This window comes from Shimazuella alba, from assembly GCF_009831235.1.
Classification (GTDB): Bacteria; Bacillota; Bacilli; order Thermoactinomycetales; family Thermoactinomycetaceae; genus Shimazuella; species Shimazuella alba.
This window is the reverse complement of record NZ_WUUL01000004.1, coordinates 57,672-115,342: the sequence shown is the minus strand read 5'-3', so window position 1 is coordinate 115,342 and position 57,671 is coordinate 57,672. Positions and strand designations below refer to the sequence as shown.

Annotated in this window: 52 protein-coding genes, 4 pseudogenes and 1 other annotated feature (1 of these 57 only partly in view); of the genes and pseudogenes, 18 read left to right on the top strand and 38 right to left on the bottom strand. The window is 39.6% G+C overall.

Translation table 11 applies throughout. The annotated features are described in order from the left end of the window. Positions 1–19: 19 nt before the first annotated feature. Entirely contained in the window at positions 20–1,036 is a 1,017-nt protein-coding gene (locus tag GSM42_RS07365) for a sugar phosphate nucleotidyltransferase (protein WP_160800908.1), read from the bottom strand. Further along, positions 1,033–2,337, bottom strand: a complete 1,305-nt coding sequence (locus GSM42_RS07360) for a UDP-glucose dehydrogenase family protein (protein WP_160800907.1) — start codon at positions 2,335–2,337, stop codon at positions 1,033–1,035. The genes GSM42_RS07365 and GSM42_RS07360 overlap by 4 nt, the downstream gene beginning before the upstream one ends. Positions 2,338–2,530: 193 nt before the next feature. Between GSM42_RS07360 and GSM42_RS07355 the strand changes: the two genes are divergently transcribed. The 4 genes and pseudogenes from GSM42_RS07355 to GSM42_RS07340 all read left to right on the top strand — a co-directional run bounded on the left by GSM42_RS07355 (position 2,531) and on the right by GSM42_RS07340 (position 6,748). Next, positions 2,531–4,030, top strand: coding sequence for a CotS family spore coat protein (locus GSM42_RS07355; protein WP_160800906.1), 1,500 nt, complete (start codon positions 2,531–2,533; stop codon positions 4,028–4,030). Positions 4,031–4,032: 2 nt separating this feature from the next. Beyond that, positions 4,033–5,184, top strand: a pseudogene (locus GSM42_RS07350) (glycosyltransferase family 4 protein); the annotation flags it as partial. A gap of 17 nt (positions 5,185–5,201) precedes the next feature. Then, entirely contained in the window at positions 5,202–6,155 is a 954-nt protein-coding gene (locus GSM42_RS07345) for an NAD-dependent epimerase/dehydratase family protein (RefSeq protein ID WP_160800904.1), read from the top strand. A gap of 104 nt (positions 6,156–6,259) precedes the next feature. Further along, entirely contained in the window at positions 6,260–6,748 is a 489-nt protein-coding gene (locus GSM42_RS07340; protein WP_160800903.1) for a hypothetical protein, read from the top strand. Between the two features lie 56 nt (positions 6,749–6,804). Here GSM42_RS07340 and GSM42_RS07335 read toward each other — a convergent pair whose 3' ends face one another. Next, a complete protein-coding gene (locus GSM42_RS07335) occupies positions 6,805–7,740 on the bottom strand; it encodes a phosphotransferase (protein ID WP_160800902.1) in 936 nt (311 codons plus the stop codon). A 119-nt stretch (positions 7,741–7,859) separates the two neighbouring features. On the opposite strand from GSM42_RS07335, the gene GSM42_RS07330 reads away from it, so the two are divergent. Continuing rightward, entirely contained in the window at positions 7,860–8,411 is a 552-nt protein-coding gene (locus GSM42_RS07330; RefSeq protein ID WP_160800901.1) for a glycerol-3-phosphate responsive antiterminator, read from the top strand. Here the strand turns inward: GSM42_RS07330 and GSM42_RS20540 are convergent. Continuing rightward, positions 8,377–9,060 (bottom strand): annotated as a pseudogene (locus GSM42_RS20540) (RNA-guided endonuclease TnpB family protein); the annotation flags it as partial. The gene GSM42_RS07330 and the pseudogene GSM42_RS20540 sit on opposite strands and share 35 nt — an antisense overlap. 177 nt (positions 9,061–9,237) lie before the next feature. Between GSM42_RS20540 and GSM42_RS07320 the strand changes: the two are divergent. From GSM42_RS07320 to GSM42_RS07305, 4 genes are all read left to right on the top strand, one after another. Further along, positions 9,238–9,948 carry an MIP/aquaporin family protein gene (locus tag GSM42_RS07320; RefSeq protein ID WP_160800899.1) on the top strand — a complete coding sequence of 237 codons (711 nt, stop codon included), beginning with the start codon at positions 9,238–9,240 and terminating at the stop codon, positions 9,946–9,948. Positions 9,949–9,986: 38 nt separating this feature from the next. Beyond that, positions 9,987–11,480: a glycerol kinase GlpK gene (gene glpK / locus GSM42_RS07315; RefSeq protein WP_160800898.1), complete on the top strand. Its 1,494-nt coding sequence runs from the start codon at positions 9,987–9,989 to the stop codon at positions 11,478–11,480. A 170-nt stretch (positions 11,481–11,650) separates the two neighbouring features. Beyond that, on the top strand, positions 11,651–13,291 hold the full coding sequence (locus GSM42_RS07310) for a glycerol-3-phosphate dehydrogenase/oxidase (RefSeq protein WP_160800897.1): 1,641 nt from the start codon (positions 11,651–11,653) through the stop codon (positions 13,289–13,291). A gap of 160 nt (positions 13,292–13,451) precedes the next feature. Continuing rightward, complete coding sequence (locus tag GSM42_RS07305; protein ID WP_160800896.1) at positions 13,452–13,772, top strand: hypothetical protein; 321 nt, start codon at positions 13,452–13,454, stop codon at positions 13,770–13,772. An 81-nt stretch (positions 13,773–13,853) separates the two neighbouring features. Here the strand turns inward: GSM42_RS07305 and GSM42_RS07300 are convergent. The 3 genes and pseudogenes from GSM42_RS07300 to GSM42_RS07290 all read right to left on the bottom strand — a co-directional run bounded on the left by GSM42_RS07300 (position 13,854) and on the right by GSM42_RS07290 (position 19,357). Further along, positions 13,854–14,403, bottom strand: a pseudogene (locus GSM42_RS07300) (isochorismatase family protein). Between the two features lie 130 nt (positions 14,404–14,533). After that, positions 14,534–16,993, bottom strand: coding sequence for a leucine--tRNA ligase (gene leuS, locus GSM42_RS07295; protein ID WP_160800895.1), 2,460 nt, complete (start codon positions 16,991–16,993; stop codon positions 14,534–14,536). 96 nt (positions 16,994–17,089) lie between these two features. Beyond that, positions 17,090–17,300, bottom strand: a binding site (T-box leader). Between the two features lie 988 nt (positions 17,301–18,288). Further along, positions 18,289–19,357 (bottom strand): annotated as a pseudogene (locus GSM42_RS07290) (SDR family oxidoreductase). Positions 19,358–20,158: 801 nt separating this feature from the next. Here GSM42_RS07290 and GSM42_RS07285 point away from each other — a divergent pair. Then, complete coding sequence (locus tag GSM42_RS07285; RefSeq protein ID WP_160800894.1) at positions 20,159–20,515, top strand: hypothetical protein; 357 nt, start codon at positions 20,159–20,161, stop codon at positions 20,513–20,515. A 46-nt stretch (positions 20,516–20,561) separates the two neighbouring features. Here GSM42_RS07285 and GSM42_RS07280 read toward each other — a convergent pair whose 3' ends face one another. The 10 genes from GSM42_RS07280 to GSM42_RS07235 form a co-directional block, all read right to left on the bottom strand. Continuing rightward, the gene (locus tag GSM42_RS07280) at positions 20,562–21,524 is read right to left on the bottom strand and encodes an aminopeptidase (RefSeq protein ID WP_160800893.1); all 963 of its coding nucleotides are present in this window, start codon (positions 21,522–21,524) and stop codon (positions 20,562–20,564) included. A gap of 13 nt (positions 21,525–21,537) precedes the next feature. Beyond that, entirely contained in the window at positions 21,538–22,212 is a 675-nt protein-coding gene (locus tag GSM42_RS07275) for an AroM family protein (RefSeq protein WP_160800892.1), read from the bottom strand. Positions 22,213–22,225: 13 nt separating this feature from the next. Beyond that, on the bottom strand, positions 22,226–23,173 hold the full coding sequence (locus tag GSM42_RS07270) for a DUF1177 domain-containing protein (protein ID WP_160800891.1): 948 nt from the start codon (positions 23,171–23,173) through the stop codon (positions 22,226–22,228). Between the two features lie 24 nt (positions 23,174–23,197). Then, a complete protein-coding gene (locus GSM42_RS07265; protein WP_160800890.1) occupies positions 23,198–24,163 on the bottom strand; it encodes an ABC transporter ATP-binding protein in 966 nt (321 codons plus the stop codon). Then, complete coding sequence (locus GSM42_RS07260) at positions 24,160–25,143, bottom strand: ABC transporter ATP-binding protein (RefSeq protein ID WP_160800889.1); 984 nt, start codon at positions 25,141–25,143, stop codon at positions 24,160–24,162. The genes GSM42_RS07265 and GSM42_RS07260 overlap by 4 nt, the downstream gene beginning before the upstream one ends. A gap of 14 nt (positions 25,144–25,157) precedes the next feature. Continuing rightward, positions 25,158–26,414 carry an ArgE/DapE family deacylase gene (locus GSM42_RS07255; protein WP_160801107.1) on the bottom strand — a complete coding sequence of 419 codons (1,257 nt, stop codon included), beginning with the start codon at positions 26,412–26,414 and terminating at the stop codon, positions 25,158–25,160. A gap of 57 nt (positions 26,415–26,471) precedes the next feature. Next, on the bottom strand, positions 26,472–28,040 hold the full coding sequence (locus GSM42_RS07250; RefSeq protein WP_160800888.1) for an ABC transporter substrate-binding protein: 1,569 nt from the start codon (positions 28,038–28,040) through the stop codon (positions 26,472–26,474). Between the two features lie 127 nt (positions 28,041–28,167). Further along, positions 28,168–29,061: an ABC transporter permease gene (locus GSM42_RS07245; RefSeq protein ID WP_160800887.1), complete on the bottom strand. Its 894-nt coding sequence runs from the start codon at positions 29,059–29,061 to the stop codon at positions 28,168–28,170. 17 nt (positions 29,062–29,078) lie between these two features. Next, complete coding sequence (locus GSM42_RS07240; protein WP_160800886.1) at positions 29,079–30,089, bottom strand: ABC transporter permease; 1,011 nt, start codon at positions 30,087–30,089, stop codon at positions 29,079–29,081. 82 nt (positions 30,090–30,171) lie between these two features. After that, positions 30,172–30,936: an IclR family transcriptional regulator gene (locus tag GSM42_RS07235; protein WP_160800885.1), complete on the bottom strand. Its 765-nt coding sequence runs from the start codon at positions 30,934–30,936 to the stop codon at positions 30,172–30,174. 353 nt (positions 30,937–31,289) lie between these two features. On the opposite strand from GSM42_RS07235, the gene GSM42_RS07230 reads away from it, so the two are divergent. The 4 genes from GSM42_RS07230 to speE all read left to right on the top strand — a co-directional run bounded on the left by GSM42_RS07230 (position 31,290) and on the right by speE (position 35,579). Then, positions 31,290–32,300: a tripartite tricarboxylate transporter substrate binding protein gene (locus GSM42_RS07230; protein ID WP_160800884.1), complete on the top strand. Its 1,011-nt coding sequence runs from the start codon at positions 31,290–31,292 to the stop codon at positions 32,298–32,300. Then, positions 32,300–32,758, top strand: coding sequence for a tripartite tricarboxylate transporter TctB family protein (locus tag GSM42_RS07225; RefSeq protein ID WP_160800883.1), 459 nt, complete (start codon positions 32,300–32,302; stop codon positions 32,756–32,758). The genes GSM42_RS07230 and GSM42_RS07225 overlap by 1 nt, the downstream gene beginning before the upstream one ends. Before the next feature lie 4 nt (positions 32,759–32,762). Further along, positions 32,763–34,289, top strand: a complete 1,527-nt coding sequence (locus tag GSM42_RS07220; RefSeq protein WP_160800882.1) for a tripartite tricarboxylate transporter permease — start codon at positions 32,763–32,765, stop codon at positions 34,287–34,289. A 447-nt stretch (positions 34,290–34,736) separates the two neighbouring features. After that, positions 34,737–35,579, top strand: coding sequence for a polyamine aminopropyltransferase (speE, locus tag GSM42_RS07215; protein WP_202404831.1), 843 nt, complete (start codon positions 34,737–34,739; stop codon positions 35,577–35,579). 749 nt (positions 35,580–36,328) lie between these two features. On the opposite strand, the gene GSM42_RS07210 is transcribed toward speE, so the two are convergent. Together GSM42_RS07210 and GSM42_RS07205 are read right to left on the bottom strand one after the other, a co-directional pair. Continuing rightward, positions 36,329–36,730, bottom strand: a complete 402-nt coding sequence (locus GSM42_RS07210; RefSeq protein WP_160800881.1) for an EthD domain-containing protein — start codon at positions 36,728–36,730, stop codon at positions 36,329–36,331. Positions 36,731–37,469: 739 nt separating this feature from the next. After that, entirely contained in the window at positions 37,470–37,895 is a 426-nt protein-coding gene (locus tag GSM42_RS07205; RefSeq protein WP_160800880.1) for a hypothetical protein, read from the bottom strand. Between the two features lie 424 nt (positions 37,896–38,319). Here GSM42_RS07205 and GSM42_RS07200 point away from each other — a divergent pair, with 424 nt between their 5' ends. Further along, positions 38,320–38,664: a hypothetical protein gene (locus GSM42_RS07200; RefSeq protein ID WP_160800879.1), complete on the top strand. Its 345-nt coding sequence runs from the start codon at positions 38,320–38,322 to the stop codon at positions 38,662–38,664. 214 nt (positions 38,665–38,878) lie between these two features. Here the strand turns inward: GSM42_RS07200 and GSM42_RS07195 are convergent, their stop codons facing one another. From GSM42_RS07195 to GSM42_RS07140, 12 genes are all read right to left on the bottom strand, one after another. After that, positions 38,879–40,603: an ABC transporter ATP-binding protein gene (locus tag GSM42_RS07195; RefSeq protein ID WP_160800878.1), complete on the bottom strand. Its 1,725-nt coding sequence runs from the start codon at positions 40,601–40,603 to the stop codon at positions 38,879–38,881. A gap of 327 nt (positions 40,604–40,930) precedes the next feature. Further along, the gene (gene rsfS / locus GSM42_RS07190) at positions 40,931–41,254 is read right to left on the bottom strand and encodes a ribosome silencing factor (RefSeq protein WP_160801105.1); all 324 of its coding nucleotides are present in this window, start codon (positions 41,252–41,254) and stop codon (positions 40,931–40,933) included. A gap of 34 nt (positions 41,255–41,288) precedes the next feature. Further along, positions 41,289–41,855, bottom strand: a complete 567-nt coding sequence (gene yqeK / locus GSM42_RS07185; protein ID WP_160800877.1) for a bis(5'-nucleosyl)-tetraphosphatase (symmetrical) YqeK — start codon at positions 41,853–41,855, stop codon at positions 41,289–41,291. Beyond that, positions 41,833–42,495: a nicotinate-nucleotide adenylyltransferase gene (locus GSM42_RS07180; protein ID WP_237446510.1), complete on the bottom strand. Its 663-nt coding sequence runs from the start codon at positions 42,493–42,495 to the stop codon at positions 41,833–41,835. The genes yqeK and GSM42_RS07180 overlap by 23 nt, the downstream gene beginning before the upstream one ends. A gap of 282 nt (positions 42,496–42,777) precedes the next feature. Then, positions 42,778–43,620 (bottom strand): shikimate dehydrogenase, encoded by an 843-nt coding sequence (locus GSM42_RS07175; protein WP_160800876.1) that lies wholly within the window; start codon positions 43,618–43,620, stop codon positions 42,778–42,780. A gap of 30 nt (positions 43,621–43,650) precedes the next feature. Beyond that, positions 43,651–44,010, bottom strand: a complete 360-nt coding sequence (locus GSM42_RS07170) for a hypothetical protein (RefSeq protein WP_160800875.1) — start codon at positions 44,008–44,010, stop codon at positions 43,651–43,653. A gap of 80 nt (positions 44,011–44,090) precedes the next feature. Continuing rightward, on the bottom strand, positions 44,091–44,771 hold the full coding sequence (locus tag GSM42_RS07165) for an ABC transporter ATP-binding protein (protein WP_160800874.1): 681 nt from the start codon (positions 44,769–44,771) through the stop codon (positions 44,091–44,093). 9 nt (positions 44,772–44,780) lie between these two features. Then, a complete protein-coding gene (locus GSM42_RS07160) occupies positions 44,781–46,226 on the bottom strand; it encodes an ABC transporter permease (protein ID WP_160800873.1) in 1,446 nt (481 codons plus the stop codon). 104 nt (positions 46,227–46,330) lie between these two features. Next, positions 46,331–47,758 carry a sensor histidine kinase gene (locus GSM42_RS07155; protein ID WP_160800872.1) on the bottom strand — a complete coding sequence of 476 codons (1,428 nt, stop codon included), beginning with the start codon at positions 47,756–47,758 and terminating at the stop codon, positions 46,331–46,333. Beyond that, on the bottom strand, positions 47,748–48,419 hold the full coding sequence (locus GSM42_RS07150; protein ID WP_160800871.1) for a response regulator transcription factor: 672 nt from the start codon (positions 48,417–48,419) through the stop codon (positions 47,748–47,750). The genes GSM42_RS07155 and GSM42_RS07150 overlap by 11 nt, the downstream gene beginning before the upstream one ends. A 171-nt stretch (positions 48,420–48,590) precedes the next feature. Then, the gene (gene yqeH / locus GSM42_RS07145; protein ID WP_160800870.1) at positions 48,591–49,667 is read right to left on the bottom strand and encodes a ribosome biogenesis GTPase YqeH; all 1,077 of its coding nucleotides are present in this window, start codon (positions 49,665–49,667) and stop codon (positions 48,591–48,593) included. After that, complete coding sequence (locus GSM42_RS07140) at positions 49,664–50,191, bottom strand: YqeG family HAD IIIA-type phosphatase (RefSeq protein ID WP_160800869.1); 528 nt, start codon at positions 50,189–50,191, stop codon at positions 49,664–49,666. Before GSM42_RS07140 ends, yqeH begins: the two co-directional genes overlap by 4 nt. 86 nt (positions 50,192–50,277) lie before the next feature. Here GSM42_RS07140 and GSM42_RS07135 point away from each other — a divergent pair, with 86 nt between their 5' ends. Further along, the gene (locus GSM42_RS07135) at positions 50,278–50,796 is read left to right on the top strand and encodes a DUF4352 domain-containing protein (protein WP_160800868.1); all 519 of its coding nucleotides are present in this window, start codon (positions 50,278–50,280) and stop codon (positions 50,794–50,796) included. A 7-nt stretch (positions 50,797–50,803) separates the two neighbouring features. On the opposite strand, the gene GSM42_RS07130 is transcribed toward GSM42_RS07135, so the two are convergent. From GSM42_RS07130 to GSM42_RS07115, 4 genes are all read right to left on the bottom strand, one after another. Continuing rightward, complete coding sequence (locus GSM42_RS07130) at positions 50,804–51,412, bottom strand: DedA family protein (protein ID WP_160800867.1); 609 nt, start codon at positions 51,410–51,412, stop codon at positions 50,804–50,806. Between the two features lie 65 nt (positions 51,413–51,477). After that, positions 51,478–51,918: an NADAR family protein gene (locus GSM42_RS07125; protein WP_160800866.1), complete on the bottom strand. Its 441-nt coding sequence runs from the start codon at positions 51,916–51,918 to the stop codon at positions 51,478–51,480. Further along, positions 51,891–52,841 carry a DMT family transporter gene (locus GSM42_RS07120; RefSeq protein WP_160800865.1) on the bottom strand — a complete coding sequence of 317 codons (951 nt, stop codon included), beginning with the start codon at positions 52,839–52,841 and terminating at the stop codon, positions 51,891–51,893. Before GSM42_RS07120 ends, GSM42_RS07125 begins: the two co-directional genes overlap by 28 nt. Positions 52,842–52,845: 4 nt before the next feature. Then, positions 52,846–53,955 carry a M24 family metallopeptidase gene (locus GSM42_RS07115; RefSeq protein WP_160800864.1) on the bottom strand — a complete coding sequence of 370 codons (1,110 nt, stop codon included), beginning with the start codon at positions 53,953–53,955 and terminating at the stop codon, positions 52,846–52,848. Positions 53,956–54,048: 93 nt separating this feature from the next. Here GSM42_RS07115 and GSM42_RS07110 point away from each other — a divergent pair, with 93 nt between their 5' ends. Next, the gene (locus GSM42_RS07110; RefSeq protein WP_160800863.1) at positions 54,049–54,366 is read left to right on the top strand and encodes a hypothetical protein; all 318 of its coding nucleotides are present in this window, start codon (positions 54,049–54,051) and stop codon (positions 54,364–54,366) included. Between the two features lie 100 nt (positions 54,367–54,466). On the opposite strand, the gene tnpB is transcribed toward GSM42_RS07110, so the two are convergent. Beyond that, positions 54,467–55,594 (bottom strand): IS200/IS605 family element RNA-guided endonuclease TnpB, encoded by a 1,128-nt coding sequence (gene tnpB, locus GSM42_RS07105; protein ID WP_160800862.1) that lies wholly within the window; start codon positions 55,592–55,594, stop codon positions 54,467–54,469. Between the two features lie 232 nt (positions 55,595–55,826). Here tnpB and GSM42_RS07100 point away from each other — a divergent pair, with 232 nt between their 5' ends. Next, positions 55,827–56,630, top strand: coding sequence for a hypothetical protein (locus GSM42_RS07100; protein WP_160800861.1), 804 nt, complete (start codon positions 55,827–55,829; stop codon positions 56,628–56,630). A 107-nt stretch (positions 56,631–56,737) separates the two neighbouring features. Here GSM42_RS07100 and GSM42_RS07095 read toward each other — a convergent pair whose 3' ends face one another. Together GSM42_RS07095 and GSM42_RS07090 are read right to left on the bottom strand one after the other, a co-directional pair. After that, on the bottom strand, positions 56,738–57,409 hold the full coding sequence (locus tag GSM42_RS07095; RefSeq protein WP_160800860.1) for an AarF/UbiB family protein: 672 nt from the start codon (positions 57,407–57,409) through the stop codon (positions 56,738–56,740). Between the two features lie 224 nt (positions 57,410–57,633). Continuing rightward, on the bottom strand, positions 57,634–57,671 hold the 3' portion of the coding sequence (locus GSM42_RS07090) for a nitroreductase family protein (protein WP_160800859.1). Its footprint extends 559 nt past the window's final position; 38 of the gene's 597 nt are visible here — the last part of the coding sequence; the start codon falls outside the window, past its right edge; it ends in the stop codon at positions 57,634–57,636.

Below are 57,671 nucleotides of genomic sequence, written 5' to 3'. Positions count from 1 at the left end.
TTTATTTGAGATAGGTATTTTACTCCGATATAGACATACTTGAATGATCACCTAACACCAATTGAATAGCATTCGCCTGTGTTGGTTGTTCTCCTAATAGCCGTGCGTGCTGTCCAAATACACTATCAGCAACAGGTCTGGGAAAATCACGTATGGTCGTATTATCCAAACAAATGCTTTGAGAAATATTGCAGTTATCCAAGATTGCATTATCGCCGATTGTGACAAAAGGTCCAATGATGGAATCGGTCAACACACAATCATCACCAATGACTACAGGTCCTTTGACGACACAATTTTCTAACTTTGTATTTCTTCCGACTTGGATATCTGTTCCGAGCAAGTCATTTAGCATCCATTTGTTAGCTGATAACCACCGGTCTATTGTACCAACATCGGTGTAGTTTTCCTTTGTAACCGAATAGGAAATGGCATATCCTTCATGGATCATCCACTGGATCGCATCTGTAATTTCATATTCTCCTCTTGGCGATGGCTGTATCGATCGTATGGATTCGAAGATAACAGGTGAAAAGTGATACATCCCCATGACTGCCAAGTTACTTTTGGGATGAACTGGTTTCTCCACTATATTCACTGCACGATCTTCAATGATTTCAGCAACCCCATAATCACTTGGATTTTCGACTTCAGACAATAGGATCGATCCATCATTTCCTTGAAAAGCTTGAATCAGTGTCTCTATTGGTTCCTTTATCAGATTGTCCCCTAACAAAAGAACAAAGGAATCATCACCCATATAAGCTTCTACCAATTTAAGAGCATGAGCTATACCTAATTGCTCCCTCTGATAAAAAATCTCTGGTTTTGGCTTTATTTGCGACAAATAATGAATAAGTGGCTGCTGTTCTGGGTGCACGACGACAGCTATATTCTCAATTCCAGCTTTGTAAAATTTTTCTAAACAATAATCAACTAAAGGACGGTTGATGACCGGCAGCATTACCTTAGGAGTGGTCAAGGAAAAAGGCTGCATTCGGGTACCTTTTCCTGCACATAAGATTACACCCTTCATGATGTGAACACTCCAACCCCTGTGTAATGGTAGCCCCAATTCTCCATTTCTACTGGATTTAATGCATTTCTTCCATCAAACAAAATTGGTTTTGCAACTATTTTTGCAGCAGTTTTCCAATCCAGTTTCACAATCTCTGGCCATTCCGTTGCTAAAATAATAGCTTCTGTATTTCGGATTGCTTGTAATGGTGTTGCACAGTAGTTCACTTCTGGATAAAGACTGCTTGTAGCTTTCATTCCTTTTGGATCAAAAGCAGAAACCGCAGCACCATTTTCCATTAAAAAATCGAGAATTCTTAGTGCTGGTGCTTCACGAATATCATCTGTATTCGGCTTAAAGGTGAGGCCTAACACAGCAATCTTTTTATTTTGTAAATGGCCCATACATGTCTTCATTTTTTGACAAAACCATTTTATCTGAGAGATGTTCACTTTTTTTACTGCTTGTAACAAAGATAATTCAACTTCTGCATCTTTGCCTATTGCTAGTAAGGCTTCCGTATCTTTTGGAAAGCATGAACCACCATAACCGATCCCTGCATGTAAAAACTTTTCTCCTATACGACTATCCATGCCCATTCCTCTTGCCACTTCCGTTATGTCTGCACCTACTCGTTCTGTTAGACGTGCAAGCTCGTTCACAAACGATATTTTTGTTGCTAGAAAAGCATTAGACGCATATTTGATCATTTCACTATTTCGTACAGAAGTGAACAATATTTTATCAGCTACTTTATGATATAACTCATTCATTACTTTTTTTGCTTGAGATGAGCTGCATCCGATAACAATTCTTTCTGGGTATAGGGCATCTTGCAAAGCTCGCCCCTCCCTTAGAAATTCAGGATTGGATACAATCTCAAAGGGTATAGAAACTCCTCTCCTCTTTTGTTCATCTTGTATGATGTGACTTACCACATCACATGTACCTACTGGTACTGTACTTTTTATCACGATAATTTTTTTCCTATTCATTACTTTTCCCAATTGTTTTGCAACTTCTTCTATATAGGATAAGTCAGCTCTACCATCAGCTGAAGCTGGTGTCCCTACTGCGATCATCACAACTTGACATGTATCGATATCAGATAAATCTTCTGAGAATGTAATCTGTTTTGCTTCCATCAAAGAAAGCAGATTCTCTTCCATCCCTATTTCGTAAATAGGAATGATTCCTTTGTTAAAAGAAGCGATTTTCTCCTTATCTACATCAATCCCTAATACTTGATGCCCATGTAAGCCCAAAGCAACACTCATGGTAGCTCCGACATAGCCCATGCCAATCACTGCAACGTTCATGACATCGCCTCTTTCATCTCTATACTTCTTTGGTGATTCTTAATATATGTTTGGTATATATTACTTGATCCATAAAATTATTCTATTGATGATACAGACACCTATTTTTTATAGAAACAGATAGCTGCCCTTCCCAATCTTTCCTACAAACATACTGTGTCACAAATGAAGAATTTGAGTGGGAGGGCTTTGAATGAAGGAAAGTGAATATATCATTCAGCCTTGGGGCACTGCTGAACAAGATACAGAAGATGTACCAATTGAACTTACCAATCTAGCGAAAAAAGTCGCAACACAATATGATATGAAACTAAATAGCCTAGAGATGATTACCTCCAAACCAGACAAAGGCGGCGCCATTTGGCGAATCGATACGAATAAAGGTATGCGTAGTTTAAAAGTACTGCATCGAACACCGGAGAGAAGTTTGTTTAGCGTAGGAGCGCAAGAATATCTCGTCAATCAGGGTGCGCGAGTACCAAAGCTAATTCCAGCCAAATCAGGAAAAAATTATGTAGAAGCTGGAGGAAAACTTTGGATTGTAACAGACTGGATTGATCTAACTCCCGCTGATCAAACAACTATCGAGGGATTTGGAATGCTCTGCTACGGTTTAGGAGAATTTCACCAACATTCCAAAGGTTATGTCCCTCCTTTTGGTTCCAAATTTTCCAGCAGACTTCACAATTACCCAAAGCAATATGAAAAAATGGCAACGAAAATCAATTGGTTCCGGGAATTAGCACGTGCTTATCCAGAGATGCCTGCTAGTCGGATGTTATTTCTCATGGTCGATAAATACGAACGTCAAGCAATCAAGGCTTTAGAACGATTAAACACTACTCCATACTATGAACTAATTGCAAAAGGGGAGCAACATTGGGGCTTAGCCCATCAAGACTATGGCTTTTCCAATGGGCAACTCGGGCCAAAAGGAGTCTGGATAATTGACCTAGACGGAGTGTCTTTTGACCTTCCAATTCGTGATCTTCGCAAGTTGGTTACTAGTTCCATGGAAGACAAAGGGGTTTGGGATGTGGAATGGATGAACGGAATGATTCAAGCTTACCATCAAGCAAATCCCATCAGCCCTCAATTATTCGAAGTTTTCCTCACAGACATGATGCTGCCGAATGAATTTTATAAACATGTGAAAGAGATCATTTTTAGTCCTACAACCCTGATGAATGAGCAACTAGAAGCATTACTAACCAATATCGAAAGCCAAGACGCTACCAAGTGGACTGCACTGCAACAACTAAGTAAGGAATGGAAAGTTGGCGGAAAGAACATTCCAAACTGGGAGAAATTCTCTCGAGAAAATGCACCAGCAAAAAGATTCCGCAAACCTGTTGAAACACCTACTGAAGTGGAATCGCCCAAACAAGAACCAACAGAAACACCTGAATCAACACCTTCACCAGTCCGCACTCCTGTTCGACGCAAAAAACGCAGGTTAGTTCCTAGACGTGGAAGCAAAGCACCTTTACAAAGAAACAAACGTATTCCTTTACAAAGAAAGAAACGCACTCCTTTACGTTCTCCGAAGAAAGCCCTTGATCGCGGCCCGAAGCGAAAGAAAAAATTATCCCGCAAAACTCCTTTACAAAAGCAAAGAAAAGCTACACGCAAAACGACGTTTCGTAGGAAAAAAATAAGTAACTATCCCTTGCAAGGAAAAAGGGAGGTATAAACATGAATATTTTAATGATTTGTACGGAAAAGCTACCAGTTCCCTCTGTTCGTGGTGGAGCAATACAAACATATATAGATGGTGTATCTCCACTCCTAAGTAAACGACACAAATTGACGATCCTAAGTGTAGACGATCCCATTCTTCCTAATAGACAAACATTAGCTGGCATTAACTATGTGCGAGTACCCGGGAAATTACCAGACATTTATATCAAGCATGTCATCGAGTATCTACAAGGAAATGTAAAGAAGTATGACTTGATCCATATATTTAATCGCCCAAAATTTGTTCCACCCATTCGCAAAACAGCACCACATGCCAGGCTGATTCTCAGTATGCATAATGACATGTTTCTACTAGAAAAAATTCAACCTACTGATGCAGTAGCTGCCATTGAATCATTAGAAAAAATCGTAACCGTCAGTAACTATGTTGGGAATACCATTGCCAAGCAATATCCACAAGCGGAGCCTAAATTAAAAACGATCTATTCGGGAGTAGATATAAAACGATACATCCCTAGTTCTGAACTAGTTCGAAAAAAAGAACGCGATGCACTTCGTCGACAGCATAATTTGCAGAACAAAAAAGTAATTTTGTTTGTAGGCAGATTAACTGCTAAAAAAGGTGTAGATAAATTAGTCCTTGCGATGAATACATTAAAAAAGAAGCACTCGAATATCGCTCTTGTTCTTGTTGGAAGCAAATGGTACAGCGATGATGGTATTAGTGACTATGTCGCATATGTCCATGCATTAGCCCAACGTTCTACAGTACCCGTTATTACCACAGGATTTGTAGATCCAAAAGAAATCCACAAATGGTTTTGGGCTGGAGATATCTTTGTCTGTACATCCCAATGGCAGGAACCATTAGCCAGAGTACACTATGAAGCTATGGCAGCAGGGTTACCGATTGTAACCACAGCTCGTGGAGGAAATCCAGAAGTTATTCAAAGTAGAGAAAATGGACTAATTGTACAAAACCCAGAAGATCCAGAAGCTTTTGTCAACTCTATCTCCACTATTCTCTCGAATCCGGCACTGCAAAAGCATATGGCTGTAACTGGACGAAAACTAGCTATACAAAACTATGGATTTGAACGAGTAGCAAAGGATATTTTATCTGTCTGGGAAAGCAAAAACGAACAGAAATAGAGGAAACTTTTATGTCAAAAATACTTGTAACCGGATGTGCTGGTTTTATAGGTTCCACACTATGTGAGCGTCTATTGCAAGAAGACTTTGATGTAGTGGGGATTGATTGCTTTCGTTCCAATTATGAACGAACAACAAAAGAGCGAAACCTATGTTGGCTACTTCAGCAACCTAGGTTTCATTTTCTGGAAAAAGATCTGATTTCCGTGTCCCTTTCCTCTATCTTAGAAGGAGTAGCGTATATTTTTCACCTCGCCGCTCTTCCAGGTGTCCGTACCAGTTGGGGAACAGATTTCAAAGCATATGTGGACAACAATATTTTGGTTACACAACGACTTTTAGAAGCTGCGAAAAAAGTACCAACGCTAAAAAAAATAGTATATTCATCTTCTTCCTCCATTTATGGAGGTATGGAAGGTCCCACGACAGAAGATCGTATACCAAATCCAATCTCTCCTTATGGAGTAACAAAACTTTCTGCTGAACAACTTTGCCAGTTGTATTATAAAAATTTTGGCATACCAGTTAACTCATTGCGCTACTTTACCGTTTTTGGTCCAAGGCAGCGACCCGATATGGCTTTCCATCGCATGATCACTCGGGTTTTAAATAATCAACCCATCCCCATTTATGGAGATGGTCAACAATCGCGTGATTTTACGTATGTAGATGATGTTGTTACTGCTAATCTTTTAGCTGCATTCTCCTCCTGCGAGGGAGAAATATTTAATATTGGTGGTTTGTCTCATCTATCAGTCAAAGAAGTAATCTCATTAATTGAAATCTATACGGAAAAACCAGCACGCAAAAATCACCTCCCCCCTCAAGCTGGTGACCCGAAGCACACATGGGCAAATATCTCCAAAGCAAAAAAATTACTTAGCTATCAACCTATTTTTGATATTGAAAAAGGAATCGCGCTACAAGTACAAGAAATTAAGAAAAATCTTTCTTCAGATTTATGACATAAGATAAAATTTTTAACTTTTTGTATGCACATTTTCGTGATGTCGTTATAATAAAATTACCCGTATAGTCACAAACAAAGAGAGGAAACGGGAAGATCATCATGAAGCATCAACTGCACGTCACTCATCGGGAAGACGGTCGTACCAAGGTCTCGTTCCGTGATTCACACGTACTTTGTACAGGTGAAATTATCGAAAACGGGGATGGAACCTTGACTGTCCATCCTATTGAAAAACCAGCCAAAGTGCTCGCTTGGGGCAAGTGGAGCATGACCGTCCAGAAGGGGGAGATTCGTATTGTTGCGACCTGCAACGATCTGCGAATCACTGCTATGGGATCAAGCAGGCTCGTAGTGAAGAATACTCCCAGTCCTGATCAAAAGCTTTTTACAGCTAAGAGTGAGGGCATGTTGGAGTACCATTTTGGTGGTTGTGGCTGTAGCGAGAACCGAGTTAATGTATTCTCGGAGGAAGGAAAAGCATCCATGAGCTTCCCTGACCATGAAACCATCACTGGCAGGTCACTGGCCTATACAGGTCATGGCGGCCTGATCTATGTCAACAGCGCAAGGGTGGTTACCCTCACCTAACACAGATCACAGCTAACAGCGCTGGGTGTAGATTTACGACTACACCCAGCGCCACCTCACCTCTCCCAGTAGGATGGAACCAATCGTTTCCATATAGCCTCTTTTGCCATCTCTTGCTCCCAATCCGTTACCATTACTTTCCCATCCAAATATGCATATATTATACTTTCTGGAACAAGGCTTCTCGTACAAATATGATATAGATCAGCTTGACTTAATGGAGATACTTCTTCATAACCTATTAAAAGCTGCTCTACTGCTTCCTGGTTCCATGAATGAAATCGAAAATGATACATCAATAGCTGAGCAATATCTTTACCAATGGCATCATACGTAATCCGCTCATAATCAATGAGCCATACCTTTTGATCTCGATCAATCATAATATTTTCTTGATGTAAGCTACCATGACATAGATGGGTAGTTATCGCCGGATACATTCTAAACTGATCTTTTGCTCGTTTCATTCGATCTAATAACCAATACTTTTCAGCTGACTGGTCCCATGGTCTATGGTATTTTATTTTATTATATTGTTGTATAAACCAAATCCCCCAAGGTCTGCGAATTCTCTTTTTTGGGATATAGCTGAATGGATAAGAAGATATTGCATGATGAAAAGCAGCCAACGCTTTCCCTGCTGAAAACAACCAATTATCTGCATGTACACTTACCTCTTCTACCTTTTGAGGGAGCCACTGCTCTACTACATAATCATCATTTTGATAGGAAAGTAGTAATGTATTTGTTTTTGTTTTTCTGAGAGATGATGTTTCTGCAAATCCGCATGTATGGAGATGATGTAGTACCGAATGAATAAAAGCAATATCTTTAATTTTTCGTGCGTTTTTAAAGGCAACCGTACCTTGATCTGTTTCTAACTTATATACCGCACGAACTTTCTGAACCTTCTTTACCTGATAACCATAATATCTCTCCACTAACTCTTGTACCTTATCTGGCGCAAGATCTGTTTTCGCCTTTATCTCCAAAACATTCACCTTCTGTTGTACAGATGCTACATCATATGAATGACTGCCTAGATCGTGTTACACTTGAAAAGCGAATGATTACCTATTTCCATTTAAAAAACAAATCAATGGAGGTTTGTATGACCTATTTTGCGGATCAAAAGATATTACCAGCTGCGAAAAACATCAAACAATTTGAGAAGATGTTACGCTCTGATTATGAGTATGTCGTACTTTTGGACACACATATCGGTCAATTAGGAAGTTTAGTTTCACTTGCTAAATCACACAAAAAAAAGGTGATTTTGCATGCTGATCTGGTTCAGGGCCTGCGAAGTGATGAATATGCAGCCCAATTCCTATGTCAAAAGATTAAACCAGCAGGCTTAATCTCTACTCGAACCTCTGTTGTCAAAGAAGCAAAGAAAAAATCGCTTATCGCAATTCAGCGATTATTTTTGCTAGATTCTCATGCTTTGGAAACAAGCTATCGCTTACTAGAATCCTTTCATCCTGATTTTATAGAAGTATTACCAGGGATTATGCCTCATGTTATCAAAGAAGTAGCAGAGAAAACAAAGATTCCACTTTTAGCCGGCGGCTTGATTCGGAACAAAGCGGAAGTGCAGATGGCTTTAGATGCTGGTGCGATCGCAGTTACAACTTCTGATAACCGAATATGGGATATTTGACATTCCACGGCGGAATCCGATGGGATTCTTGGGTAGTTAACGTTCGTAATCCATTTCCATTTTGAACGACTCCCAAGTTTAGGGCTGTGTCATCAGCCCATCCCATACAGTTAGAATGTACCGATATGGGCGGCATACCTGTTGCAGTATGCTAGGGAAGCTTTACCTTTTTTCTTTTTCTTCTTACTAGATAGCCCCCCGAAATGGCTTTACCAATATTGATCACTCCATTTAAGTCAGCATGAGTGGTATAGTCACACGACTTACATTTAAACACTAAGCCTTTTCTATTGGACTTCTCATGGTGTTCACATTTGCTTGTTTGACTCGTATATTTAGGGTCTACTTCTTCGAAGCGAATCCCTACCATTTCTGCTTTATATTTGATGAACTCTTTCAATTCGTAGAAAGACCATGAGTGGAGATTACGACCAGATTCCTTTTTCGATTTAGCAGTATTTCTAATGTCTGTTAAATCTTCCATGCGAATGACACCCACATCGTGGATCAAAACATGGTTAACTATTTGACGGCTGATCTTATGATTTTGGCTTTTCATCCATCTGGATTCCTTATTTTTTGACTTACGAATAGCATGCTTTCCGCCTGCATAATTCTGTAAAGCAAAAAATGTTGCATTTTCGTGAAAAATAGTATACTATTTAAATTGTAAACGGTTTCATTTTTCTATAAAAGTTAATCCCAGTGATGAGATGCGGAGAATCACAAAATTTCCCTTTAAGCTAGAGGGAATATTTTGTGATTTTTTTCTTTGCCCTTTTTCTCCTCACTATCTCTGATCATCTATTTTAAAGGGGGATAAAGTATGTCCATTTTTATGGCGGAAATGATTGGAACGATGATTTTAATTATTTTAGGTAACGGCGTGGTTGCAGGAGTACTGTTAAACAAATCCAAAGCAAAAGATGCTGGTTGGATCGTGATTACCTTCGGATGGGGATTTGCGGTTATGGTCGGCGCCTATGTGGTGGGTCATATTAGCGGAGCTTATCTCAATCCTGCATTAACGGTTGGATTTGCGGTCGCTGGAAAGCTGGCATGGGCTCAAGTATTTCCTATGATACTCGCACAGATGATCGGAGCTTTCTTAGGTGCAGTAGTTGTTTGGTTACACTATCTTCCTCACTGGAAAGAAACAGATGATCAAGCAGCAAAACTAGCAGTTTTCGCAACTGGACCTGCTATTCGTAGTTCGTTTGCAAACTTGATCAGTGAGATTATTGGTACAGCACTTCTCGTATTTGTCCTACTTTCTTTCGGAGCAAAAGGTCTTGTCTTCTCAGATGGTGTCCAAACACTCGCAGTTGCATTTCTTATTGTAGCAATTGGTATGTCTTTAGGTGGGACAACCGGCTACGCTATCAATCCGGCTCGTGACCTTGGACCACGAATTGCACACGCCATTCTACCAATCGCAGGCAAAGGTTCTTCCGATTGGAAATATGCTTGGATTCCAGTTGTTGGGCCATGTATTGGGGCACTACTTGCTGCATGGTTGTATATGGGATTGTTTTAACATAAATATATAAGTACAAATAATGGGGGATATACGTGATGACTAAAAAATATATCTTATCAATCGATCAAGGAACAACTAGCTCTAGAGCTATTCTTTTTGATCATTCCGGACAAATCGTAGGTGTCGCCCAAAAAGAGTTTACACAAATCTTTCCGAAAGCTGGATGGGTAGAACATGATGCGATGGAGATTTGGGGGTCCGTGCAAAGTGTCATCTCGGAAGTATTAGCAAAATATCCTGTTTCTGCCAGCGAAATTGCTGCGATTGGCATCACCAACCAAAGAGAAACAGCTGTTGTCTGGGATAAAAATACTGGTTTACCGATCTATCACGCGATTGTATGGCAATCTAGACAAACCATGGAGATCTGTGATGAGCTAAAAGAAAATGGTCACGACGATCTATTTCGCAATAAAACTGGACTATTAATCGATGCTTATTTCTCAGGGACAAAAGTAAAATGGATACTGGATCATGTTGACGGAGCACGTCAAAAAGCCGAAAATGGTGATTTACTCTTTGGAACAATCGATTCATGGCTCATCTGGAAACTGTCAGGTGGTAAAACCCATGTAACAGATTACACCAACGCTTCTCGAACCCTGATGTACAATATTTTTGATTTAAAATGGGATGATGAACTGCTTCATATTTTAACAGTTCCAAAATCGATGCTACCTGAAGTGAAATCCTCTTCTGAAGTCTATACGGTAACAGAACCAAATCTGTTCTTTGGGGAAGAAGTACCTATCTCTGGAGTTGCTGGAGATCAGCAAGCTGCATTATTTGGGCAAGCTTGTTTTGACCCAGGAATGGCGAAAAACACGTATGGCACTGGATGTTTTCTCCTCATGAATACAGGAGAAGAAGCAGTACGCTCCAAACATGGTCTCTTAACTACCATTGCTTGGGGCATCGACGGAAAAGTGGAATATGCTTTAGAAGGCAGTATTTTTGTAGCTGGTTCTGCTGTCCAGTGGTTACGAGATGGTTTAGGAATTATCCAACATGCAGCGGATTCCGAAGAGCTGGCAACCCAAGTTGACTCTTCCGATGGAGTATATGTTGTCCCAGCCTTTGTAGGACTCGGAACCCCATATTGGGATAGCGAAGCCAGAGGAGCTGTGTTCGGGGTGACAAGAGGCACAACAAAAGCACATCTGACTCGTGCAACGCTTGAATCTTTGGCATATCAAACAAAAGATGTCTTCTCCTCCATGGAAGCGGACTCTGGAATTCACTTAATGAAATTACGGGTAGATGGTGGTGCTACTTCCAACAACTTCCTCATGCAATACCAGAGTGATATGCTGGGTGTGTCAGTCGAAAAGCCAGTAGTTCTGGAAACAACCGCCCTAGGTGCTGCTTATCTTGCAGGTTTAGCAGTCGGATTCTGGGAAAACAAACAAGAGATCGCTGATAATTGGGATATTGATCAGACATTCGATCCTCAAATGGATGACAAAACAAGAAAAATGCACTATGATGGATGGATAAAAGCCGTAGAAGCAACACGTGTATTCAAGTGATAGAGAAAAGAAACCAAAAGGCTTAGCCGCACCTAGGCAGCTAAGATAAAATGCTAATTTTTATCTACCTTTCAAGTTAATACATGACCGGAGATGAGGAGAAGGCCGCATATCCCGACACGACAAGTGGTGGGATTTGTGGTCTTCTTTTTTACAAGGAGGAACGAACAATGAATCGAACAATAGCCCTAACAAAATTAACCGATACACAGCTTGATGTATTAATTATTGGCGGTGGAATTACAGGTGCAGGAATTGCTTTAGATGCCCAAAGCAGAGGTCTTTCCACTGCTGTAATAGAAATGCAAGATTTCGCTGCTGGTACATCCAGTCGTTCGACCAAGTTGGTGCATGGTGGTTTGCGCTATTTAAAGCAACTCGAAATTTCGATTGTTGCCGAAGTAGGGAAAGAAAGAGCGATCGTATACGAAAATGCACCCCATGTAACAACCCCTGAATGGATGCTTCTTCCGATTGTAAAGGGAGGAACCTTCGGAAAGCTAGCTACTTCCTTTGGGATTCGATTATATGATTATTTAGCAGGAGTAAAAAAAGCTGAACGCCGGAAAATGTTGAACAGAGAGGAAACACTTCGCAAGGAGCCCTTGCTGCGCGAAAAAGGTTTAAAAGGATCTGGCTACTATGTAGAATACCGAACGGATGATGCCAGACTTACCATCGAAGTATTAAAAAAAGCAGTCGATTATGGAGCAATCGCTTTAAATTATGTAAAAGTAGTAGATTTCATTTATGAAAATGGAAAAATAAAGGGCGTTGTAGCCGAAGATGTGTTCACAGGAAATCAAGTAAAAGTAATCGCCAAACAAGTCGTGAACGCTACAGGTCCTTGGGTAGATGAACTACGGGAAAAAGACGGCTCCAAACAAGGAAAAACACTCCATTGGACCAAAGGTGTTCATCTGGTGATCGATCAATCTAAATTTCCATTGCACCAAGCGGTCTACTTTGATACACCTGACAAACGAATGGTTTTCGCAATCCCACGCGATGGCAAAACATATATTGGTACAACAGATACGGATTATCATGCTGATTTAGTCCATCCACGCACTACGCGAGAGGATCAAACGTATCTGCTAGCTGCGGTTAACCATATGTTTCCTTCACTTAAGCTAACAACAGCAGATATAGAATCAAATTGGGCAGGTGTTCGACCTCTGATCCACGAAGAAGGAAAGGCACCTTCGGAAATTTCTAGACACGATGAGATATTTCGCTCTGCATCAGGGCTCATTACCATCGCAGGTGGGAAACTGACTGGTTATCGCAAAATGGCAGAGCGCGTAGTAGATATGGTTACAAAAAATCTAACAGATACCCAAGCTATCTCTGTAAGTAAAACAAAAAATATCATTCTCTCTGGAGGAAATGTTGGAGGGTCGAAAAATTTCCCATCTTTTCTAGAAAAAAAGAAAGAGTATGGTGTTTCATTGGGATTAGAAGAGCTAGAAGCAGAAAGACTTTGCCGACTATATGGGAGTAATGTAGATGAGGTATATGACCTCATGGTAACTAGACAACAAGAAGCAGAGGATGCCCATTTGTCACCTGCTGTTTTTGCATCCTTGTTGTATGGATTGGAAAAGGAGATGGTGCTAAATCCAGTTGACTACTTTGCCCGTCGAACAGGTGCGATGTTTTTTCATATTGATTGGGTTAAACAGTGGAAAGAACCTGTTTTTCAATATATGAAGAGCTATTTCCAATGGAACGATCAACAATCCGCTCACTTTTATCAACTGTTAGAGGAAGAAATCCAATATGCAACTATTACTGGAACAGAAAATTAAACAAACAAACTCCACTTTAAAAAGAAGTGGAGTTTGTTGTTTTATATTGTACAATGAAAATATCCTCAACTAGAAAGGTAACGGCATGATCCCGTTTGTGTATAACGGTACAACACTCCATTGTGAGGACGGACCCCACTTTCAGACGAACTCCTTTCGGATGTCTAAACTAAGCTGTCTGCAAGTAAAGGGGTTTCTCCTCCATTCCAGTGGCAGTAATCCGATTCAGTTTGATGGTTACGTTCGTCTGGACGGGAACCGGTATTCCCTCGACATCGTTCGAATGAGTCGAACATATGGAGAACGAACCATCGTTCTGGAGATGTGTGATCACGAAGATGGTGATCGACTTCAGGCCCTAGTTGATGAAAAAGAAGTAGATCTTTCAGACATGATGGAGGCAGATGACCGTTTTTACGAAGGTCTTATTCCTTTCCCGGAATGTCTGAACACCGCTTGGTGGGAGCAGTTCATCAAGTAGGACAGCTCCCACCATTAAGTGCCGGCAACTTTTGTTGCCGGCACCGCCATTTCCAAACGTGTATGGGATGATTTTTTTATCCTAGGTTAAAAATCGATATTGGTCATGAATCGGCTCAAATAAATCTTCATCACTATTACGAACAACAGAGAAATTATCAATGTTATAGTGTCCATGTAAAGTTTCGTTATGGTGCTTTATGATTAAATTCGCAGGTAGAGGTGTAGAATCTGTCGTTGAATGCCCCTCTCCTACCAGCGTTACATCAAAATGATGGATCGTCGCTGCTCTGACTGCTGTATCTACACAATGTTCTGTTTTACATCCCATCATTATCAGATGTTCTACTTTATTTTCGTTTAAAAAAATGCAAAAGACTAGTTTTGTAAAACGAATTCGTAGCTGTTTTATCGAATATTTTTGCCCTAGCTGGAACCGCGATTTCAGAATGTATTTCAAAGCCTTCCCCTGCTCCCCCTGCTACATCGGTATCACGCATAAATATAATCGAAATATTCGCTTGGAGCGCCTTTTGGATTACCATGTTCATTTTGGCTAACAGTTCTTCTTTTTGAAAAACACTATCTACTAGTTCTTGTTGAGCATCAATGATTAATAAGGCTTGATTCAATAGAAAACTCCTTTGTCATTCGATTTTTCATTTAGCTTTCTGACCTCTATCATACCAATTCATATTATTGTTTCAACAAATCCAAATAAAAAGAGCACCTACCAAAAACAGGCACTCTTTCTCTCTTTTATTAACCAACAACGATATTGACCAATTTTTTTGGAACCACAATAACTTTTCGCACTTTTTTATCTATAATCAAACTTTGAATCTTCTCGTTGGCAATGGCGATTGTTTCAATTTCTTCCTTAGTTGCTTTTGTTGCTACTACTAGTTTTTCTCTGTTCTTTCCATTGATTTGAACCATGATCTCTACTTCGTCCTGTACCAAAGCAGCTGGATCATATTTTGGCCATGCAGCAAGGTGGACCGTGCCAGTATGTCCCATCACTTCCCATAACTCTTCGGAAAGATGCGGAACAAAAGGTGCAAGCAATAATACGACACTTTCCAATGCTTCTCGAAGCACTGTACGGTCTTCCGTAGCAGGATAACTGGAAATACCATTGACGAGCTCCATTACGCTACTGACTGCTGTATTAAAATGATTGCGCTCCCCAATTTCCACTGTCACTTTTTGAATCGTCTGATGCGTTAAACGACGCAATTCCTTCGCTGCTGCTGAAATATCAGTAGTAGTTGTTTCTTTGTTTGCAAATAGAGCTTTGTTATCATGTACCAAACGCCACACCCGTTTGATAAAACGATAGCTCCCCTCTACTCCAGCATCGCTCCACTCCAGATCACGTTCTGGTGGAGCTGCAAACAAGATAAATAACCTTGCAGTATCTGCACCGTACTTCTCAATAATCTCAAGTGGACTGACAACATTTCCTTTTGATTTGGACATTTTGGAACCGTCTCGTAGTACCATTCCTTGAGCCAATAAACTCTCAAAAGGTTCTTCTGCTGAAACCATGCCTGCATCATACAAAACTTTGGTAAAGAAACGAGAATAAAGCAAATGGAGAACAGCATGTTCAATTCCACCAATGTACTCTTTTACTGGTAACCAATCGTCTGCTTTTGCTTTATCAAATGGGATTTCTTCGTTTTTAGCATCGGTATACCGAATGTAATACCAAGAAGAATCAATAAAGGTATCCATCGTATCTGTTTCTCGGCGTGCCGCTCCACCACAAGTTGGACATGTAGTATTTACAAAGTTCTCCGAAGTAGTAAGCGGATTACTCTTTCCATCAAACACTACATCTTCTGGAAGAACAACAGGCAGTTGATCTTTTGGAACTGGAACAGCACCACAATCATCACAGTAAATCATCGGGATGGGAGTACCCCAATAACGCTGACGCGAAATCAACCAATCACGCAAACGATAATTGGTAACACTTCCGCCTTTTCCTTGTTCCTCCAGATAATCTGCGATTGTCGTGATTGCTTCTCTGTTTGCCAAACCATTAAAAATATCAGAAGAAACGAGGTTTCCATCGCCTGTAAATGCTTCTGTTAATGGCTCTGCTAATGTTTCACCATTTGGTTGCACCACAACCTTGATCGATAAATCATATTTTTGAGCGAAAACAAAATCACGCTCGTCATGCGCTGGAACACCCATTACAGCTCCCGTACCATAATCAAATAGTACATAATTGGCGATCCAGATTGGGATTTCTTCACCTGTTAGCGGATGGATCGCTTTGGACCCTGTATCATAGCCGAACTTCTCCACATCTGTAGCAGTCCGCTCTAGCTCAGTGGACTTGCGCATGTTTTGGATGAATTCGTTGATCTCACTTTCTTTCTCATTTCCAGCAATCAATTTTGGCACAAGTGGATGTTCTGGAGCCAAAACCATATAAGTAACCCCATACAATGTATCAGGTCTGGTAGTAAATACACTTACTTCTTCTCCAACAGAAGGGATGGAGAATGTCACATTTGCCCCTTTGCTCTTGCCAATCCAGTTTCGCTGCATGGTTCTAATTTTATCTGGCCACTTTGGTAGGGTATCTAATCCTTCCAATAAACGTTCTGCATAATCTGTGATTCGCAAGAACCATTGCACCAATTCTTTTTTGATCACTTCTGAACCACATCGCCAACATTTTCCGTCTTCTACTTGTTCATTGGCTAACACGGTATTACAGCTAGGACACCAGTTCACAGAAGCTTCTTTCCTGTACGCCAGACCACGCTCGTAAAAAAGTAAGAAAAGCCATTGTGTAAAGCGATAATAGTCAGGCAAACAAGTCCCTACATAGCGATCCCAATCATAAGAACCACCAAGTAAAGATTGTTCTTTGCGAATCCGTTCCATATTTTGAAGCGTCCACTCTCGCGGATTAATTCCACGCTGAATGGCCGCATTTTCGGCTGGTAAACCAAATGCATCTGCACCCATTGGATGGAGAACACGATACCCATTCATCTTTCGAAAGCGGGCAATAACATCGCCTATAGAGTAAACACGAACATGCCCCATATGCAGCCCATCACCAGATGGATAAGGAAACTGTTCGAGCACATAGTACGATGGTTTTGTTTGATCTTCATCAGTTTGGTGTAAAGCATTTTCTTCCCAGTATGCTTGCCACTTCGTTTCTATCTCCCGATGCGCATACTCTTTCATGCCAATCAACCTTTCTTCATCTAAAAAATAAAAACCTCAAGCCACTAGCATATTGCTAGGGACGAGAGGTTAGACCACCTCAAAAAGTAGTACTTTTTGAGGGACCCCGGTTTTCCCGCGGTACCACCCTAATTAGTGCATGAATCACACTCGGCTCAGTCCTGTAACGTAGGTGTACGCCAAAAGTTACTTATTTTCCCCTTTGGAGCGATGAAGCGAGTTCACTTTCCCTCAGGTTGACTTGCACCGGTATGCCAACTCTCTAAGCTGAGTGGATCAAGCTACTACTCTCCATCCTAGCTTCATTCATAGATATTGCCATCATTATCCCTTGCTTTGCAGCCAATGTCAAGGATGTTGGAATTTTGTAATACTATTCTTTTATCTATAATGGGATAGAAGAGAAATATTGATTTCCTCTATAAGTGCACGGTGATCACTGGAGTAAACATGGCCATAGACATGGAGACTACGTCGCAATCCACTATCTGGAGGCTGTACTTGCATTTTCGTCTCCATCTAATATGAAACTCAAGCTGTAGAAAAACTAGAGTCAGCTCGGTTTGGTGGGACGAAAAGAAAAGATTGTGCCGCTTGGGAAAATAGACAATCTCCCTTTCACCAAACATGTAGAATATGCTATGAATACTTTTAAATCTACTAGCGAAGTTCGAATCGAAATCAATCACGAAAATTTAAAAAAGTGATCCCGCTACTGAAAGCACATACCGAATATACCGAAGCGTTGATTTTGATCAACGTCTCATAATCCTGCGTTTTGAAAATCGACAATTAGGAATGAATTATCATAAAAACTAAAACTCATCACTTTTTTCTATCCACCAACCTATCCAAATTCATTAAAATACAATAAACGTTAGGATTTTCAGCATATTTTTCTTTACATTTATGCGATAATGAAAAGTAATGTTGAAATCTCTCAACATTACCACTCAGACACTAGAGAAGAAATGGCTGTTGATATCAAGACAAATGCTGCTCTTGCAATTCAGCATATGGAGGCTGCAATTAACTCTTCGTACCCCGGTCCGAATCGATCCCTTACTGATGGTATGAAAAGCTCCAGTCGGCTCGACGCTGTATTGAGGCAATTCAAAAGGTTCGGGACCTTGGAACGGTAGGCAAGAATACTATTATTGGTAACGTTGACCATGCAATCAACGCCTTTAAGTCTGGGGACGAAGTCCGACTTGAAATAATCTCTGTGCTGAAGACTCTCAGTCAGTGATCGAAGGGACGTTGGACAACCAACGTCCCGCTTATTTTCCTAAAGCTTAAGGGATGATTTTGCGTTTGCGAAAGTCATCAAATATGGAGAAAAACATTCCCTCTGTATTTACATATTCATGAAAGCCAAAACGCCTCGCTTTTGACCCATCTGCGAACATGTCATAATCCCATGAAAATACAAGATCTCCAAATCCCCATGAGGATATATCTTTATATGCTGTGGGTTCCAAATTATATTTTTTAATCATGTCATTCCACAAGGTTTCTTTGTCTGCCATCACTACTTCCAAAGATAGCGGCAGTGGTTGTTCTACCTCCAAATCAAAATATTTAGCTATTTTAGACCACATTTCATTCCAGCGAAATAAGTCCCCATTATTGATGTTAAATGCTTGATTGGCACCGTTTCTCGGTTGCCGCCCAAATGGTCGCTTTTGCCAAAAGTCCGGCATCTGTCATCTCGATCAATTTATCATAAGCACCTGGTTTACCCGGAAAGCGAAAAGGAATACCCAGTTCTTTTGACATTGAAGCATAAACGGCAATCACCATTGCTAAATTCATTGGATTTCCCAGAGCAAAACCGCTAACGACGGACGGGCGGATTGCTGACCATGTCCACTTCTTCCCTTTTTGCTTTGCTTCCAAAAACATTTGCTGATCTACGTTAAATTCCGGTGGCATATGACGTCCTGCATCCTCTTCCCGTGCTGGTGTTTTAAATGGACCTAAATGTGCCCCATATACTTTATAACCTTGCATTAAGCTAACATGTTGGAGATTTGTCGCTACTCCCTCCATCACATCAACTACATTTTTAAGCATGGTGAGATTTGGTTTTACTAATTCCGCCCATATTGGTTTATCGATATATGCAGCATAGAAAATGAGGGTGACTTGTTGAAGAGCTTTTAGTTTATTTTGGGTATCTTGTCTATCTAATAAATCAACAGATATATATGAAACGCGATCAGTAGATTCTCCACCTCGTCTTGATAAACCAATTATGTCCCAATCTTTCAATGTAGACAGATGATGAATCAAATTGCTTCCGATAACACCATTAGCTCCAACTACTAATGCTACTTTACGATCTAAGTAATCTTTCTTCATTCTCATTTCCCTCATTTTCCTATTATCATTCTATTGTAGAGACGGACGAAAGTCTTAAGTACTAGTTTTTTAGTACATTTATATACTAGCGTGTTAATTTTTTAATAGTCAAGTAGCAGGACTCTAGGAATATTTTTAGAAGAAAGGATTTTCGCTCTTATTCTAGATCAAAGGAATAGTAAAGAGATGTTTATTTGTTCACACATCAGGTATGTTAATCGTGGAATACTTGAACATATCGTACAGTTTTGGAAAAAGAGCAGAAGCAATTGGAGTCGGTATATCTATACTCATTTAATTGCGTAAGCGATTGGGAGTCAGTTAATCAAAAGCTCACTCGAAAATGATTAAAAAATATCAGTAAACACCAAGTTAACAATTAGGAAAAAATCAGTTTTATTTGTCAAAATAATATGATCCATTTATAAAAAAGCCGCTCTAAAAAATCTCCTTAGTATACAAAGGATTAAACCCTCTCAAAAATCCCCCGAGAGAAGGACTCGCATGCTGGTGATTGTTCGAGTGATTACTGCCAAGGAAAGAATAAAGTCTTCAAATGTTGCGGTGATAAACGTCGACACTAACACCCCTGAGGGTCCATGCCCAAACAGGGTAAAGCCATGATTACAGTAATGATACTGTAATCATGGCACCTGATTTACAATACATCATTTACATCAAAATAAACAATAGACCACCATCTCCAAACATACGATTGTATTTTCTTTTATGTGTTCCATGCTACTCACTCCCTTGATATAATGGTGCAAGAAAAATCCAAACTCGAGAAGGGCACAAACAGTGAGCAAATTTGATCGGGTCACAAAAATCAACCTCGCTATTCAACATCTGGAAGCAGCTTATGACTTTACAGCTGTGAAAGGAAAATCAATTCCAGCTAGCAAACAAGCCGAATTTCAAAATAACTTAACACAGGCAATTGAAAAACTGGAATCGACTGAACGAATCCTGCAAGAAATGCAAAGAATCGGATTTCGTTTTGCCAAGGTTGGCAAATATACACCCGTTGAAACCACACAAAGCCTTCTTCTTGGGTTTCGAAATGTTCTAGCTAATGGCATGGTGGGGCTTCCCTATGATTCCATGAGGGACAGCATTCCGCCCATAATTTCTGCTCTTAAAAACCTAAGGGAGTAGAATAAACGGGAGCTGGTACAAGTTGTACCAGCTCCTGCAACGTTATCTATTTTGATAGCGACATGTTCACTAACGGAATTCCTTTGTTGATGAATTTCTTCCCATCTAAGTAAACATCTGGATCTCTGATCACCAAATCAATATGTACTCCCGCTTCAATCTGACCGCCAAAAGTCACATTACTACCAAATGCCAGATGAATGGTGCCGTATACTTTCTCGTCCTCTAAAACCACACCTGTGATTCTAGCTTTATCATTGGTTCCGATCCCAAATTCAGCGAGTTGTCTGCTTTTATCAGTATGAAGCAACGTGAGAAGTTGCTCTGCTGCCTCTCCTTGTACATCTACCAACTTCCCATTTTCCAAGGTGAGCCATAAAGGGGAATTCAATATCCCAATATCTGCAATAGAACCGTCTACTTTAACCTTTCCAGTAGCAGTCCCTTCAACTGGGGCTATGTATGCTTCACCTGATGGAAGATTTCCAGAGTCTCCTCGCTCTGTCAAAACTCCCGTACTAGCAATTCCATGGCGACCTGCGATAGAGAAGGTTAGTGATTCCCCTTCTTTTTCAATTCTCACTTCGCTGCTCTGCTCTAGATAAGTGGTCACTTTTTCCGTAAGCGCTCTCACTTTTTTATAGTCTGCGGTGACAGCTCCATGGTAAAACATATCTTCTGTTATACCCGGCATTGTCGCTACTCTTGTCCCTGTAGCAACAGCTTCTTTACGAGCTGCTGTATGAGTCAGGGAGTGCTCAGTAATACAGACGACAGCGTCTGCTTGTTTCATTGCTTCTGCTACAGGAATCGGCGGTTCTTGACCGGATTTCTTTCTTTCTTCCATTAATAAAAGCATGGACTCCGCACCAATGCGTTGTCCTGCTTGGTGCAATTGCTGGGCTAATGCTATTTTTTTGTTGTCTGTCACAATAAGAAACAATTCATTTTGCTTTAGACCTAGACAATCTTCCAGCAGTTTCACACTGGCATCGATGGAATCTGCCATTTTTATCCCCCCACTACACTAACTCAGACATCAGTTTTACCATTAATGCATTCGATAATATCACAGGAAGACCAGAGATTTCTATCACTTCAGCCTTCATCTGTTCATCATATCCCATACAGTCCATCAACAATACTTCTGCTCCTTGGGCTTTTAGCTTCTGGACGGCTCGTTCAAATTCAAGATGATCACCTGTATAGGGAGAAGCTGCTGCCATATAAGGATAAAGTCCTACATTAATCCATTTTTCTTCTAAGTCATCAATTTGTTCTTCAAGAGGAGCTATTACTCCGAGTTTTCTATTTTTGACCAAAGCGGCGACGACAGGCGGAATAACATGGTCAGGCTCTAGAAGTACACTTTTTTTAGTTATTAAACTCTCAAAGACACCTGTACAAAGCACAAGAATCGGATCACACTGAGCATCCTCGAGCTGATGCACCTTCTGTTGTAACAAAGACTCGATCTTATGCCTTGCAACCAAAACAGAGTCACCTGTCTGTAGACGAGTCGTCAAAACATAATCCCCATCTACAGGAGATAGAGTCTGATCGATTTGATCTTTTTGCAAACCATCCAAAGCACCCGCTTGAACGACTTCTACATCAGGAAGATACTTTTGAAAAATAGGTTGTACATCTGTGCGAGGCGCTTGTCCTATTGTTACGATCCCTATTTTCCTTGACATCTCACATTCACCTCTATTGGTTTGCTGTTTGGTTTCCCGCTGTTTGAAGAACTTTCATCGAGCCATATAATTTTTCCAAACGATCAAATTCTCCTTGATCATGAAAATTGCAAGTACCATTTGTAAACTCTTTCGCTACTTCAACCGCATAACGGACTGCCTGCGCAATATCGATTTCATGACTTGCACCAGTACCACACCCAGGAACCATCGATTGTGCAGTGACTGCGACGCCAACTACTGGAGCATCTGTAGCGACTGATGGTTGTAAAATACTATTTACATGATAGACATCATTGCCATAAGGAGTGATATCTTGCGTTGTGATGGGAAACGTAACTGGGTATTGGCCTGTTGTCATCTCCATAATGCGGAGCAGGTCTTCACTTACTCGCAGGATATAGCCTTCTTTCACTGTAGGAGAAATAGCTATTCCTTTGTGATTAATCACACGATTTCCTTTTGTCGTATCAATCGATAAAATAGCATCCATTTCATCAGATACTTCATACTTATTCATCGTCAAAATGTCTACTGGTGAATCCATAAAATCTACTGGATCATGTGGAAGAGTAGGTGCGTCAGGGCAAATATGAGTAGCGATGATGACATCTCCTGCCAACTGATCTCCTTTTTGCACCATATCTGCTAATTTAAGTGCACTAGCAACGGCTGCAATAGCACCATCTCCATCCGATACCAAACCGATCCGGCTGGGACGTGCTCCAATTCCCCCTAATCTCCCAACTACTCCAAGAGTAGGTGCATTTCCTCCGCTAGATTTACCGGTTGTTCCTTTGATACGAATTTGAATGAAGTCAGTAGAACCGCCTTCACCATTAACCGTTTGAACCTTTACTTCTACTTGTTCATTTTCTGTAAACAAAGACTTTACTTTCTCTCCTGTTACATAGGCATCATCTAATGCTTCAAATGCTGTTATTGTTTGTTTTAAAGACATACTTTCCCATTCCTCTCTTTTGATTTATTCATATAAGTGACAAGCAATTTGTCTGCCTGTCGAAACTTCTTGCCATTTAGGAACAACAGATTTACAAACATCCATCGCAACAGGGCATCTGGTATGAAAGGCACATCCTTTCGGAGGGTTTAACGCGCTCGGTACATCACCAGACAACACAATTTGCTCTCTTTTTGCTTCGGGATCAGGCACTGGAACAGCGGAAATCAGTGCTTTGGTATAGGGATGCAAAGGCTCTGCAAAAACCTCATCTGTCGGTGCTAGTTCCACCAATTTTCCCAAGTACATCACACCTACTCGATCACTAATAAATTTCACCACAGACAGATCGTGGGAAATAAACAAATAAGTGAGGGAAAACTTTTGTTGCAAGTCTTTCATCAGATTCAAGACTTGTGCTTGAATGGAAACATCTAAAGCAGATACTGGTTCATCACAGACAATAAACTTTGGATTTAAAGCAATTGCCCGAGCGATCCCAATCCGTTGACGCTGACCACCGGAAAATTCATGGGGAAAACGACCAGCTTGTTGCGGAGATAAACCAACCAACTCCATCAATTCTGTGACTCTTTGTTTTATTGTCTCTTTGGAGTTCTTACCATGAGTGAGTAATGGTTCTTCCAATACTTGCTGAACCGTCCATCTTGGATTTAAAGAAGCATAGGGATCTTGGAATATCATCTGCATATTGGTACGAAAAGATCGAAGCTCGTCTTTTGTTAATTTGCCTATATTAACCCCATCAAATACAACTTCTCCTTCAGTTGGTTCCAAAATTCGCAGCAATGCTCGACCAGTAGTCGATTTACCACAACCTGATTCGCCAACGATTCCGAGTGTCTTTCCTTCTTGCATTTCAAAGGAGATTCCATCCACTGACTTCACTGCTCCAACTTGCTTTTGAAAAAAACCTTTGGTGACAGGAAAATGTTTCTTCAAGTTGGTCACTTGTAATAAAGTACTCATGACGAAACCCCCTCCTCTTGGTATAAATGGCATCGACAGTTGTGTAGTTCCCCTGTATCGAGCAAAGCAGGATTGCTTGTCTCACAAACACTCATTCGGAATTCACAACGTGGAGCAAACCGACACCCTACTGGCATCTCATCTAATGCGGGCACTTGCCCTGGGATGGAGTTTAATCGATCTGACTCACTTGTAAGTTGGGGCAGCGAGGCTAATAAGCCTTTGGTATAAGGATGTTTCGGATTTTTAAACAGTGATTTTACATCTGTTTCTTCCACCACTTGCCCTGCATACATCACCACCACTCGATCACACATTTCTGCAACCACCCCTAAATCATGGGTGATCAACATGATGGATGTCCCTTTTTCTTGTTGCAGTTGACGCATTAAATTTAAAATCTGCGCTTGAATGGTCACATCTAGTGCTGTAGTTGGCTCATCAGCGATCAAAATCTTTGGCTCACATGCCATAGCGATCGCGATCATTACTCTCTGCCGCATTCCTCCGGAAAGCTGATGCGGATATTCATCTACAACTGATTCGGGACGAGAGATCCCAACTTTCGTTAACATCTCAATCGCATATGACTTTGCTTCTTTTTTAGAAAGCTTCATATGAAAACGAATTGCTTCCATGATTTGGTCTCCTACTTTAAAGACAGGATTTAACGAAGTCATCGGCTCTTGAAATATCATGGAAATCTGGCTTCCTCGCATTTTTCGCAACTCTGATTTAGACATTGCTAGAATATCTTTTCCCTCTAGCGAAATGTTACCAGAAGTTACTTTGCCAATTCCTTTGGGTAAAAGTTGCATGATAGAAAGCGATGTCACACTTTTTCCACAACCAGACTCCCCTACAATGCCCAGAATTTCGCCTTTTTTTAACTCAAGGTTTACGCCGTCTACCACATGCACGAGACCCGCATCTGTATGAAACTGTGTTCGTAAATCTTCTACACGAAGTAGAGTCTCCATGCGTATCCCTCCTTCTACTTCACTCCTAAATATTTTAGAGAAGTGAGTGCATATACTTTTGCTGCTTGAATCACTTGATCAATTGGCGCACGTTCGTTATAAGAATGAATCGTCGGAAGATCAGCAGGTCCATATTGCAGCACCGGAATGTTGTGTGCTCGAAAATGTCTTGCATCACTAGAAGCCCATTGCAATACACCATAAGCATCTTTTTGACTGACTTGTTTGATGCTTTCCACCAAAGAAGAAACAATTTCATTTGTTGGAGGAGTCCAGTTTGCCGTACTTTGGAAACCGATTGGACGTACTTTTGCCTCGATCCCTGCATCCGCTAACAATTTTCTTACCTTTGGAAACATCTCCTCATTTTGAACTCCAAAAGGCAACCGTGTATCCACCTGAATGACGACATGATCTGCGATCACATTTGCCTTCGTTCCACCATGAATAGTCCCGATATTTACGGTGATATGATCCAACACATCACTCGTATCTGTTTCTTCCCGTTTGCGAATATATGCTTTCGTGATTTCAATGATTTCTTTCATTTCATCAGGTATCTTCACTTCAAAATTCCAAATGTTTTGCAGTACTTCAATTGCTTTGACTGCTTTTAAAATCGCGCTGTCTCCAATAACAGGAGACAAACTGCCGTGTCCAGGAGTCCCCTCGATCTCAACTTCAAACCAACAGCTGCCTTTTTGTCCAATTGTCGGATGTTGTGGATGAGACGGCTCAGCAATCACAGCAGCAGATCCATGTATGAGACTGCGCTCCAATACCCAAGGGACTCCATATTCTCCACCCGTTTCTTCATCTGGTACTACGAGTAAAGAAAGTTTACCTGCCAGAGGGATATCCAGTCGTCTGAACAATCCCATCGTAAAAACGAGGCCTGCTAGGCCACATTTCATATCGCTTGCGCCTCGACCGTGGATAAATCCATTTTCAATATGTCCAGAAAAAGGATCAAAATCCCATTTCTCCAAATCTCCAACTGGAACAACATCTGTATGTCCACATAAAATGAGATGCTTATTGTCCTTGTTTTCACCAATGGATGAAATCAAATTAAACATTTTAGGATTTGATTCATGAACTTCTGTTTCAATGCCAAAAGAAGATAAGTACCGAATAATAAATTCACTGATCTCACTTGTATCACCGGGTGGATTTTCTGTATTCATCTGCAACAATTTAGAGCAGAGGGCAAGTAAGTCTTCTTTTTGTCGTTCGATTTCGTCTATTACTTTTTGTTGAAGATCCACAATTCTACACTCCTATGGAAAAGGCCCCCTCAAGTATTCACTTAAGGGGAAACCATTATTTTATTTGGATAGAGGGAAGAAACGAATACATTCATCTGGATAGGTGATATAACCTTTTACTTCTTTCTTCGATCCGACTACCCGGTTGTATTCATAGAGATAAACCCATGGTGCATCTGCATTGATCAATACTTGCATTTGTTTATACAGAGCTTCACGCTTTTGTTTATCTTTCTCTATTTCAGCTTGCTCCCACAGCTTGTCTACTTGGGCATTATTGTAGCTGAATGCATTGGAGGAACCTTTGCTGTATAACAATAGTCCTAAATGATATCCAGGATCATTCACAAAGGAAGTCCACTTAGAAATATAGGTAGTAAGCGTTTTTTGGTTTACTGCAGTTAGAAATTCAGGACGAGCCATTGGCTTGATATTCATCGTGACACCAATTTTCCTCAACTCTGCTTGAATGAGAACTGCGTCATCTTTCCAGTCATCAAAACCAGAACCTAACGTGAAATCGAATGTAAAACCATTTGGAAGACCTGCTTCTTTAAGCAATTGCTTTGCTTTATTCAAATCATGTTTATATACAAAACCGTCTTCCGTATATCCAGGCATACTGCTTGGAATAGAGCTTTTCAATTGTTTTGCTTGATCATACATGACGTCATGTACCAATTGATCATATGGAATTGCATAGTTGATTGCTTGTCGAACTTTGGCATTGTCAAAAGGTTTTACTTTTTCATTAAAAGCAAAGTACAAAATCCGATTACTTGGAGTAGAGGTTACGTTGAGTTTCGCGTTTTTCTTAATGCTGTCCACATCTTTTGGAGGTATTTCAATTGCAAGATCAACATCGCCTTTATTCAGTAACATAACACGGTTAGAAGGTTCTTTGATAAATTTCATTGTCACTTTGCTAATCTTTGGAGCACCTTGCCAGTAGCTTGTATTGGCTGAAAGAACCGCTTGAGAAGCCGGGTCCCATGAATCTACTTTATATGGACCAGAACCAGCAGTATTGGTTTTTAAATAGTCTTTGGGTTTTGTTTTTACTGTTTTTCCATCGATGATAGAGAAGGTATACATTCCAATCATTTGAAGGAACATGTGGTTTGGACGATTTAGTTCAATTACAACGGTTTTGTCATCTTTGGCTGTTACCTTTTTAATAGAAGCCATTTGGTACATAAAACTACCATTTTGAGAGTTCTTCACATGATTCATCGAATAAACTACAGACTCTGCATCTACTGGATTTCCACTGTGGAATTTAGCATCACGCAATATGAAGGTATATGTTTTGCCATCAGCAGAAACTTTCCATTCTGATGCGAGCATTGGTTTGATATCTTCTGTATCTGCTTTTTGGTTACCATCCACTGTTTTGACTCCGTATGTCACCAATTGATCATAGGCGTTCATGGTCATGGTGTCAGAAGTAAGATCGCTTGCTTCTGCTGGATCGAGCGTTTGTCCACCGTCAGAATAAGCGATGGTCATCGTTTTTCGTGTGTCTTGATTTCCTTGATTGGAATTTGCATTTGATGCACAACCTGTTACAAACAATGCCCCTGTAAGCAATACAGCTAGAGAGGACATCCACTTTTTCTTGCCCAGCATATGAATACACTCCTTTATCAAATAGGTAAATAGACTTTAAACAAAAATAGATACGACTATCCCCACCTCAGATAAGGCTATCCTGCGAGTGTGGAACAAAATGTTAGTAGATTTGCTCATTTATATTTCACTTACTTGAGCGAAGTCGAGGGTCTAATACATCTCGTAATCCATCACCAAGTAGATTGAAACCAAGGATAGAAGTTGCAATTGCTAGACCTGGAAAGGTAACAAGCCACCACTCACCTGTAATGATGTACTCTCTGCCTTCCGAGATCATTGCTCCCCACTCTGGAGTAGGTGGTTGAATCCCTAAACCTAAGAAACTTAAACTAGAAGCAACTAAGATGGCAAAACCCATGCCAAGTGTGGCATGTACCAAAATTGGCCCTAGAGCATTGGGGAAAATATGCCGAAACATAATCGTACTGTCTTTGACACCAATAGCCTTACTCGCTTCTACAAATTCCTTTTCTTTTAAGGTAATCGTCTGCCCGTACATCAATCGGGCAAACTCTGGTATACCAACAATACCAACTGCGATCATTGCACTGATCAACCCTGGGCCAAGCGATGCAGCAATCGCCATTGCTAAGATCAAAGAAGGAAAAGCGAGCAGAACATCCATACAGCGCATAATGAAATTTCCCAATTTCCCTCCATAAAAAGCGGCAATAGCTCCTAGAGGGACTCCAATGATGAAAGATATACCTACTCCGATTAACCCAGTCCAAATCGAAATTCGTGCACCGTAGAGAATTCGACTGAGAATATCACGCCCATAATTATCTGTACCGAGCCAATGCTGGATAGTAGGACCTTGCAATTTAGATACGGTATCGGTATCTGTTGGCGAATGAGGGGCAATCCATGGTGCAACAACCGCCAGTAACGTCCAAACTACGATAAAAAATAAGCCAATTACTGCTAAACGATTACTCAAAAGAAGTGTGAAAAACGTCTTCTTTCTCTTCCTTTTCTTCACAGGAGCAGTAGCAATGGTTACATCAGCTGTAGACATCGTTTTCCTCCTTTCGTCTATTCATAACGAATCCGTGGATCGAGTGCTCCATATAAAACATCTACAATCAAATTAACGATACTAAATACAATCGCGCTCATTAGAGTAAACGCTTGAATGGGCGCATAATCTGTGGCAAGGATGGAATCTGTTATATATCCGCCAACTCCAGGCCAACTAAAAATGGTCTCTGTGATTACCGCACCACCGATCAGAAAACCAAACTGCAACCCGAGTAAAGTAAGCGTGGGAATAAACGCATTGCTAAGCGCATGTTTCATAATAACTTTTGACTCTCGCATTCCTTTGGCTCGTGCTGTTCGAATGTAATCTTGACCGATTACTTCCAGCATGCTTGACCGCATCATTCTCGCGACAATCGCCATCGTACCAGTGCTCAAACAGATAGCTGGTAAAATCAAATGCATGAGTGAATCTTTAAATGCGATCATATCTCCTGAAAGCAAACTATCGAGTATATATAAACCTGTAATCGCAGTTGGCGGATTGATGCCATCGCTGATCCTTCCCATCGGAGCTGGAAAAAATCCCCACTTGGAGTAAAAAAGAAAAATGAACATTAATCCCAACCAAAAAATAGGAACACAAGCTCCAATCAACGAAAAGACCCGAGAGATATGGTCCAAAATAGACTCTTTTTTCACCGCGGCGATGATCCCGACTGGAATCGCTATCAAAATAGCAATAAAAATACTAGCTAAAGTAAGTTCCACTGTTGCTGGTAATCGGGAAGAAAAATCTTGCAAAACTGTATGCCCCGTATGCCATGCAGTACCAAAATCTCCTTGAAATAGTTTCTTTACATAATCTACAAATTGAATATAGATAGGTTGATCTAGCCCTAGTTCCACTCTTATCTTAGCGATTACATCAGGCGGTGCTTGTTCTCCAGCAATCATGACAGCTGGATCACCGGGCAGAACGCGTGATAACACAAAAGTGATGAGAATGATGCCAATAAAACCAGGGATCATATACAAAAGCCTTCTTAAGATATACCCAAACAATGAGCCTACCTCCCTTTTGTAGAATTTTATATATTTTTAAATTAAAAAAAATCCCACCACCAACCTTGCAATTTTGTTATTCTCAAATCTTCGCAATTCTGAGACGGTGAAAATAATCTTGCAGCTTCTTTCCTTCTTCTCGAAGAAGTTTAACTACTGGCTGAATCTGATCTTCTTTCACTCGATAAGCAGGCCCTGCGATGGTTATGGAAGAAAAAACTTCGTTGCGATAATTAAACAAAGGAATCGCCACCCCAAAAACGGATTCCGTATATTCTCCTACCGAATAACACCAACCTTTTTGCCGAATATCAGTCAAGTCTTCCCTTAACTTGTGTTCATCGATAATGGTATTTGGGGTAACAGGGACCAGACCACGTTTCATAATGGATTCTTGTAAATCATCTGACAAAAAAGCCATCATCACTTTGTTTGAAGCACCAGCATATAATTGTGTGCGACTACCAATCGAAACCGCGTATTTGATAATCTGCAAACTCTCCACGATGTCGATACAGACACCTTCTTGACCATCCAATGTGGTAAAAAAGACTGATTCTCCAACACTTTTGCAAATTCTCTCTAATACTGGATGAATGAGATCATTTAAATGAATTTTTTCTTGGACCATTTGCCCATACTGCCAAAAGCTAATGCCCAGCTCATATTTGTGAGACTGAGGATCTTGCATCAAAAATCCCCTTTTTTCAAAGGTTGACAAAATTCGGTGTACAACAGAATGACTCATTTGACTTGCTTTTGCCAACTCACGCACTCCCCAAGCCGGCGTTTCTCTCGTGAAAAATTCTAATAATCCTAAAGAATTTTCCAATGTTTTTAAGCTCATCTCATCACCTGTACCTATATTAGAACCATTGGTTCTATTTTGTTAAAATGATTATATTAAAAACTACAAATAATATCTATAAATTTTTCTTTACATAAATATCCAATGATCGTTTTTCATTCAGAAATATATATTATGAAGAAATACTCGGTTCAAAAAAATACTGCTAATGATAAGACTTAGAGTAAACTTTTTTCTAAATCAGCCTCCATTTTATTTGTCTAATCATTCCTAAATTAGGCATATCAAATAAAAATACATATTTCCATTTGTTAAAACTATCTTTTATTTAATAAATGGTTTATAATCCATTCTATATTTAAATTGTAAGCGCTATCAAAAGGAGGCATAAAATGAAGATGAATAAGTGGGCAACTGCTCTCATGACAGGATTTTTAGCTCTCAGCCTGAGTGCATGTTCTTCTAGTCCTAATTTTGGCGGAGGAAGTAACTATCCTAGTAAACCTATTACGATTGTTGCACCCTCAGGTGCTGGTGGGGGATGGGATCAAACCGCACGTTCCATCTCAAAAGTACTGAATGAAACAAAGTTAGTTGAAAAAACCATTACGGTTGAAAATCGGCCAGGCGGGGGCGGGGCAGTCTTTATGGCTGAATATGCTACCCAAGAAAAAAAGAACTCATACAAATTATTTGTTAATTCACCACCCATACTGATTAATAATCTGAAAAAAGAAGGCAATAGCCCTTTTGGGTATCAAGACACTACACCACTTGCTGGGCTTACGAAAGACTATGGTATATATGCTGTGAAAACAGACTCTCCTATAAAAGATATGCCTGCACTTATTGCTAAATTGAAACAAAATCCATCAAGTATCGCTTTTGCCGGCGGGTCAGCTCCTGGTTCCATGGATCATTTGATATCTGTACTGCCAGCTTACAAATCTGGTATTGACATTAAAAAACTAAAATATATTTCTTATGATGGTGGCGGAGAAGCAATAGCAGCCCTACTCGGTGGAAATGCAGATGTTGTATCCACAGATGCTTCTTCCGTATTAGAGTATGTGAAATCTGGAAAAGTACGAGTGCTTGCAGTCGCTGCTCCAGAGAAACTTACTGGCGAATTAAAAGATGTACCTACGTTAAAAGAACTTGGAATTGATGCGGAATTTAATATCTGGCGCGGCATCTTTGGTCCAAAAGAGATGGATGCAACTGCTAAAAAGTATTGGGAAGATAAATTGAAAGCGCTTTCCGAAAACGAAACCTGGCAAAAAGAAATTGCAGCTAGAGGTTGGCTCAGTGATTATAAAGGTTCTGCAGACTTCACAAAATTTTTGCAAGAACAAAACAAACAAGTAAAAGAACTACTAACCTCATTGGGGATGAATAAATAATGAGCAGTCGCAGAACTGATCGAATAACCGCAGTAATATTGGTATTAGTAGGTGCATTTTTTGTCATTCAAAGTCGCAGCTTTGCCTCCGCTTCCTATGGAAGCGGGGTAGGGCCTGACTTATTTCCGATAATCTTGGGAATTGCCCTTATACTGCTAAGTATTCGTTTATTTTATGAAACATTTCACTATCAAGATGAAAAACAAGAGCGAGAAGATTTAGATTGGAAGCGTTTTTCCATCATTGTAGGAAGTTTACTGCTGTATGTTATGACTTTGGAAATAATTGGATATATTCTTTCTACCTTCCTCTTCTTAGTTATCGCAATACAAACAATGGAAAGAGGCGGCTGGTTGAAAACACTGCTAGTTTCAGCTGGTTTCTCTATTGGTATCTACTATCTATATGTACAGATTTTAGAAGGTACCCTGCCCCCGCTTCCAATCATAGGATGGTGATTTAATGGGTGTTATAGATTTTTTATGGAATGGATTTCTCGTAGCATTACAACCTGACAATCTTTTATTTGCATTCATTGGAGTATTGATCGGGACTGCTGTTGGAGTATTACCTGGAATTGGGCCAATGAGCGGGGTAGCTCTCTTAATTCCAATTACTGCTACGCTTACATCAGGGGCATCCGCAGAAGAAGCTGCTTCTAGTGCTATCATTCTACTTGCTGGTGTTTATTACGGTGCCATGTATGGAGGATCTACTACCTCGATTCTACTCAATACACCAGGAGAATCGTCCTCCGTTGTCACAACATTAGATGGCTATCAGATGGCAAAACAAGGACGGGCTGGATCTGCACTATCGATTGCCGCTATTGGCTCTTTTGTCGCAGGGATTGTTGCCTTAATTGGCCTAATTTTCCTAGCTCAACCTTTATCAGAGATAGCGATAAAATTTGGTCCAGCAGAATACTTTTCTCTTATGTTACTTGGTTTGTGTGCCGTAAGTAGCTTCGCAGGTAAGTCGATGACGAAATCATTGATCGCAACAGTCATTGGACTGCTATTAGCAACGATCGGGATGGATAATGTCTCTGGAGTAGCTCGTTTTACCTTTAATACCCCTGTCCTATACCAAGGATTAGAGTTTTTAACGGTAGCAGTGGGTATCTTTGCGCTAGGAGAAGTATTTTCTACCATTCTGCAAAAAAACAAAGAAGAACAGGCTATTGCAAAAGTGGGCCGTGTATTCCCTACGAAACAAGACTTAAAAGATAGTGCAGCTCCAATCGCTCGTGGTTCCATTATCGGATTTTTTATTGGGGTATTACCTGGTGCTGGTGCTATTCTCGCTTCTTTCTTTTCTTATATTGCAGAAAAAAAATGGAGTAAAAACCCTGATTCCTTTGGAAAAGGAAATATCGCAGGTGTAGCAGGGCCAGAATCAGCGAACAATGCTGCCTCTGGCGGGGGTATGGTTCCCATGTTAACACTTGGCATTCCTGGTGGTGGTACTACAGCTATTCTAATGGGCGCACTCATTATGTATAACGTCCAGCCAGGCCCTCTTTTATTTGAGGAACATCCACAAGTTGCTTGGGGTCTCATTGCGAGTATGTTTATTGGAAATTTGATGCTGCTTATTCTCAATATGCCACTAGTAAAAATATTTGCCAAGATTATCGAAACACCTATCAAATATTTGACTCCTATTATCATAGCAATCTCTGTATTTGGTGTTTATGCTGTACAGGTGGAAACTTTTGACCTCTATCTGCTCATCTTCTGTGGATTACTTGGATACTTTTTTGCAAAACATGACTACCCGTTAGCCCCTCTTGTGCTGAGTTTGGTTCTTGGACCGATGATCGAAAATAACCTTCGCAGGGCACTGACCGGATCAGATGGAGATTGGAGTATATTTGTAACCCATCCTATTTCACTTGGCTTTTTGATCGTATCTGCATTATGGTTACTTATTCCAATAATTTTAAAATTACGTGGCAAGAAAGTAATTATAAACGATGAATCATAAGTAAAGACCGCGAGTTGCGGTCTTTTTTTCTTTAATTGTTTTTATCGAAGAGGTTGTTGCACAATAAATTTGAACACTGGAAAAGTCTCTTGATATGCATGTTCTCCGTGTCTGTGATTAAAAAAACACAAAGGACACTCCATCCATGCACATTTAAGCTTTTGAGGCGAATAATGCAACAAGCTCCTAACATAAAAATGTATGTTAGATAAAAATAATAATATACATATAAGGGGTTTTCAATTGAAATATTATAATATTCCGATGAAGATATCACACATTGGTACATTAATATTTACTTGATCCTCTATTTATCTTTATAATGAAATTCACACCTTCTGGGAAGCAGGAGGATACAATGATTCTTCGATCTCAACCATCAAATTTTCAGACCTTCTCCAAAATATTTGTCACAAAACCAAACAACAATAGAAAGGAAGCGTTATTTTGACAACTTATACACAACAAATAAACGGCGAAACTTGGCTAGTAGAAGACGATCGCGATAATTTAAAAATTAGTTATCGCCTTAAAGAGATTGTGGCAGAAGAACAATCCGAATTTCAACATGTCATGATAGTGGATTCTTTTGACTTTGGACGTACATTGGTTCTCGACGGTGTAGTGCAAACGACTTCAGCTGATGGGCACATTTATAACGAAATGATCACCCATGTTCCTCTTTCCATCCATCCAAATGCGAAAAAAGTATTGATTATTGGGGGAGGCGATTGCGGTGCAGCTCAGGAAGCAGCCAAATATGAGCAGGTGGAAACGATTGATCTCGTAGAAATCGACCAAACTGTAGTAAAACTATGCCAAGAATATCTACCAGAAGTCTCTGGTCGCCTATCTGATCCGAGAGTCCATTATCACTTTACAGATGGCATGCAATATGTAAAAGAACATAAAAATGAATATGATGTCATCATTGTAGATTCTTCTGACCCAGTTGGACCTGGAGAAGTACTTTTTGCAAAAAGCTTCTATCTAGATATTTATGATGCCCTTAAGACGGATGGATTAATGGTTTGCCAAAGTATGTCACCATTTCTGAATCAAGAAATAACATCGCAAACTTACCGCCGCATTGGTGAAACATTCCCCCATCAAAAACTATACATAGCTACTATTCCTACGTATCCTGGAGCCTTGTGGAGCTTTACGATTGGTTCGAAAGAACATCAAAATATTAACGTTGAATCATTTGATAAACAAACCAAGTATGTAAACTACAACATTTTAAAAAGTTGTTTTGAATTGCCAGCGTTTCTTCAAAAATTTGTATAACGAAATGGACTTATAACTAAGAATCCGACGAGACAATCCCAACCGGATTCTTTTATTTTTTATTTCCCATTTACAGCTTGGAGAATATAGCCTGCAAATCTTTCGATCTGAGGATTTTTATTAGCTATTAAGATGTTTTTTATCTCCTCTATCCATCTTCAAAATATTCTTTTGCATAAAATATACTGAATACTCGTTAATTGACCATCTTCTGCTTGGCTTTTAGTCAAGTTGATCATGAATGCCATAGCTGAAATTGCCCTCCCCATTCTATGTAAGTCAACTAATCCTATCTTATGACCCACGCGAAACTAAAAGAGATCATCTATAAATAAATATAACTATACTATTTACAAGGAAGGGGATAGAAAAAAGTGCGATGAAAAATCCATTCTTATCTTTCTTTCCCATTTTCAAATGGTTAAAAAAATGAGCCAACAAGATATTGCACCTAAAAGCGGAGTACTTATTACAGAGGAAACTGGTGTTTGACTCGTCACAGTACTCAATCACTTTTCTGTATCACTGTCTTAGCCCAAATAACTTACTGTATAGTTTTTAAAATAAATCATAATAATCCACCGTCAATTCGTCGGGAGCAATTTAAATATACTTATCTTCCGGTATCGCCATCTCCACCCATAAAATCATTTGGGTAGGCCACACAAACACAGACAAAAAACATATTTTCAACTAGGTTAGAATGTCAAAATTAGGCTGCCCATTTCATCATATGTAAAAGAAGAGTTTTACTTATCTGTCAACTCAGAAGAATTTAAATCCGTTACAGGATCTTGTCGAACATTCCCAATTGCTTTAGTAGCGGAAACAGCACTAAAGTTTTTTATACTTCCCGAATAAATATACATATCTGCTAAAGTACACTCTGAAAGCAATTTTGAGATTTCTAGACCTGCTGGTGATGTTAATACGGCAATTGCTGCTTCTTTTGATTCATAAATGCCTTCAACAATCATTTCAAGTCCATCTAACTCTTGGGTAATATCTGGGCTCATTTTTTCGAGATGAATGATATTTGTTTCAAGCACTCCAGGAAGGTTATTATATTTTGGAATGATTGTTTCGGTATAAAACTCTAAAAACTTATTCATATCTTTTATATTTTTGTAAAATGCAAATACTTTTACCATAATTCGAACTTCCTTCCTAACAATTGAGATTGTGAATAATTGGCTATTATATTGTAACAAATAATTCGAAAATTAGTTAGTATTTTCTTTATTTTTTATTTACTAGGTCTGGTATAAAGATATTTAAATTTAATTTAAATTCAAAATATAATGAATATACTAATTGATTGAATGAGAGACTTTCATAGTGACACAAAATAGTTCTGAAAGTTGAAGAAACACATTAGCTGTACTTAAATTACACCCTTTATCTTTTTCCTCTTTTCTTCCACATGGTTATTTGGTCTTTCCTTATGAGATGATTCCACTAGATGTTGGGGTTCTTTTTGTACGTTTCTCGAATCAAGCCCCCGTGTGTAGCAACTGCAAAGGAGTAATGTGCCTTTGTCAGAACGATTCGACAAGTATATAAGTCCCCCAAAAGAAACCATACACAAAAACACTTTTGTTTCGATAGGAATGACTCTCTTTACTCTCATGCATTCGAAGTGACTCTCTAACTTAAAACTAGAGATGAAAAAAATGAGCTCGTACTAGAAGAAATGATGCTAGAGGATAATTTTGTTGAGATGCATAGGTCTGTAGAATGGACTAAGGGAAATAAATGTCATTACTGAAAAAGAATTCTTACTTCTGCTAATAGTAGACATCTAAAACTGGCAGCCTAAAGTATCAGAAATCTTGCATTTCTTTAAAAGAAAAACGACCTCTGATTCTTTTTCAGAGGTCGTTTTTGGTATCAATCATAAATAAAGAAGTAACTATTACCATTAGATGTTTGAATATAAATTTCAGCTTGATTATTTGCTCCGTCTATTATGCCTGACATGGATGTAAGATCCCAGCTGTCACAAGCACCACTGTTCAGATAGGCATAAGTAAAGTGATCATCTTTATTATCTGGATCATAATCCTTGATATAAAAATATCTTCCTCCACTAGAGTTATTACATACTTTTACATATCCTGAGGCATGTGCGCCATCTACATTTGTAATATAGTAATCCAAAGTGCTATTCCAATGTACTTTTTCCTTATATGTCAGCACCTGCCATCCAGCAGAATCCCCAAATAAGGATGAAAGCGGTAACACTAGTGCGAAAAGCGAAACAAGAAATGTCGACAAAGCACTCAAACTAAAATCCAAATGAAATTCAGGAAACAAACTGACTTCGGTACTCTATTTGCATCGTTTGTTTTATCTGTCTTCACTATAAAGCAAAAGCTGTTTTGTATAAGTTAAGTACTCAGAAAAAAGACTTTAAATATTCTATAACCCTAATAAAGAATCTTAAAATACCTTAGCATCAAAAATTAATCCCTGATTCTAATGAGATTTAAGTCTTGTTTGAATTCATAAAAATCCCCTTCATCTCAGTGAAAAGCATGAACCAGCCTATTTCAATATCAGACCTATAATTCTCTTGTAATATTTGAGTCTATCTTGACGAGATACGTTAAGTAAAATATTTGTTAAATATGACTGTTCCTGCTTTGCACTTGAATTCTCATACGGCGATAATATTACAGCAAGGCAAACAATCATGCGAGTAGGATGTCTATACGACGTCCAGAAAAGAGTAGCTGAGATGAGTGAGAAAACAACTTTCACCAACGAGATGAAGAAGCGGCTCATGCGCCACATCCCCACTGAGTTCCCAAGAGGGGACTGGAAGACGGGTGTTGACACGTTGGAGTTCATCACCACCCTTTTGGGAACAACCCAAAAAAAGTGGTTGATCCCCGTCCCCAACCATTTGACCAAACTCATTTGGGATTGTCCGAACCAGGTGAAGGGTGAGTACACCTTACACTACCTTTGGGACCTCGGTTATGGAAGGGCAGACGCGATCCATCTCCCAGACGGCAAGTGGCTGGTAATTTACCAAGACAAGAAGCTCAACAAGGGAAAGTTCTACTGCGTCCTCGTCTAGCACTCACTGGACATGAATTAATAGAGGACTTCCATTCATCGCGCAAAACTCCCCGTACTGACTTCAATCAGTACGGGGAGTGCGTATGTTAGGAGAAAAATCTGAAGAGAGGTTTTTATAAATGAAACCATCACCTCTATCTTTGTGTATAACATATATATGTTCTCTTACATTTTAATCTATTAAAGGCATCTGAACAACTATTCCCCTTCTCTCATACAGGTATCTTATCAAACTGTGCATGATACAGCCGACTGTAATGTCCATCGGATGCTAGCAATTCTTCATGTATTCCATGTTCTTTGATACCTTCTTCTGTCACAACTACAATATTGTCGGCATTTTTTATTGTAGCCAAACGGTGAGCAATGATCAGTGTCGTTCTTCCAGCTGAAAGTTCAGTAAGTGACTGCTGAATAGCTGTTTCTGTTTCGGTATCTAAGGCAGAAGTTGCTTCATCCAATATGAGAATAGGTGGGTTTTTCAGGAACATCCTAGCAATTGCCAAACGTTGCTTTTGTCCTCCAGATAACTTCACTCCTCGTTCTCCGATAATGGTATTCATCCCTTCCGGTTGAGTATGAATAAACTCCTTTAATTGTGCCTGACTCGCCGCTTCCCATATTTCATCCTCTGTAGCATTCAGATTACCATAAGCAATGTTTTCACGAATGCTTCCGGAAAATAAGTATACATCTTGTTGTACAATTCCAATGTTTCGGCGCAGAGACTCGAGCGTTATATCTGTGATAGCCTTGCCGTCAATCGTGATTTTTCCTCCGGTAACATCATAAAAGCGTGGCAGCAAACTGCACAATGTTGTTTTTCCAGCACCTGACGGCCCCACAAATGCCACGGTCTCACCAGCTTGTATCTCCAGATTAATATTTTGAAGTACAGGCGCTGAACCCTCATAACCAAACGTCACATTTTTAAACGAAATATTTCCTGTCAACTGTCCAGCATCTACTGCATGAGGAGCATCCGCAACATCAGGCTCTGTGTCCATAATCTCCACATATCTTTTAAATCCAGCAATTCCCTTTGGATAACTTTCAATAATCGCACTAATCTTTTCAATAGGACGAACGAAAACATTGGACAACAATAAAAACCCGATAAACTCGCCGTAGGTCAATTCTCCATTAATGACAAACCAAGTACCACAAATTAACACAAACAAAGTTATCAGACGCATCAACATATAGTTGATCGACATACTTTTTGACATAATTTTATAAGCAAGCAGCTTCGCTGAACGGTATTTGCCATTACTTACTGCAAATAATTCTTTCTCGTGTTCTTCATTCGCAAAGGCCTGAACTACGCGAATTCCACCTATATTTTCCTCCACACGCGTATTAAAATCAGCTATATTGGCAAATAACTTCTTATATGTTTGCGTCATTTTTCGGTTAAAATACAACGCTAAAAATGCAAATACAGGAACCACTAAAAATGTCAAAATCGCCATTTCCCAGTTAATGTACATCATTAGGATGCATGATCCTACCAATGTCATACCTGCAATAAATAAATCCTCAGGACCATGATGAGCAACTTCACCAATTTCATTGAGATCATTGGAAATCCGTGTCATGAGATGACCTGTTTTATGATTGTCATAGAAACGGAACGACAGCTTTTGCAAGTGTTCAAACATCTTTTTGCGCATGTCGGTTTCGATATTGACCCCTAGCATATGCCCCCAGTAGTTAACAATATAGTTAAGCAAGGTATTCAATAAGTATATCCCAAGTAATAAAAATGAAGCCCAAAGAATCAGCGACCAATCTCTACCTGGAAGCAGCTTGTCAACAAATTGATTCACGGCAATAGGAAAACCTAATTCAAGTAGTCCTGCTATAACAGCACAGGTAAAATCCAATACAAATAATTTTTTGTAAGGATGATAATAGGAAAAAAATCGGAGAAGCATAACAACCTACCTCTATTTCAATTAAGATTGGTAATTAGTATTTAGTGTGGAGATCATAATTTTCATGGTATTTTTTTGTTTGGTATACCATTTTTCACGAAACCCTGTATTTTTGTTCAGGCAGTATGTTTCAAATGATCCCGCTCTATTGTAACATTCTTTTGCAAATGACAAGTAGGGAACCAATATGAGGAAAATTGCTTTATCTTTTATGAAAGAAGATATTTTATAAACAATATCGTTTGAATTGTATAATAAGATTATTTGGATGTTTTTGAACTAGAAAAGCCATTGGATTTCCTCCAATGGCTTTTCCTTCTATACCTATTAACCTGTAATTCTAACGGGCTCAGCGTCTCCCCAGAGACGTTCCAAATCATAAAAATCCCGTTCATCTCGGTGGAAAACATGTACTACCACATCACCGATATCAATAAGCACCCAACGAGCCTCTTGTAGTCCTTGAACGCCTTTAATGCGAATTTGTTTTTCCTCGCATTTTTTCTTAATTGCTGTAGCAATGGCTTCTACTTGTGTACGAGAACCTCCGTGACAAATCACAAAGTAATCAGCAAAAGCAGAAACGTCACGAATATCCAACACAGATACGTCTTGCGCCTTTTTTTCTTCGGCAGCGGTAGCCGCAAGCATCGCGATCTCCACTAGATTCAACCGGATTCCTCCCTCAGATGTTATTCGTGCCAGTCATACTATTAAGTGTATCATATGTGATGGGATACACTCGTTGACCGGACGAGATAAGAAATTGAATCATTTGCTTCAAAGCAAGCACTATGGCGTCATCCAAATTCTCTTGGGCTAGTAGCCTCGTTGCATCGACTCCAGGAAATTTCCTCGCAGGCTCAATATAATCTGCAAGAAATACGACTTTCTCCACTAAGCTCATATTGGGTCTGCCTGTGGTATGGTAAAAAATCGCATTGAGAATTTCCTGATCCTCAACGCCAAGTTCTTTGGAAGCAACTACTGATGCTACTGGTCCATGCCATAGCTCTTGATTATATAATAATAGATCTTGGGGCAGTTTGTACTGCTTTATAGCAAAAATTAATTCTTCTGCTGTCCAAAATTTACAATAGTCATGAAGAATTGCAGCAGTGTCTACTTTCTCTTTGTCCGCCCCATATCTCTCCGCAAGAATCGCCGCTGTTTCCACCACTCGTAAAGTATGCTCCCATCTAGATAAAGGCAATTGTTCACGGGTTCGATCAAGATAATCTTGGCGATTCATACAATTGATGCTCCTTTATATAACGGCAAACTTCACTTGGAACAGCGTAGCGAATAGATCGGCCACATGTGATATTGTCACGGAGTTGAGATGCAGACAAGAAAATTTCTACCGCATCTTCCACCCAACGTACTTTCTCCTGAATAAACTCAGGTAATGACTCTGATGTAAATCCTGGACGATGCATGGCAATAATCGTTACTTGCTGTACCAGTTTCTCAATCCGATACCAGCTCGGAAGATTATTTACCATATCTGTACCAACGATAAGAGAAAATTGGTAAGTGGGATAAGTTTTGACAGCCCAATTTACTGTATCGATGGTATAAGATAGTTTTTCCCTTTTTATCTCCCAATCTAACACTTCAAAAGCGGAATTTTCTTCCGTTGCGATTTTTACCATCTCTAAACGGTGTTTTGCTGGTGTAATATGATGTTCTTGTTTATGTGGCGGGTGTCCTGCAGGAATAAACCATACCTTGTCCAAATTCATATGATTTCTTGCTTGTTCGGCGATTAGCAAATGACCCAAATGAATAGGGTCAAATGTCCCGCCGATAATACCTATATTCATCATTGCTGCCGACAGGATACTGACTTCTACAAATCGCGGAGGGATGGCGGCGTGATTCTGATGCAAATATCATAAAACTATTCTCCTGTCGTACTCCTTTTCTAGTATGATTTTCGAACGTATTGTCGGATTAAGTGAGTAAGAGAAAGCCGCTCAGTACTTGGACCAAAAAACACTCCTTTTGTTCTAGTCTTTGACTATTGTATAAAGAAATTATAGTATGAATGATCTTGTACGTAAAAGATACGAACTACCAGAGGTTCTGTACCTCGGTACCGAACAAACCATGTCTGTATCAGCATGACTGTATGTTGCAAGCCCCAACTCTTAGGTAGTGGGATCGTTGAATTAATCCTCATTCTCCAATATTGCTCTCATCTGTAAAATGGGGGCAGTTTCATTAAACCAATGTTCTACTGCCACTGCTGCTTGGTGTAACAGCATGCCTAACCCACCATGAGTTCTTGCACCAATCTGTTTTGCACTTAATAATAATTTGGTCTCTTCCGGACGATAAATTAAGTCACTCACCAATAGTTTTGGATGCAAGTAATCTGCTGGTACGGGCATCACTTCCGTATGAGGAGACATTCCAATAGAAGTCGTATTTACTAACAAATGGGACTCTGCTATTTTTTCATGTGCTTGTAGTAAAGCTACAGCACTCGCACTCGTAAAAGTGCCAAGTACATTTGCCAGCTCCTCTGCTTTTGATTGCGTTCGATTTGCAATGAACACCTTGGCCGCACCAGCTTTTGCCAATGTGATGCTCACTGCTCTAGCTGCCCCACCCGCTCCTAAAATAGTTACAATTTTATTTTTGAGCGAAAAAGCTGTCTCTTCTTGCAAAGAACGTAAATATCCTACCCCATCTGTATTATACCCTATCAGTTTACCATCTTTGTTTAACACCGTATTTACAGCACCAATTTCCTCTGCTGTTTCATCTAATTCATCCAGATATGGTATGATGGCAACTTTATGTGGAATTGTCACATTAAAACCGATAAAGTTCAATACTCTCATGCCATTAACTGCTTCTTTCAAGTGATCAGGGCATACCGAATAAGCCATATAGGTTGCTGGTATCCCTAAAATGCGACAAACCTCATTTAAAATCTGAGGAGATTTGGAATGTGTAACCGGATACCCAAGTAATCCAAGTGGACGTGTATTTGCCGTTATATTCATCCTTAACCTTCTTTCTATACCTCGCTGTACTTATTCACTCTTTCTATTCTGCAATTCATCTAACCATTCATCAAGGTTTTCCTCTTCGTCATTTACTTTTGCTTCTTTAACAAAAGATTCGATAGAAGCTGCTTTTGTAATTGCTGCTAAATTTTGTCCGATCCATCCAGCTGAAAAAATAAGGACGGCAAATAATACGTAATTCATAGAATTCGACATATAAAAATTTACAATATCAAATACGTTTTCGCTTGGTGAAATTTGCCCTGCCGCTATTGCCTCCGATATAGAATTATAACTATATACAAATGCCCAGATCGCGTAGACCATCACTAAGGCTGATAATGCGTAAAGTACCAAACTGAAAAAAGATACCTGCTTTTTTAACATTTGTTTCATCGCTCCCATTACATTTTAAGAATATCCGCAAAGCAAATATAACACCAGCTTTGCGGATGCCTTAATGCCAATTAATTTTTCGTATTTTCTTTGAACACTGTGATCTTTCCGTTGCTAATTCCGATTATGGTATCTGCAATCAAGGTAACCTTTTTCGAGTGAGTAACAATAATTACACATTTTCCCTCGTCATGAGCAAGTGAGGTGAAGATTTTTAAAATCTCCGCTTCCGTATCTCGATCCAAATTACCAGTAGGTTCATCCGCAATAATAATATCAGGATGGTGAGAGAGTGCTCTAGCGATCCCTACACGCTGCTGTTCTCCACCAGAAAGTTTTAATACTCGTCTGTTAGCAGTTTCACGGTTAATTCCCACTTTTTCTAACAGCTCATAAGCAAAATCAGTTTTGTTCTTCACAGAGCTATTGCTGATTTCCATGGAAAGCACAATATTTTCAACAGCAGTAGCATTGGTGATTAAGTTATATGCTTGAAATATAACACCAATATTTTTGGCTCGGTAAACATCACGGTCAATCGTCTTTAAATCTGCATCGTTGTACAGAATAGTTCCATCTTTGCACTTATCAAGACCGGCGATCAAAGATAACATTGTCGATTTTCCCGAACCTGATTTGCCTATAATCGTGTAAACTTTTCCAGCCTCAAATTCGGCATTGATGTTTTTGAGGACGTTCTTTTTTGTACCTTCGTATTGATAGGTCACACCTTTTAATGATAGTACGCTCATCTTGTTCACCTAGTTTCTTTCCATAAGAATTTTAATCGGTTCGTACTTTGTAATTCGACTAATGGATATCAAGCCTGCTATAGAAGCCAGCAATAAAGCAATACCGATGATTTGAAGAGCAGTGTCAGATCCGAGAGATATATCGAGATTACGCAATGGTTCCGCAGAGCTGGCACTATTGGACATACTTATTGGACCCATCATCATACCTCCACTGTTCTGTTGAGCCTGTTCTTCTGCTTCCAACTCAGCCGATTCGATCTGCTGTGCCAGCAATGTATCTGTAATTGGTTGTGCTGCTGCACTGCCTATGCCAAGACCAAATACTAGACATAAACTAGTAATAATTAACATTTCTGACCAAAGCCCGAGAGCAACCTTCCATTTCTTCATTCCCATTGCGCGCAGAACTCCGATTTCATATTTTCGTTCCCGGATTGCCATCGAAGATAGAAGGACAATGATTATTCCTCCAAATATCAACACAACGATCATAAATGTTACTGAAATTCCTTTAAGTCCTTCTACAGGACCAACAATTTTATTATAGGATTCCTCATCGGTAGCCACATCAAATTTTTCGTCCAATCCTTTTGCATACAATTCCTTCGCAAATGCATCCAGCATGCCAGGTTCTTTCAAATAATACGTTGCATTAATGCGAATACCGCCATCCATATTTGGTTTTAACTGCTGTATAACCGTTTCGTATGTTGTTAAAATCTCATTACGACGGTTGGTGTACGCGTTTTCCATTGCACCCTCAGCATATTCTTCAGTAGCGTCATAATAGGTGCCAACAACCGTTACTTCATAAGAGGTTGCAGCAGTTGTACCTTTTTCGCTATTTTTCACTTCCCCTTGGAGGGAAAGCTTATCGCCGATTCTAATTTTGTTTGCTTCTGCTAAATCCGTGCTGACGATGGCTTCATTCTTTTTACTTGGCATTTTACCTTGAGCTAATTTACGTGTTCCTTCTGTAAAGTCCGTAAATTGATTTCCCCGAAGACTCATCATAAACTGGGTGGGTTTATTTCCCGAACTTCCGCCGATGTTTCCTGCCATCATCATCCCGCTGCCGCCGCCCTTATCAGCAGCAATTGCAGTGATTTTGTCATTGTTAACGCCAGTGCTGGCAGTATACTCGCTCTTTTGCAGATAATCTGATTCTCCAAAAGCAATGTATTGATCAGAAGGAATTGTTGGTGTTGCTATCCTCATCAGTCCATTTGTGCTTTTTTCTTGCGCTTCCTTACGAACTTTATCCATATTTGGCTTCAATTGTACTTGAGAACCAAAACGGCTTTTATAATCGTCAATTATTCCGGATGCCGTATTGCTGATCATCAGTGCAATTACAGAAGTAACGATCACAGCCAAAATAATTGCTCCAATCAGAAGGTTACGACCTCCATTGCGTAAAACATTTCGAAATGCATTTTTTAAAATATACATTCAACTGTCTCCTTGAAAAAATCATCAATTTTTTGATGAGTACCGGTTTCTCATCAGAGACTAGCATAAACTTTCAATCTAACTCTAATCTAACTTCGCCATCCTCAATTTGTTCTTTTTCGTAAATTCACCCAAAACAATACCCCTTGTTCTGTATTTTCCAACGCATAAGATAACTCCATAAAATCCAGCGTTTTTTTCACAATGGTAAGCCCTAGTCCGCTTCGCCCTAGTTCCCGGTTTCTCGACTCGTCTAATCGGTAAAAGGGTTCAAACAGCTTTGGCAGTATCTCTTCTGGAATTCTCACATTTTTATTTAAAACACAAAGGCAAATAAAACTCTCATTTTCTAAGGTATAAATGTGAATTTGCCCGCCCTCTGGTGTGTTTTGAATTGCATTTAATACAACATTGGAGAACACTTTTCCAAATAATTTGGGATCAAGTTCACAATTCAGCCGTTCTGGGACATCAATTGCAACTGTTTGGTTTTTTGACTCTGCAATTGTAAGGTAAGCAGTCAAATTTTTGGTGATGAATGTTTTTAGATTTATTCTTTTCTTTTTCTGTAAGATTGCGGAATTACTTAGTGTGACGATTTCCAAAATTTCTGATACTGTCTTGTTTTGTTCTGCCATCATTTTCAAGCATTCACGTAAGGTCTCCGGATATTCTTCAGGTTCAATCACACTTTCTAACATGCCTTCCAGCAAAGCACTCGTCGCAGCAATTGGTGTTTTTAATTCATGAGATGCCGCAGAGAAAAAATAACGCTGATTTTCTTCCATTTCTTTTCTACTGTCAATTTCAATCCCCATTTTATGAATCGTCATTTTCAAATCTTTGTGCATTTTATAAACGTCATTCGCAAGAGCCCCTATTTCATCTTTTCCTTCAGAAGGAGGAGGCGGAACATCTTCCAAATTCGACATTCGTTTCGCATCTTCTGCTATCTTTTGAATTGGCTTGGCAATTCGCTGAGCAAACAGCAGCGAGGCGATAATACTTGCTATTAAGATAAAGATAAAAGCAATACTTGTCTTTTTAATAAATGTCTGATAAATAGATGTATGAAAAATAGGTCCACTCACCAATAATCGTATATCACCAGAAAGTATTGTCATAAATTGTATTTTCTCGTTTGAAGTAGTAAAATTAAATCTGTCTTTTTTTGAAAGCTCCTCTTTAACAATTACATTGTTTGCCTTTGGTATATTTTTTTTTACTTCCTGTATTGCAAAATGTTCTGTCTTATATAAAACTTTACCGTCCAAAGAGATAATACAAAACTCAAATGACGCATTTTTTTTGTGAAATTCTTTGGCAATTTGCACGATTTCATTATTATTTTTCCCCTTTGCCTGATTTATCAGAGTTTGGAATACCCCCATGATCTGCTCGCGCTGTGTCGATTCGACAACACTTTTGAACTGTTCAGCAAAAAAGCCGATCATAACCGAGATGACCAGCAGTAAGATGAGCAGCGTGTAAAAAAATACTTTGCCAAAAATGCCAAAAAGTTTATGTCTCATTGATACTATCCTCCAATCGGTATCCCACGCCCTTCACCGTTTTAATGAGATTGGCAGGCAGCTTGTCCCGCAGTTTTTTGATCGTAGCATGTATAATTCCTTCGTTTCCATCAAAATCATATCCCCAAATTCTTGTCAACAGCGTTTCATGTGGAATGATTTTATGCTTATTGGTAACGAACAGCAGAAGAATTTCAAATTCTTTCGGTGTAAGAGACACCGCTTTACCGTCATATACAACCCCATAACTTTCCGGATAAAGAACCAGCTTTCCCAGCAAAACTTCTTTTCTCAAAACACCGCTTCGCCGAAGCAGTGCCTCTGCTCTTTTCACAAGAATCGGTATAGAAAACGGCTTTACAACATAATCATCCGCTTCATTGGTAAAAGCAGTTAGTTGATTGGTATCGTCTCCTAACGCCGTTATCATCAAAACTGGGGTATCGTATAACTTGCGAAACGCTTTAAGCAGTTCCAACCCATTCACATTTGGCAGCATAATATCTAATATCAACAGATGATATTTTTTTTTATAAATTTGCTCCATCGCCAATGCACCATCAAAATAAGTATCGACAAAATATCCTGCTTTGATGAGAAATTTGCTTACCATATCACAAATATGAATATCATCTTCTACTACTAGTATCTGAATATCCATTCCATCGCCTCCCATCCGAACATTGTAATGTAGCAAACTAACTTAAATCTAACTGTTTGATATATACTTATCTAATTTCTTCTTGTCATCAGGCACTTATAAAATAAAGAGCCTAACGATGTTTTATCGATAGACTCCATACAATTAGTTTTTAATATAAATGAATTTTAATCATATAATTGAAGGACGTAGCGTCACTTCTATCCCTTTTGGAGCATACACATCCACTACTCCTCTTTCTTTTCCACAAGCTATCCAGCCCAGACCCGAAATAACGATATCTTGTTTTTCTGATCCACGTAAAACAATGCGGTGTTTTTGCAAAGCAGGTAAATCATTTGGATCAAGAGGAGGCTGAAGTAATCCACTTAGATGTTTTTCATAAAAAGAATCTGCTTGTTCTTGTTTTGTTCGATGCAAATACAATCGATTGGAAAAATAGCAGGTGAAAGGCTGCCTTTGTCCTTCCACATAATCAAATCGAGCTAAACCAGCTAGAAAGACCGTCTGTCCATTATTTAATTGATACACTTTTGGATTTAGTCGACTTTTGGGTATTACTTCTCCTAATTCTTTTGGAGATATCCATTCACTGAGTCGATTTTTTTTCACAATCCCAGGTGTATCAACAATATTTCGGTCATCATCCAGCGGGATATGAATAACATCAAGTGTAGTACCTGGATAAGGGGAAGTTGTGATAATTGGTTCTTCTAACAAATAGTTAAGAAAGGTAGATTTTCCAACATTGGTTACACCAACAATATAAACATCTCTTCCTTGACGATACCGTTCTATGGCATTTCGCACCTCTTGTAACTTTTCTTGTTTCGCGGCACTACCAACTACCACGTCCACTGGCTTTACTCCCAGATCACTTGCATAACTGTGCATCCACTCTTTTAATTTACCGGTTTTAATGGATTGAGGAAATAAATCAATCTTGTTTCCAAATAACAAAAGTGGATTATTTCCTATATGACGATGGATTCCTGGTATCCAACTACCCGCAATATCAAACAAATCCACTATTTGCACTACCAAACTATCCGTATCTGCGATTTGCCCAAGGATCTGCAAATAAATATCAGGATTATGATCCACTGTTGATAATTCGTTATAATGACGGATACGAAAACATCTTTTACAATATTTATGGTCTCGTTCCAACGCAGCAGGTGGGATAAACCCTGGCCTTTTTTCATCTTCCGTTTGAAGCTGTATTCCACAACCTTCACAGTAAATCACAAGTCTTTATTCCCCTCTCTTGCTAATAACCCACGCTTATCCATCCATCGAAAAACAAGTCGTTCCACTCTTCTATTCACTTTTGTAAAAAAGCCTTCTGTTTTGGACATTGGAACCACTAATATCGTATATAGTCCAATTCGATTACCTCCAAGCACATCTGTTAACAATTGATCTCCAACCATAACGGTGCAGTTTGGATCAGTTTCTAACTCAATCAATGCTCTTCGAAAGGAAGAAGATAATGGTTTTCTTGCTTTATGAATAAATGGTATTTGTAATGGAATTGCAAACTCAGACACTCTTGTTTCATTATTATTGGATACAATCATTACTTGAAAACCTAAATGCTGCGTATGTTGCAGCCATTCAATCAAAAGAGGTGTTGCATCTTTTCGATCTGACTCTACTAATGTATTATCTAAGTCAACGATGATCGATTTGATCCCTTTTTCTTTCAGTTCTAGTAGGTTAATCTTATAGATGGACGGTACATATTGATTTGGCACAAATGATGAAAACATCTTGATCCCTCCAGGAAAACACGCTCGTGCCTACTATAACATAGTTAGAAAATAGCTTGCAAAACAAGGTCTAGGAGGATTTTATTTTGAAACCGCGGTTTGTTATAGGTCTTTTATTTTTACTTTTGACAGCTTGTCAGCAAAACGTTACATCGTTACCAAATGCAAGTATGAAAGAAAATTATGTAAAACCGGACAACCCTGATCCGATAAGCGGCGATTATGTCCAAGCTCGTCCTTTTTCGATCGTACTTACAGATGTACAACAAAAAAAACAACTTACTTTGAATGGAATAAGCCATCAAGCAAAAACAGCCTACTTATGTGTAAGTATTGGGATTACAAACCAAAGCAGTCAACCTGTTCAAATCACCCCAGAAATGTTTCGACTAATTGATGACCAAGGTAATACATATGACCCTGATGTGAAATTAGATCTGCTTCTCAATAACATGGGAGAAGGATTCTTTCATCAAAAAATAGATCCGATGAAACGTCAAAATGTCATGCTTTTATTTGATACCACTGTTGGAGCAGGACAAGGCTATTTAGAAATAAGCAGTCCACAATCTATGAAGAAAGCACATATTCGTGTTCTAAAGTAAAAAGCGGCTAAATGCCGCTTTTTGTATTTTTCTCTTCACTTTGTTGTTTTTTCCGGTAACGCCAGATAAAATACCAAACAACTGCCGCAACGACACAAAGACCTAGTATAAAGGAACCGAAAGTGCCTAATGTTTTTATAAAGTTTTGAATGCCGTCAATGCTACTGGATCGACCAATAAACAACAAAACAGTATTCCATGGAAAAGAACCTAAAAGGGTAAAAAAGAAAAATCTTACTGGCCTTATCTTACTTAATCCTGCTATATAGGAAACATAATTACCGACACTAAGCGGACGAGACAGTGTGATGCTCCACTCGCCGTATTTGCGAAACCACTCTTGTGCCTTTTTCACTTTTGGTGAATCCATTTTTTTAGAGGAAAAATTTTCCAATTGATAGCCAATTGCATATGGAATTAGTGTAAAAGCACTAAAAATAAAACTATTAGCAAAACCAATTAACACTAACTGCCATGCACTTACTTGCATGATATAGCCATACAACAATACAAAAAGTGCACCAGGAAATGGAATGGATGAGGCTTCTATTGCTGTAGCACCAAAAAGTCCCCACACCCCACACCGCTCTAAAAAGGTAAACGCAAAATCTAACATAAATCTCTCCTCATATGCATGATTGCATATTACCCTCACATATTTTATTTCATTATAACCGAAAATTATTTCAAATTTGCTCGAATTTCCATTAATATGAGCCCCAATTTATTTAATCCTGTGCCATCTCTCCCACAACCCCAGTAAAAATCCGAAGTTGTTTTTTCCACTAATATGGATTCTCCTGTGGATATAAGAGTATCACGAATATCTTTATGAGTTTGGAACTTAGCAAGAACAGCTTTTTTCATCACGATATCTTTCTGTTCTTCCCAATCCGAGCGGATGGGGTGTTTTCGAGACCTCCCCATGTTTGCAGCTTTCATGGGCGATAAAGTCAAACGAATTTGTTCCGCATATTCTGGTGTAGTTGGGAAAAATTTTTGTGCCTGAAAATAATGCTCACTTGTAGGCCAACGTTTCCCGTCTAAAACAAAAGGATGAGGGGAGAAATTAGAAAAACAACCGTAATCTTCGTTTACTTTGTAAAAATAAATAGTACCCATCTACGAGATCCTTTCTTGCGATCAGTTTTTTTGCGATTAACTACTATAATACCAATAATCACAAAAGCAAGCGCAAGAAAAGTGTTACTTTTTATTGGCTCATTCAAAAGTACAGAGGAGATAATCACACCAAAAACAGGGATCAAAAACAAAAACAGCGACACACGTCCTACTGGATAACACCTCATCAAATCATTCCATAGCAATAAAGCAGTTGCCGACATCCCACCCAGATAGAACAGAAGTAACACAGCATGAAATGTAAAAACAAATGAGTAGGAACCTACCATCCCATATCCAATCACAAAAAAACCAATACTACTCAATAGCATCGCATAAGCTGTCATTACCTTTGTATCCACATCAGCCATCATCTTTGATGCAAGCAAATTTCCCCATGCACCAGCAAAAACACTCGCTAATAAAAGGATATCTCCCCATCCGATTGACAACCGAAAGGCAGTGGTCATATTTAGCATCATAATCCCAAACAATCCAATTAACAAACCAATATTTTTTGTCCATGATAATCGTTCATTTTTAAGGAAAAAATGTGCGAATATCAATTGAAATAAAGAAGTCGTCCCAGCCATGATAGAGCCAACTGATCCAGAACTCAGACTAACTCCAATAAAGAAAAAGAAATAGTTAAGGAATACTTGGAAGATAGAAACCTTTAAAATAGAGGAAACAGTGTTTCTGTTTATTCGGATTGACTGCTTTTTCAACCGGATAAACAGAAACAGAATACAAGAAGCAAGAAGTGTAATATGACCTGCAAATAGAAGCTGCATCCCTATTTGATTTGCTTGGATATCTAATTCCTGATATCCAAGCTTAATCACAGGAGCCACGCTACCCCATAAAAATGTTACAAATAAAGCTGTAACTACCATACGGAATAAACAGATGCTTTTTGCCATATATTCACCCTTTCGCTATTACTAGAAGCTCCTTTGGATAAGTAGTGAGCACCTCACAACCCTCATCTGTTATCAAAACCATATCCTCAATTCGTACGCCAGCTGATTCCGGTACATAAACACCAGGTTCGATTGTAAATACCGATCCTATTGGAATGGATTGTTCATTATCACTAGACACAGACGGGTATTCATGAGCTTCTATTCCTAAACCATGTCCGAGACGATGCGTAAAGTAACTACCATACCCTGCCTTTTCTATGGTACTGCGAGCTATATGATCTACTTGCCCAAACGTATCTACTTGCTTTTCCTGTAGTGCTTTTATCGCATTCCTATTTGCTAATAACACCGCTTCATAGATTTCTTTTTGTATATCTGTAATACTTTCAAATGCCACTGTTCTTGTAATATCAGAACAATACCCATCTAAAACAACTCCAAGATCAAACAAAACAAGATCACCAGCTTTTAGCTTGCGATCACCTGGTACTCCATGTGGCAACGCAGTTCGTTCACCAAATAATACCATCGTTTCAAAAGCCATCTTCGTAATGCCTGATGTTTGTAATCTCTTTTCTATCACATTCTTTACATCTAATTCCGTACAGCCGACAGATAAAGCATCCACACCATATTGTATGGCTTGGTCTGCTAATTTAGCAGCGTTTCGTAATATTTCAATCTCTTCATTCGTCTTATGTATTCGCATGGCTCGTATTTGCTCATCGATGGACACAAGTGATGAAATCTCTAAAATTTCTTTTAACATCAGTGATCTGCCATACGTTAAATGATCTACCTCGATTGCTACTTTCGACTCCTTCGTTACATTATTGGCAAATTTATTTTTGAACCAAAGCCATGGATTCTCCTCATCCCTATATGCATACACTTCACCATGCCAACCCGATTCTTTTACTCGCTCTATTTCCAATAATGGACAGACCAAAACAGAACTGTTGTCAGGAAAAACCCAAACTCCTAATAATCTTTCATGTGGATCACATGAAAATCCTGTTAGATAAAACACATTCGCACTTGATGTTAAAAATGCAGCCTGTAGTTCATTTTGATGCAACCATTTTGCAATCCGATCTATTCGATTATCCATATCCTGTCATCCCTTATTCCGAATTGTTTAGTCAAATCGATAGTTATTTGTTATACTTACCTTACTGTCTCAAATCAAGGAGTGAAATATAAATTGGAAGTGAATCAAAATCCAAATCAGAACAAAAAAACATTACCTATTACCGAATATTTAACACCAACCAACTTATCTTTGGGATCTTTAGCATTAGGAGTACTTACGCTTATTCTTGTCTTCTTCCCTGATACAAAAGTACTAACCATTATACTTGGAATTATTGCCCTTCTTTTAGGAATATATAGTTACTATACTACCAATGGCAGTTTAATCTCTATCATTGGGATCATAACCAGTACGATACCACTCTTATTTTTCCTCTATCTGAAACTAACATGGATATATTTCGAAGCAGAAAGACCATTCTTCTTCTAACTAAAACCTTCTATTCCTTTCATCCAGTTTGACAACTCCACATGGCTAAAGCCGCGGGATTCTTGGGTAATCCTCGGTACTCCAAGGAAGTTTACCAAGCTTAGACCGTGAGCCCCACGGCAAGTAATCTTCTACCTTCTTGCAAAATGTTCTTTGCAGCATTGATATCTCGGTCATGGTGCTCTTTGCAATTTAGGCAAGTCCATGCTCGCAGTTGTAGCTGCTTCACTTCTTTGTTTCGATGGCCACAACACGAACAAAGCTGGCTGGAGGGAAAGGATTTTCCTACTTTCACCAATTTTCTTCCATATTCTTTTGCTTTGTATTCCAACATCGAAACAAACTCCGACCAAGAAGCATCGGTGATCGATTTCGCCAGTTTCTGATTTTTCACCATGTTCTTCACTTGCAAACGTTCGATACTGATGACTTGGTTTTCGCACACCAGTTTCGTGGATAGTTTATGTAAAAAATCATGGCGGGCATGGGTGATTTTTTCATGGAGGCGAGCAACTTGGATACGAGCTTTGTGCCAGTTGGAACCGTTCTTTTTTCTTCGTGCCATCATTTGTTGCAGTTTGGCTAGCTTTCGTTCGTATTGGCGAAAAAATCGGTTTGGCTTCGTTTTCGTTCCATCATCGAAAATGGCAAAGTCTTTCAGCCCTAAATCGATGCCAACAGCTTCTTTTCTCGCGGGGACGGATCGCAAGTAGCATCCCTCACAAAGGATGGATATATTGTATTTTCCCGATGAGGTACGACGGATCGTGGCGGACAGAATACGACCACTTATTGCTCGCGATGGGACAAACTTTACCCAGCCTAATTTCGGCAATTTGATTTTGTTTCTAATTATTTCAATGGTCGGTCTGCTATTTTTGGAATAATTGCACTGACTGGTATACGCTTGTACCCGATTTTTCCTGCTTTTGAAACGCGGAGCATCGTTTTGCTTTTGGAAAAAGCGCTGAAATGCATCCGCAAGATGTTTCAGTGTGTTTTGCAGGGAAGTGGAATCCACTTCCTTCAACCACGTTAACTCCCGCTTTTTCTCAGTTAGGACACGGGAGCAGGTGGTATAGGTCAGCCCTTTCCCCGTTTCTTGATACATGTTGTTCCATTCACCAAGAAAATGATTGAACACAAAACGGCTACATCCGATGGATTTGTGAATCAGCATTGCCTGTGCTTTGGTTGGTCGAAGACGGTAGGAAAATGCTTTATGCATGAAATCACCTCCTAGTTGGAATTTTGCGAACATTATAGATCGTATGTTTGCTTTTTGTCAAGTATATCCAAAAAAATAGTCAGATTCGTGAGAGGACCCACAGTTAATCCTCGTCTGCTCGCTTTCCTCCCACGATTGAAAACCGTGGGTTTTCTCGCTCGTAATGTTATAATAAGAAAATAAGCATCAATCGTACCCACTTTTCGAGAGGGTACTGTGTTCAAGGAGTTACGTGAATACCCAAAAGCTGCCGGTGATCGGCAAGCACCGCACCACTCCCGGTTTCAGCAAGCGAGGAAAACTGCTGTCCGGGCTGGCCACTCTCGTAGTGCTTGGTCTCTTCATCGGATGGGTTCTGGCGACCAGCGGAAACGAGCACAAGCCCGTTTCCCTGTCCAACCAGCACCCCGCGACGAACTCGCCGTCGGCGAAGCCGTCCAAGAGCGCCTCGCCCACCCCTACTCCCACTCCGACCCGTACCCAGGGAGGAAGCTCGAAGGCACCAGCTGAATCGACAAAGACGACTCAGCCGAAGGAGACGGCACAACCGAAGAAGACGACAGCCAGTGTTCCGAGCACGAAGTCGAACACCACGACTCCGTCCGGACCAGTCAACAAGAACCACAAGGCGAAGGAAGCCGTCAAGAAGATCATCAGCCAGAACATGCGCTGGTCGGTTTACGAGGGATACTTCCAGTTCCCGTACGAGACCCCCAGTGAGCAGAACATGGCGGACCTGCTCCGTCGCGTCGAACGCGATGGTGCTCAGCGCGCTGGCTTCGACCTTGCCGGACTGTATGCCGGTTCGAACAAGTCGGTGATCATGGATCGGCTGAACAATGTCACTGGTGCGAACAAGAAGATCGCCGAAGCGGACATCCGGTACATTAACAAGATCGAGACCATCGCTCCCCAGTGGCAGGATGCTCTGATGATCTCCGATCCCGGCAAGAAGAAGGACGAACAGGAGCGCGTTTTGCGTCTCTACAATGACGCCGCAGTCGCGTTCCTGAACGATCGCCTTCGCAACAACTAAATACCCTTGGTCACAAGCGAGGCTTCCAGAATCCATCTGGGCGCCTCGCCGTCATTTATGCCATAAAAAAACCCCAAGGCTTTTTGGCCTCAGGGTGATCTCCTCTATTAAGAAAAAGAGAAGGAGAATGAAGAACGAGAATGACGTCGGTGATGACGATGACGCCTATGAGATGAAGAAGTATAGTGACGACGTGGGCGGCTGCTTGTATAATGACGACGACGTTTTCTTCTCGAGGAAGAGAACAGACTAAACAACCCACAATGATACTTAATTTTATCGAGATCTTCTCGGATTTTATCCTGATAATCTTCTTTATGATCACTGTAGAAAAAGCGACCAACATCAATAATCTTTAGATTACCATTTTCATCTAGCATTATATTGTTAAGGTGAATGTCGTGTGGAATGATTCCAGATTCATAACATTCTTCAATCGTTTTTTCTAATTGACGGTATTGTGCATCTTTCAGCTTATAACCAGCATCGCGTAATTGAGCTAATGTGTAACCTTTTACTTGATCCACGATCATAAACTTATCATTTTGATAATGAAGTTTTGGGAACATTGGATGAGCATCGAGATTGGTTAACATCAAATGGTCATCATTTTCACTAAAATCCTCTTTGTATACTTTCACTGCATAATCTTCAAAGGAGAATACTTGCCCGCTTAATCCTTCTCCAAGTAGCGTGTGATGTTTTTCCACATTCCCCTTCACTACTAGAGATGATAAATAATCAACAGATTCTTGGTCTATCAAACGAGACCGCTCCATTATTTCTCCTCCTATTGAGTTTTAGTACTTACTTGGATAATATTCTACATGTTCCAAAGATCAATTGAAATACATTTTTCTTTACAATTAGGTGGATGTAGTTAAACCTTTTGTAAAGGTATAAATACTATTTCAATTTAATCTTTTTTCATTGTAAAACATTCTATCAAAAAAAAGAAGGATAACTTTATATCGTTACCCTTCTTTTTTATTCCGTCCATTCATTAAAAGAACTTCACACGATCTTCCAATGGGCTGAATT

Coding starts and splice junctions, on each gene's coding strand:
- GSM42_RS07365 (WP_160800908.1), bottom strand. CDS start 1,036: ATGAAGGGTGTAATCTTATGTGCAGGAAAAGGTACCCGAATGCAGCCT.
- GSM42_RS07360 (WP_160800907.1), bottom strand. CDS start 2,337: ATGAACGTTGCAGTGATTGGCATGGGCTATGTCGGAGCTACCATGAGT.
- GSM42_RS07355 (WP_160800906.1), top strand. CDS start 2,531: ATGAAGGAAAGTGAATATATCATTCAGCCTTGGGGCACTGCTGAACAA.
- GSM42_RS07345 (WP_160800904.1), top strand. CDS start 5,202: ATGTCAAAAATACTTGTAACCGGATGTGCTGGTTTTATAGGTTCCACA.
- GSM42_RS07340 (WP_160800903.1), top strand. CDS start 6,260: ATGAAGCATCAACTGCACGTCACTCATCGGGAAGACGGTCGTACCAAG.
- GSM42_RS07330 (WP_160800901.1), top strand. CDS start 7,860: ATGACCTATTTTGCGGATCAAAAGATATTACCAGCTGCGAAAAACATC.
- GSM42_RS07320 (WP_160800899.1), top strand. CDS start 9,238: ATGTCCATTTTTATGGCGGAAATGATTGGAACGATGATTTTAATTATT.
- glpK (WP_160800898.1), top strand. CDS start 9,987: ATGACTAAAAAATATATCTTATCAATCGATCAAGGAACAACTAGCTCT.
- GSM42_RS07310 (WP_160800897.1), top strand. CDS start 11,651: ATGAATCGAACAATAGCCCTAACAAAATTAACCGATACACAGCTTGAT.
- GSM42_RS07305 (WP_160800896.1), top strand. CDS start 13,452: ATGTCTAAACTAAGCTGTCTGCAAGTAAAGGGGTTTCTCCTCCATTCC.
- leuS (WP_160800895.1), bottom strand. CDS start 16,993: ATGAAAGAGTATGCGCATCGGGAGATAGAAACGAAGTGGCAAGCATAC.
- GSM42_RS07280 (WP_160800893.1), bottom strand. CDS start 21,524: ATGGCAGATTCCATCGATGCCAGTGTGAAACTGCTGGAAGATTGTCTA.
- GSM42_RS07275 (WP_160800892.1), bottom strand. CDS start 22,212: ATGTCAAGGAAAATAGGGATCGTAACAATAGGACAAGCGCCTCGCACA.
- GSM42_RS07270 (WP_160800891.1), bottom strand. CDS start 23,173: ATGTCTTTAAAACAAACAATAACAGCATTTGAAGCATTAGATGATGCC.
- GSM42_RS07265 (WP_160800890.1), bottom strand. CDS start 24,163: ATGAGTACTTTATTACAAGTGACCAACTTGAAGAAACATTTTCCTGTC.
- GSM42_RS07260 (WP_160800889.1), bottom strand. CDS start 25,143: ATGGAGACTCTACTTCGTGTAGAAGATTTACGAACACAGTTTCATACA.
- GSM42_RS07250 (WP_160800888.1), bottom strand. CDS start 28,040: ATGCTGGGCAAGAAAAAGTGGATGTCCTCTCTAGCTGTATTGCTTACA.
- GSM42_RS07245 (WP_160800887.1), bottom strand. CDS start 29,061: ATGTCTACAGCTGATGTAACCATTGCTACTGCTCCTGTGAAGAAAAGG.
- GSM42_RS07235 (WP_160800885.1), bottom strand. CDS start 30,936: ATGAGCTTAAAAACATTGGAAAATTCTTTAGGATTATTAGAATTTTTC.
- GSM42_RS07230 (WP_160800884.1), top strand. CDS start 31,290: ATGAAGATGAATAAGTGGGCAACTGCTCTCATGACAGGATTTTTAGCT.
- GSM42_RS07225 (WP_160800883.1), top strand. CDS start 32,300: ATGAGCAGTCGCAGAACTGATCGAATAACCGCAGTAATATTGGTATTA.
- GSM42_RS07220 (WP_160800882.1), top strand. CDS start 32,763: ATGGGTGTTATAGATTTTTTATGGAATGGATTTCTCGTAGCATTACAA.
- GSM42_RS07210 (WP_160800881.1), bottom strand. CDS start 36,730: ATGGTAAAAGTATTTGCATTTTACAAAAATATAAAAGATATGAATAAG.
- GSM42_RS07200 (WP_160800879.1), top strand. CDS start 38,320: ATGAGTGAGAAAACAACTTTCACCAACGAGATGAAGAAGCGGCTCATG.
- GSM42_RS07195 (WP_160800878.1), bottom strand. CDS start 40,603: ATGCTTCTCCGATTTTTTTCCTATTATCATCCTTACAAAAAATTATTT.
- rsfS (WP_160801105.1), bottom strand. CDS start 41,254: ATGCTTGCGGCTACCGCTGCCGAAGAAAAAAAGGCGCAAGACGTATCT.
- yqeK (WP_160800877.1), bottom strand. CDS start 41,855: ATGAATCGCCAAGATTATCTTGATCGAACCCGTGAACAATTGCCTTTA.
- GSM42_RS07175 (WP_160800876.1), bottom strand. CDS start 43,620: ATGAATATAACGGCAAATACACGTCCACTTGGATTACTTGGGTATCCG.
- GSM42_RS07170 (WP_160800875.1), bottom strand. CDS start 44,010: ATGTTAAAAAAGCAGGTATCTTTTTTCAGTTTGGTACTTTACGCATTA.
- GSM42_RS07165 (WP_160800874.1), bottom strand. CDS start 44,771: ATGAGCGTACTATCATTAAAAGGTGTGACCTATCAATACGAAGGTACA.
- GSM42_RS07160 (WP_160800873.1), bottom strand. CDS start 46,226: ATGTATATTTTAAAAAATGCATTTCGAAATGTTTTACGCAATGGAGGT.
- GSM42_RS07155 (WP_160800872.1), bottom strand. CDS start 47,758: ATGAGACATAAACTTTTTGGCATTTTTGGCAAAGTATTTTTTTACACG.
- GSM42_RS07150 (WP_160800871.1), bottom strand. CDS start 48,419: ATGGATATTCAGATACTAGTAGTAGAAGATGATATTCATATTTGTGAT.
- GSM42_RS07140 (WP_160800869.1), bottom strand. CDS start 50,191: ATGTTTTCATCATTTGTGCCAAATCAATATGTACCGTCCATCTATAAG.
- GSM42_RS07130 (WP_160800867.1), bottom strand. CDS start 51,412: ATGTTAGATTTTGCGTTTACCTTTTTAGAGCGGTGTGGGGTGTGGGGA.
- GSM42_RS07125 (WP_160800866.1), bottom strand. CDS start 51,918: ATGGGTACTATTTATTTTTACAAAGTAAACGAAGATTACGGTTGTTTT.
- GSM42_RS07120 (WP_160800865.1), bottom strand. CDS start 52,841: ATGGCAAAAAGCATCTGTTTATTCCGTATGGTAGTTACAGCTTTATTT.
- GSM42_RS07115 (WP_160800864.1), bottom strand. CDS start 53,955: ATGGATAATCGAATAGATCGGATTGCAAAATGGTTGCATCAAAATGAA.
- tnpB (WP_160800862.1), bottom strand. CDS start 55,594: ATGCATAAAGCATTTTCCTACCGTCTTCGACCAACCAAAGCACAGGCA.
- GSM42_RS07095 (WP_160800860.1), bottom strand. CDS start 57,409: ATGGAGCGGTCTCGTTTGATAGACCAAGAATCTGTTGATTATTTATCA.